Raw genomic sequence first — 55,889 nt, 5'->3', positions numbered from 1 at the left:
GCACGCGCCGTCGTGCGCCACGGCAGCGATCTGCGCGGCCTGCACGCCCTGGCCGGGGCGGACGTACCACTGGCCCATGCCGACCTGCGCGACCCCGCCGGTCTGCGCACCGCACTCGAAGGGTGCGACACGGTCTTCCACACCGCCGCGGTCTTCGCCTACTGGGACGTGACCGTCGAGTACCTGACGCGCGTCAACGTGGCGGGCACCCGCCACGTGCTGCAGGCCGCCGCACAGGCCGGTGTCCGCCGCGCGGTGGTGACCTCGTCATCGATCACCTGCGGCTCCTCCGAAGGCCCCACGTCACGCGACGAAACCGGAACGCCAGGCCACGAATACCTCCCCGACTACTTCGTGGCGAAGCTGCGGCAGGAGCAGGCCGCACTGGTGATGGGCGAGGAACTCGGCCTTGAGGTCGTCGTGGCCTGTCCGACCATCGTCGTCGGCGGCCCCGACCACCGCCTGGTCCCGAGCAACGCGCTGATCACCCGCTACCTCAAGGACCCCCTGCGCACCACGTATCCGGGCGGCTGCAACATCGTCTCCGTCCAGGACGTGGCCGCCGGGCACCTGCTCCTCGCCGAACACGGCACCGCCGGCGAACGGTACGTGCTGGGCGGGGAGAACTGGACATGGCGCACGATCCACCGGGTCGTCTCCGAACTGTGCGGCACGACCGGCCCCTGGGCCACCACCTCGCACACCGCCGCCTTCCTCGCCGCCACGCTCGACGAGATGCGGGCACACCTCACGGCGAAGGCACCCGCGACAACGCGCGCCGAGGCCCGCACCATGGGGCGCTACTACTGGTACGACCACGACAAGGCGGCCGCGCTCGGCTACGCCCCCAGACCCGCACGCCGGGCGCTCGTCGAGGCGCTCAGCTGGCTCCTGACCAGCCCTCACCTGCCGCCGAACGTGCGCTCCGGACTGAAACCGGTACCGGAGGTCATCAGCGCACGCGAGTTGGTGGCCGCCCCGCTCGATGCCCTCTGACGCCCAGGTCATCCAGGCATCGGCGCACTCGCCCGCTCGCCGGGGAGCTTCGGGGACTACCCCTTCTTCTTGCTCTCCTTGCCCCCCGCGTCCGCGGCGTCGGGCTGGGCCGCCGCCCGGAACTCGTCGGCCAGCCGCACCTCGTACTCGCGCACCAGCTGCATGACGTCGCCGGTGTAGCCGATCCCCAACGAGGTGAGCCCCATCATCAGCTTGGCGCCCTCGTCGTAGGCGAAGCGCCAGGACATCCGGCTGGTGTCGCCCCAGGTCGGGCGGCCGTTCAGCAGTCCGGTGACCAGATCCACATAGTCACCCCAGACGAGCGCCTGAAGCTCGCCGCCACGGGAGACCACGTCTTTGAAACGCTCCCAGTTCGCCTTCAGCTCGTCGACGAGCTCGGCGTTCGGATCAGCGGTGGTATCGGTCATGAGAACTCCTCCTGTTGGTTGCCGACCGGGCTGAGCAGTGTGCTGTGGTGGAATCCGAGCCGGGGATCCGCCCACTCGGGCAGATCGGGGAGGTACTCCCGCAACTCCGGCATCGCGACCCGCAGCCGCACGGTGTTCGCCGGGTAGTCGTAGACAGTGATCGTGTTCAGACCGCGGTTCGCCGTGAACAACAGCCGCTGGTCCGCGGAGAGTTGGCAGGCGTACACCGAGTCGACCAGCGTGCCGCGGGAGACGCGCAGAGCGCCGAGGAAGTGCCTGCTGCTCGGCGACACCGAACCCCGGGTGAACGCGTCGGTGACCTGCCGCACCGCCTGCCGTCCGGCCCGCAACTGGTCGGGCAGGGCCGGCCGCTCGTCGATGATGCGGTAGGCGGAGAAGCTCTCCAGGTCGATCATGACGATCGTTCCGCTGCCGCCGTTGCAGTAGATCAGCTCCTGGTCCGAGAGGCACACATCGGAGTTGATGTGGGCGGGGACGTTCTGGGAGCACGTCCAGTGGCGGAGCACCTGCCCGCTGCGGGCGTCGATCTCGTAGACGTACTCCTTGAAGTAGGCCATCGCCCACTCGTGCCAGTCCCGCCCCTCCTGCGGCAGGACCCGGAAGGACAGGGCGTAGAACAGGTCCTCCTGGGGATGCGCGGCCACGTGCCAGCACGTCGTGGGGAGCTGCACCCGACGCGCGGTGCGGGTGTGCAGGTCGAAGATGCCGACCTCGGAGGCCGCTCCCCGGGTGGGATGGTCCATCCCGCCGTAGACGATGTACCGGCGCGACGCGGTGAGCTTCATGGCATGGGGCAGTTTGATCGAGTGCGCTCCCAGGCACTCCGCCTTGGCCAGTCTGTTGATGTCGACCAGCCAGAAATTCTCGCCGATCGCGCAGACGCCCTGGGTTCCGTCCAGCCACACCATATGGGTGCTGCTCTTGATCGCGGCGTCGGCCACCTCGTAGCGCAGAGACGAAACCCGATCGCATTCGTCGAGGGAGTCCGTGTCGTAGAAGACGAGGTGCTGACCGGCGTTGCCGAGAAAACTGCACTTCCGGTCCGGGGCGACGCTCACCGCATGGCCGCCCGCAACGCCGTCGTAGTACTGAACCTTGTACGCATACGCCCCGCTGCCGGGGTCGTAACGGAACACGCACACCCCGGCGGCGCCCTCCAGCCCGTTCATTCCGTTGCCGTCCAAGGCGATATGGAAGGCGTACGGATAATCTCCGGAAAAGCTGGCCATCTGGGCCCCATCCCGCGGTGGTGGTGTCCGCGGAGCCCCTGTGTGCTCCCGGCGGATCCAGACATTCGGACACTGCTGTGGTGCGGCCTGCGCAACGCCCATCGTAAGAAAGCCACCGCGCAGGCGCACATCGCCACGCCCGGTGGAGCAGGCCGGAGGCGGCCACGGAGGGCGCGTGCACCGCTTCGGCCCGTCGAGGTGGACAAGCCCCTCTGCCAGGCACGCGGCCGCCCCGTCCTCGGCGACGCCAGTCACCAGGAGGGGCGGCCGCGCCGGGCCGCAGCGGCCTGGTCAGGCGGGCGGGAGGGGATCGGCCCGTGAGGAGCGCAGTGCCTTCTCGCGGTACCAGCGGCCCCACTGGTCCAGCTGCTCGGTGAGGGGATCCAGGCTGTGGCCGATGTCGGTGAGGGAGTACTCCACCCGTGGGGGTACTTCCCGGTAGACGGTCCTGGCCACCAGGCCGTCCTCCTCCAGCTCCCGCAGCTGGCGGGTGAGCATGCGCTGGGTGATGCCAGGCAGGCTGCGCCGCAGTTCCCCGAACCGGAGCGTTCCCGAGGCCAGCTTCCGGAGAATGGCCAGTTTCCAGCGGCCGCCGAGAACCTCCATGGCGAACTCGACCGCACAGTGATCGGAGGCTTCCTCGATCTTGAAACGCACGCCTGACCTCCATGGGTATACAACGTGACACCAGGGGACACGAAAGACCGTACTTGCGCACGGTGTTGGTACTTCCGGAAGCTGAGGCTATGGCAGACGGGAAGGCATCCGCACAGGTGGGAACGGTCGAAGAGGGCGGCATGGAGAGGGAGTCGGGTCATTCCGCATGCCTGGCGCGCCCGGCTCCGGAGGCGCGGCGGCGGTGGCTGGTGCTGCTCGTGGTGTCGGGCAGCCTGCTGTTGTGCGGCATCGACCTCACCGTGTTGCACGTCGCCGTGCCCAGCCTGAGCCGGGAGTTGGAGCCCGGTCCCGCGCAACTGCTGTGGATCGTCGACGTGTACTCCCTCACGCTCGCCGCCCTCCTGGTGACCTGCGGCACGCTCGGCGATCGGATCGGCCGCCGCCGCATGGTGCTCAGCGGCTTCCTCACCTTCGGCCTGGCCTCCGCAGCCGCCGCGTTCGCCACCTCGACCGGACAGCTCATCGCGGCCCGCGCCGCGCTCGGTGCCGGCGCGGCGATGATCATGGCGTCCACGGTGGCGATCATCCGGGTCGCCTTCCCCGACGACCGCGAGCGCGCCCTCGCCCTCGGCATCTGGACCTCCGCGCACAGCATCGGCGCCACGATCGGCCCGCTGCTGGGCGGTCTGGTCACGCAGAAGTGGGGCTGGGGAGCGGTCTTCCTGATCAACGTCCCGGTCATCGTCGTCCTCCTGGCCGTCGGAGCCAGGGTCATCCCGGAGTCACGCAACCCCGTTCCCCGCCGCTGGGACGTGGCGAGCGTGGTGCTGTCGGTCACGGGCCTGGCCGGTGTGGTCTACGCCCTCCAGCAGGCCGGGGAGAACGCCGGGGCCGACGGCGTGATCCTCGCCATCGGCGTCGGGGGAGGCGTGCTGCTGCACCTCTTCGTGCGGCGGCAGAAGCGGATCGCGGAACCGCTGTTGGACTTCGCCCTCTTCCGCGAACGCTCCTTCTCCACGGCGACGTTGTGCGTCATCGGCTGCTTCGGCAGCTATGTCGCCCTGCTCTTCTTCCTCACCCAATGGCTGCAACAGGTGGGCGCGTACCCGCCGCTGCGCGCCGGACTCGCGCTGATGCCCTTGGCCGGAGCCAACGCCCTGGGCGCGGTCACGGCCCCGTGGGCGGCGAACCGCTGGGGCAACCGGTGGGCGCTGACCGGAGCGCTCTCGATGTTCGCCCTCGCCTGCGCCGCCCTCGCGCTGGTCGGCGACACCGCCCACTACGGCGCACTGCTCCCGCCGCTGCTCGCCGCCGGATACGGCGCCGGCATCGTCATGACCCTCGGCGCGGACTCCCTCATGAGCGCCGCACACCCCGAGCGGTCCGGAGAGGCCGCGGCCATCCAGGAGACGTCCTTCGAACTCGGCGCGGGCCTCGGCGTCGCCCTTCTCGGCACCGTCCTGACCGCCGTCTACCGCACCGACCTGCCCGCCGTGCCCGGCCTCGCCGCCGATCAACGGGCCGCGGTCCAGACCTCGTTCGCCTCGGCCGAGGACCTCATGGCGCACCTGCCGCCCCACACCGCCGGCGCGGTACGGCACGCGGCACAGCAGGCATACGACCGCGGCTTCACCGCGGTGTCGATGTGCGCGGCGGCCGGCCTGGCCCTCACCGCGGTGCTGGCGGCCACCCTGCTGCGCCCGCGCACCGCCGCCCCGCGTGCCGCCGACGACTGACGCAGCCGAACGCCGCGGCGCCGCCTACCTGCCGGGCGGCTCGCTCGCTGTGTCCTTGGTGCGGGTCGGGTCGAACTGCCGCACCTGGGGGATCGTCGTGACCATGTGGGCGACGACCCGTTCGCTGAGGCAGACGTGCTGGTAGGGGATGTCGCCGGGAAAACGGACGAAGTCGCCGGCCGCGAGATCGACCGGCTCGGTGATCGGCCCGGTGCGCAACTTGCCGGTGACGACGTAGAGATGGTGCAGCGTTCCGGCGGCGTGCGCCGGTACCGGCTGGGGGGCGTGGGAGCCGCGTTCGAGGCGGAGGACGATGTTCACCTCCGGCACCACAGGAGCCCCCAAGGGCGTCGTCCTGACCCACGGCAACGCCTGGTGGAACGCGGTCAACGTCGAACTCCGCCTCGACACCAGACGCGGCGACACCACCTACGCGGCGGCACCCCTGTTCCACATCGGGGCACTGCACAGCTTCGCGCTGCGCACCCTCACCCGGGGCGGCACCGTGGTGGTGCGCCGGACGTTCGACCCCCAGCAGTGCGCCGACGACCTGGTGCGGCTGAGGATCAACTCCATGTTCGGCGTACCGCAGATGTTCACCGCCCTGGGCCGGGTGCCCGGCTTCTTCGACCAGGACCTCGACCACCTCCGGGCGGTCGTGGTCGCCGGCGCCCCCGTCCCGCCCTCACTGGTCCGGCATTACGCAGACCGGGGCCTCCTGCTCCAGCAGGCCTGGGGACTGACCGAGACCGCCCCGTTCGCCACCCACCTCCCCGCGGAACGCACCCGCGACAAGCTCGGCTCCGCCGGCATCCCCATGCCCCACACCCAGGTGCGCATCGTCGACCTCCTCACCGGAGCGCCCGTCGAGCCAGGCACCCGCGGCGAGATCGTCGTCCGCGGCCCGAACGTGGCCGCCGGCTACTGGAACAACTCCCAGGCAACCGCGGATGCCTACGACGCGGAGGGCTGGTTCCACTCCGGAGACATCGGCTACTTCGACGACGACGGCTGCCTGTACGTCGTCGACCGCCTCAAGGACATGATCATCAGCGGCGGGGAGAACGTGTACCCCCCCCCGAAGTCGAGGGAGCCCTCGCCACCATGCCGGGCGTCCTGGACGCCGCCGTCGTCGGCATCCCCGACCCGCAGTGGGGCGAGACCGTCGTCGCCGTGATCACGGTGGACCGGGGGACACCGCTCACCCTCGACGCCGTACGCGAGCATACGGCCCAACACCTCGCCCGGTACAAACTCCCGCGCCGCCTCAAGGTCGTCGAGACCATCCCCCGCAACGGCTCCGGGAAGCTCGACAAACCGGTCATCCGGCAACTCGCCGCTGAGGAGCAGTGACGTGATCCCCGTCCCACCCCTGCCCGACGTCCGCCTCGCGCCGGACTGGCGGACCGCGACGCGGCACCGCACCCGCCACGCCCAGCAGCTGCACGTGGCCGGCCGATCGGGCGCTGCGGAGGTCCGGCTGGAGCGATGCGCGGCCGGCCGGCTGCGCGACGCCTATCCCGTGGGCTCGCGCGACCTGGAGGTCCGGGCGGACGCCTGCGCCGAGGACGTCCTGCCGGGCCTCCTGACGGCGCTGGCCGACGCACTCGGCGCAACGGATCCGCGGTGCCGGCGGCTCGTCTTCGCGGCCCCCGCCGACGACCGGCCGCGCATCGCAGCGGCCGAGTCCGCCGGCTTCCGGCACGTCGTCGACATCGACCTGGGCACCGACGAATACCACCTGATGACCTGGGAGCCGGCCTGGGCGACCTGCAACGACCCCGATCTCGACCGGGTTCCCGGCGCCTGAGCACGCCACCCGGCAGCAGCCCCGAGGCGAGGACCGACCACCGTCTCCACCGCAACACCGGACACCACGAGACGGCTCCACATCAGCCGCGCCGAATATCGAGGAGCCAGGGCGGTTTGTGGGAGGGCGCGCCGATGCCGGTGGAAACCCCGCAAAAGGGGGAATTGCCAGCCATTGCCCTCATGGTGACGTTCCGTATGCCGAAGGAGATGAGCAGGTAGCGGCAGTGGGTCGCTTGGAAACATCGAAAGGTTCGGGATGTCACGGATCACTCGGATTACCGCCATCGCTGCTCTCGCGGCCGGAACTGCTCTGGGCGGGAGTTCGTTTGCCTTCGCCGACAGCGGTGCAGGCGGCGGCGCCGTCGGATCGCCCGGCGTGATTTCGGGCAACGTCATCCAGGTCCCGGTGCACGTACCCATCAACCTGTGTGGCAACACCATCGACGTGGTGGGGCTCCTGAACCCGGCCTTCGGCAACACCTGCCTCAACGGCCACTTCAGGCACCACAAGTTCATCCACCACAAGGGAGGGCACCACGGTAAGGGCGGTCGTCGCTGACCGGCTGAACCAAGGCATCGACCTGACGGACCCGCCCCGTCCCTGCTCCGATCACTCGGTCAGGGACGGGGCGGGTCCGTTGTGTGTGCGACCGATGCGCTCTCGACACTCCTCGCACGGACGAGGCTCCTTGCCCCGTAGTGGGTAGGGGCAAGGGGGTTGGTGATGTCGGGAGGGGGAGGAGGGGCGGATGGACAAAGTGGTGGGCTCGGCCGCCGAGGCGGTGGCCGATGTGCGGGACGGAGCGACGCTGGCCGTCGGCGGCTTCGGGCTCAGCGGGGTGCCCGAGGTGCTCATCCAGGCCGTGTACGCAACGGGCGTCAGCGGCCTCGGCATCGTCTCGAACAACTGCGGTGCGATGGACCGGGGACTGGCCGTGCTGCTCGCCGCGGGCCGCATCGCCCGCGTCACCGGCTCGTACATCGGCGCCAACAAGGAGTTCGCGCGCCGGTACCTGGCCGGCGAGCTGGAGGTCGAGCTGATCCCGCAAGGGACGCTCGCCGAACGGCTGCGCGCCGGAGGCGCCGGCATCCCCGCCTTCTACACCCCCGCCGGGGTCGGCACCCAGGTCGCCGACGGCGGGCTGCCCTGGCGCTACGACGGCGCGGGTGGCGTCGCGGTGGCCTCGCCGCCCAAGGAGGTGCGGGAGTTCGACGGGTGCCGCTACGTGCTGGAACGCGGAATCCGTACCGACTTCGCCCTCGTCCGGGCCGCCAAGGGCGACCGGTACGGCAACCTGGTCTTCACCAGGTCCGCCCGAAACTTCAACCCCCTTGCGGCCATGGCCGGACGCGTCACCCTCGCCGAGGTGGAGCAGCTGGTCGAGCCCGGCGAGATCGACCCGGACCACGTCCACCTGCCGGGCGTCTTCGTCCAACGGGTCGTGGAACTCACCGCGCAACAGGCCGCCGACAAACAGATCGAACGACGCACCGTCGCCGCAACCGGGACACAGGGGAGGGGACGCACCGATGCCGTGGAACCGTGAGGAGATGGCCGCACGGGCGGCCCGGGAACTGACGGACGGCCAGTACGTCAACCTCGGCATCGGACTGCCCACCCTCATCCCCAACCACCTGCCCGAGGGCGTGCAGGTGATCCTGGAGTCGGAGAACGGAATCCTGGGCACCGGGCCGTACCCCACCGAGGACCAGCTCGACCCCGACCTCATCAACGCCGGCAAGGAGACCGTCACGGTCCTGCCCGGCGCCGCCTACTTCGACTCCGCCCTCTCCTTCGCCATGATCCGCGGCGGCCACCTCGACGTCGCCGTGCTCGGCGCCATGCAGGTCTCGCACCACGGCGACCTCGCCAACTGGGCCGTCCCCGGCCGGATGGTCACCGGGATCGGCGGCGCCATGGACCTCGTACACGGCGCCCGCACCGTCCTCGTCGTCATGACCCACACCGCCAAGGACGGCTCGGCCAAGCTCGTCGCGGACTGCACGCTCCCGCTGACCGGCCGGGCCTGCGTCGACCGGATCATCACCGACCTCGGCGTCCTCGACATCGCCGATGACGGCTTCGTACTCGTCGAGCGGGCGCCGGGCGTCACGACCGAGCAGATCGTCGAGAACACCGCCGCGCCGGTCCGGATACCGAGGTGGGGCGGGGTGGCGGAGGGCCGAGCGCGGGAGCCCATACAGCCACCGGATCAAGGGAGTTCACACCCATGACAGCGACACAAGGCGACATCGACCGCGCGATCGCACGGGAGTGGGCGGCGTACCGGAAGGCCGTCGCCGAGGGCGCCCCGCGCATCCCCCACCCGCCCCGGAACTACCCGCCCTACCGCTCCAGCGCGCTGCGCCACCCCAGGCAACCGCTGGTCCCGGTGGCGCTGCGGCAGGACCCGGACGCCGTCGAACTGACCTCGCCCGTGTTCGGCGCAACCGACGTCACCGCACTCGACCACGACCTCACTCGTCAGCACCCGGGCGCCCCGCTCGGCGAGCGGATCACCGTCAGCGGCCGACTCCTGGACCGCTCCGGCCGGCCCATACCGGGCCAACTGGTCGAGATCTGGCAGGCCAACGCCGCCGGCCGCTACGCCCACCAAAGCGATCAGCACCCCGCCCCGCTGGACGCGAACTTCACCGGCGCCGGCCGGACGCTGACCGGCGACGACGGCAGCTACACCTTCACCACGATCAGGCCGGGGGCCTACCCCTGGCGCAACCACACCGGTGCCTGGCGGCCCGCCCACATCCACTTCTCGCTCTTCGGGACCGCGTTCACCCAGCGGCTGATCACCCAGATGTACTTCCCCGGCGACCCGCTCTTCCCCCTCGACCCGATCCTCCAGTCCGTCACCGACGACACCGCGCGCCAGCGCCTGGTGGCCCGCTACGACCACGACCTGTCCCAGCCGGAGTGGGCCCTCGGCTACCACTGGGACATCGTGCTCGACGGGCCCGCCGCCACCTGGCGCGAGGACGGACACTGACGTGACACCGCCCCGTTCTTGGAGTGCGTATGAGCGACAGCCACGACGGCCACGATGATGAGCACGGTGGTCAGGGCGAGACGGACGACGGCCGCACCGGATCGCATGGAGGACGCGACGTAGGACTGCTCGACCCGGGAGGGACCGATGCGCCGGCCGAGGCCGCCACCGGCGACCTCGCCTTCCTCCAGGCGATGTTGGACGCCGAGGCCGCCCTCACCAGGGCCCAGGCGGCCCTCGGCCTGGCGCCCGCCGGGGCGGCCCGCACCGTCGGCGAGGCCGCCCGCGCGGATCGCTTCGACGCCCGTGCCCTCGCGCTGCGCGGGCGGGCCGGCGGAAACCCGGTCATCCCGCTGGTCGCCGCGCTGACCGCGGCGGTGCCCGGCCGCCATGCGCCGTACGTGCACCGCGGCGCCACCAGCCAGGACCTCCTCGACACGGCATCGATGCTGGTCGCCCACCGGACCCTGGGGCCGGTGCTGGACGACCTGGAGCGCACCGCCGCTGCCCTGGCCCACCTCGCCGCCGAGTACCGCGACACCCCGATGCCCGGCCGCACCCTCACCCAGCACGCCGTTCCCACGACCTTCGGCCTCAAGGCCGCGGGCTGGCGCAGCCTCGTGCTCGACGCCCGCGACCGGCTGGCCGCCGTGCGCGACTCCCTCCCGGCCCAACTGGGCGGCGCCGCCGGTACCTTGGCGGCCCACCACGCCTACGCGGAGGCCGAGGGCACGGCACACCCCACGACGGTCGCGCTGGACCTCGTCGCTGCCTACGCCCGTGAAGTGGGCCTGGCCGAACCCGCGTTGCCCTGGCACACCCTGCGCACGCCCCTCGCCGACCTGGCCGGTGCCCTCGCCTTCACCGTGGGAGCACTCGGCAAGCCGGCCGCCGATGTGCTCGTCCTCTCCCGCACCGAGATCGGTGAGGTGAGCGAGGGGAGGGGCGGCGGTTCGTCGGCCATGCCGCACAAGGCGAATCCGGTGCGGGCCACGCTCCTCGCCGCGGCCGCGCGCCGGGCGCCCGCGCTGGCCGCCGTGCTCTACGGCTGCGTCGCCGCGGAGGACGAGCGGCCCGCCGGTGCCTGGCACGCGGAATGGGAGACCCTGCGGGACCTGCTCCGCCTGGCCGGGGGCGCGGCCCGGGACGCCGCGGAACTCGTCGCAGGTCTCCAGGTGCACCCCGCGCGGATGCGCGCCAACCTGGACCTGACCGACGGCCTGATCGTGTCGGAGCGGCTGACCGCCGCCCTCGCCGCCAGACTCGGCCGGGCCCGCGCCCGCGAGCTGGTGAGCGAGGCGGCGCACACCGTCCGCACCGGAGGCGGCACCCTGGCCGACGCGCTCGCCACCGAACCCGCCCTGGCGGACGTCGACTTGACCACCCTCACCGACCCCACCCACTACACGGGCGCGGCGGCGGCCCTCACCGACCGGGCCCTCACGCGACCGTGAACGGCCAACCTCACCGTGGTGGCCTCCGGCAGCCCCTGGGGACGGGCTGCGGCGGCCGCACGGGACTGGTTCGCCTGCTCGCGGCGATGACGATCAGCGCCCCTGCGCCGCCTCGACCTCATGCGCCATCAGCACGAACGGCAGGCGGAGAACGGGGAGTCGAGGCCGCTCATTCCACGTTCCCGCAGGCCGAGCAGACGAACTGGCTCTCCGGCGTCGGATTCCCCTCCGCGTCCGTCTCGACCGTCCGGTACATGGTGCCGCCGCACTTGCCGCAGCCTCGGGTCTCAATGAGCTGGCCCATGGGCAGATCCTCCATCGGGGGGCGCGTGCGGCACCCGCCGCGCAGCGCTATTGCGTAGTCGAGCAGGACGAACGCCTCTTGCCGGCTCCGTTCGCGGATGGTGATGTCGTCCGCGGTCTCACCCGTCGCCGCGACGCGACCGCACCGGTAGCAGCAGTGCCGATTGCTCTGCGGACCCGGCTCCAGCATCGACAGGCGGCAGTCAGGACAGTCCACTGTCGGCCTCCTTGACGAACCCGCAACCCGCGCACACGGAGATCGGACGGCCGTCGCGGTCCCGCTGGCCCCACATGGTGTTCCGGCACTGCGGGCAGCCGCTGGTATGGATGCCGCGCGGTCCCAGCGGCGGCGGCTCGGGCGTGGACTCCACATACGCGATGATCAGCGCCCGGTCCCGCTCGCTGTTCCCGGCCATACGCAGCAGATTTGCCAGCCGCGATCGCGCTTCGTCGGCGAAGGTCCCCATGGCGCGGAGAGTAGCGGGCTCATGCCCCGGAGACGACGACCTCCCCCGGAGAGCACTCGATCAGTTGAGATGACCAGCAGCGCAGCGACGGCCCGGCGCGCCGCGGGCCCCGATCCCGGCCGGTTTCACGTCAGTTGCCTGCCACATGCCGGCTTATGGCGGCGTCCGCCCTCCGCCACGGGACCACTGCCGACATGCCGGCCCGGGCGCCCGCCATGCAGCCAGGCACCACGTCGTCCCCTCGGCCTCGGCGTCCACCGCCGCACGGACCGATCCCGCCCGCGTCGGACCGCAGGCAGAAGCCCTTGTGCGGTGACGTGGTGATCCACTGCGTCCCACGAGCCGCGAAGGGCCGCGCGCCACGGGGCGAGCCGCGTACCCCATTGGGACGCGACCGAATGGCGGCGCTGTTCGAAGAAATCGACCATTACGTAACTGGGGGCTCCCTAGACATCTCTCCAGTATGAGGTTCCGTAATGGATCAGCAGATCGTACAGGTGAAGATCCATCCGGCCATCGGCATAGCCAGGGTCGGCAACAGCGACCAGTCGCCCTTCATCGGCCCGGAGTCGCCGGACCAACCGGCGCTGCCGCCCGGCTCGTACAAGGACGGCTCCGGGAAGATCATCAAGCAGGCCGCCCGCTTCCGGATCTACGGCTACAACCAGGCCGGAGAAGTCGTCCGGGAACTGAAGGTCGGCGAAGCGGGCGTCACCGACATCAGGTGGACGGTGCACCTCGCGAACAAGAAGGCCGCCTGGTACCAGTTCCACATCCCGCTCGACATCCCCGAGGCCGCCGACCTCTCGGACGCCAAACGGAGCCGACGGAACGCCTCCGTCACCGGCGCCGACCGGAAGAAGCTCGTCATCGACTCCGGCGCCAGGAGCATCTCCACCCTCGAGCGGGGCACAGCCGTCCTCTCCGGCCAGATCATGGGCAAGCAGGTCGACCTGGGCAGGGCCTCCACCGAGGCCGACGGCCGACTGGTCCTCGTCGGCGGCGACGGGACCTCGGCCTCCTACACCGACCCGCCGGGGGAGATCACCGGCGTCGCCAACAACGACACCTGGTACGACAACGTCTCCGACGGCCCGATCACCGCAGAGGTCACCTTCGACGGCACCACCAAGACCGCGACCCCGGCCTGGGTCGTCGTCGGCCCGCCGCACTACGCGCCCGGCGTGAAGACCGTCCGCACCCTCTACGACCTGCTGTACGACGTGTTCACCACCGAGAAGACGGTGGAACCGGTGCAGGAGCTCTCCTTCCCGGAGCACATCGAACCGCTGCTGGCCCGGTTCTGCGAACTGCAGTGGGTCAACCACGGCTTCGCCACCCAGTTCGGCTGGAAGGGCCCGCACGACTTCCTCGACCCGGAGATGCGCAAGCGGCTCAACGACCCCAGGGAGGTCAACCGCGACCTCCGCCGCCAGATCTACCTCCAGATGCGCGACTACGACCGGGACGGGATGTCGCCCGTACCCTGGCCCTGGCTCTACGGCGACGCCATGACCAGCGGCAAGGCCACCTCCGTCCGGCAGCACCTGACCCTCTCCGCCACCCAGGACTGGATGCTGTCCCAATGGGCCGACGGCCACTTCACCCCCGGCCCGCGCCGGACCGGATACCCCGACGTGGACGACGCCCCCGTCACCCGGCAGCCCGGCCTGCTGGACCAGGCCGCACTGGACAACTGCGCCGCCGACGCCTTCCACCCCGGCAGCGAGGTCACCTGGCCGATCCGCCACAAGACCATGTTCTCCGAGCCGTTCCGCATCCTGCACCGCGCTCCGGACGACCCCGAGCCCGACTACGGCGACGTGCTCCAACTCGCGGACGTGATCGGCAAGAACGGACCGCTCTACGCCCAGGGCCCCGGCGACCTCACCCGCTGGATGGCCGCACCCTGGCAGTGCGACACCGCCAGCTGCCGCTTCGGCTACCAGGTGCAGGCCGGCCTCGGCCCGCGCTACAGCCCCTACCTGCCGACCTTCTGGCCCGCCCAGATGCCCAACCACGTACTGACGAAGAAGGACTTCGACGTCGTCAACACCAAGCCCACCGGCGGCGACGACAGCGCCCGCGAGGAGGCGTTCGAGAACCGGGCGGTGTGGCTGCGCGGGCTGAAGGGCGTGGACTTCAACGTCCAGCGCAGGCAGATGATCAAGGACTGGTGGCTGTTCGGCATCGTCGAGCCGCACGAATACACCGTGGGCGACGCCAAGTTCCCCAGATACGTCCAGGTCGAGTCCGTCCCCGGCTACCCGCCGGCATCCGACCACGCCAACCTCATCAACATCCAGGTGCCCGAGGCGGGCGTGCCGCAACGCGCCGCGGCCGCCGGCACCTGGCGCGGCACCATCCCCGCCGCCGACGTGGAGTCCGCACTCGTCCAGCAGGCCGTCGAGGAGGTCAAGGAGCTCACCGGCTACGACGAAACAGCCATCGCCGCCGGCTACTTGGAGAAGCTCGACCCGTTCCACGACAACCCGTGACACCGCCACCCGCCTACGACGTGGTCATCGCCGGCGGCGGCCCGGCCGGTTGCGCCGCCGCACTCGCCCTCGTACGGGCGGGCCGCCGGGTGCTGCTGGCCGACGCCGGGACCGGGCCGCCCAAGGTCGGCGAGGCACTGGTCCCCGTCGGGCGGCTGCTCCTGGCCGACCTCGGCGTGGACCGCGCCGTCCTGGACACCGGCCACCTGCCCTGCCACGGCAACCTGTCCGCCTGGGGCTCCTCCGCACTCCACGCGGTGGACTTCCTCCGCGACCCCTACGGCCACGGCTGGCACCTGGACCGCCCGCTCTTCGACCGGAGACTGCGCGCCGCCGCCCACACCGCGGGCGCGGAGGTCGCCGAACGCACCGTCGTGCGACGCCCCGCCAGGCAACCGGACGGCACCTGGCAGGTGCGGCTGCGCGACCGCGCCGGCCCCGCCGGCCGGGGTGCCGAACGCACCGTCCGCTGCCGGTGGTTGGTCGACGCCACCGGGCGGCACGCCGCGCTCGCCGTCCAGGCCGGGGCCCGCCGCCGGACCGGCGACCGGCTGACCGCGCTCCACCTCCTCCTGGACCCGGCCCCCGACGCCGCCGCCGACGGCCGCACGCTGGTCGAGTCCGACCAGCACGGCTGGTGGTACACCGCCCTGCTGCCCACCAGGCAGCGCCTGGTCGCCTACTTCACCGACCCCGACCTGCCCCTCGCCGCCCGCGGCGCCGAGGGGTTCCGCGCCCGGCTGCTGGCCACCCGCCACATCTCCCACCGGACGCGCCCGCACGGCCGCGCCCCCTTCCGGCCGCCCCGCCGCGCCCCCGCGCACACCGCCCACCTGGACCGAGTGCACGGGGACGGCTGGACCGCGGCCGGTGACGCGGCCGCCGCCTTCGACCCGCTCAGCTCCCAGGGCATCCTGACCGCCCTCTACACCGGGCTGAGCGCGGGCGAGGCGGTCGACGCCCGGCTGCGCGGCGACCCCACGGCGCTGCCCGGCTACGCGGAGAAGGTCGCCACCGCCCGTGCCGCCTACGAAGACGGCCACCGCGCCGTACACGCCCAGGAGACCCGATGGGCCGACCGCCCCTTCTGGGCCCGGCGGCACCACACCCTCAACCCCACCACACCGAAAGGCAGTCACCCCGCATGAACGCCTCATCCGCATCGCCCCAGCACGGCAGGCACGAGCACATCCACCGCTTCCTGATCCTGGGCAAGGACAGACTGTTCTTCTACCATCTGGCCCTCTACAACCCCGACCTCGGCCACCACTACCAGGCGGTCTTCGCCTTCGAGATCCAGGACGACGGCGCCCTGAGGGAGATGTACCTCAAGGACCTCAAGGAGAACGAGAGCAAGCGGGTCTACTACTCCCTGCGCTGTCCGCACCACTTCGAGCTCCCGGAGCTCCAGAACGGCAAGGAGTTCAAGGTCCACCTGGAGCGGGTGGTGGTCAAGGACGACGGCAGCCGCGACTTCCAGCAGATGACCACGAAGGAGACGCCGGTGAAGTGCCGGCCGGAGGAGGTCCTGTACTTCAGGGACCTGACGGACCGACCCCTGCCCTACCCCGACCGCCTCACCTACCTGGCGTTCGGCGCGGGCAACGAGGTCCACCTCGCCCACCAACTCGCCGAGCGTCCGAACTGGGACGAGGTCATCACCGTCACGACGTCACCTGCCATCGATGACGCGACGCTGAAGAAGGTTCCGCCGATCGTCTTCGAATCGATCAACGACCCCAAGAAGGTGATCACGGAGAGCCTGCTGAAGAAGGGCCAGAAGTACCAGGGCACGATCAGCGCGAACAACCAGACGGTGGACGTCACCGTCGGCCGCCAGGGCTGGTGGAACCACACCAGCCTCAACACGGCCTGACGGCCCCCGGCGGCCGATCGGTCCGCTCGCCCCGGCTCGGGCCGCGACCTCCTCGCGGCCCGAGCCGTGTGTCAATCGACCGGCCCTCAGGGCAGGTTCTTCTCGATGGCGGCGATGTAGCGCTTGATCGAGTGGTCCCGGATTCCGGCCGCGGAGGGCGAGAAGGCGCTCGCGGTCAGGCCCTCGGCCCCCTCCGCCAGGCCCCCCAGCAGGCCGCCGGCTCCCGGCTTGTGCTCGTGCAGCGTGCCGGCGGAGTCGATGTAGCGCAGCGCCTCGACGTGGGTGAAGGCCGGCTCGGGCGGGAGTTGCGGCACGATGTCGGCGTTGTTGACGAAGCGGTACATGCGGTTCTTGAAACCGTTGTTGTACGCCTCTGCCAGGAGGCGGTCGCAGGTGCGCGGCTGTCCGTAGGTGTAGACGCCGTCCGCCTGCAGCCGCGGGTCCTCCAGGTACATCCGTGCGCCGGCGAGCATGGCGAGTGCGCCGCCGAGGCTGTGGCCGGTGAACCACACCGTCTGGTTGTTGGAGCGCAGTTCGCTCAGGGTGTCCTTGACGTCCGGGAAGATCGACTGGAGCGCCTCGGCGAAGCCGTAGTGGACGTAGCCGGTCTTGGCCGGCCCCGGCCACGGCGGAGTGGAGGCGTCCGAGAGCCAGTCGCGGATCTCCGTCGGCTCCGTACCGCGGAAGGCAGTGATGATCATGTCGTCGCTGGCGGCGGTGTATGCCTGGGTGTCCTCGAGCGGGAACGGCGGAGTGAACCGCGTCCGGTGGTGACGCACCTGATCGAAACCCCAGTCGCGGACCTGGGATTCGATGGTGGCCTCGTCCTTGTAGGCCAGGTCGGACGCCTGGGCCAACCAGTAGGCCAGGGGGAGGCTGTACCCGGCGGACGCGTGGTGATCGATCGCGGACGGTGCGGACATGGGGAATCCTTTCGCTGTGCGCTCACGTCTCGCCCGGGTGGTTCGCCCCGGTACGAGACCGGTCCCCTTCGTAGCGGCAGACGCCCGACCGGCAACCGCCGCCGCGCCCGGAGTCCCTCGAACGGCGTCGCCGGGCGGGCGGGAGGCGGCGCTCGCCGCACGCCTACAGCCGGGTGCCGCCCGTCGCGTCGATGACCCTGCCGGTGATCCACCGCGCGTCGTGCGAGGCGAGGAACGCGACGATGTCGGCGACGTCGTCCGGTTGGCCGACCCGGCCCAGCGCGGCCCGCGCGGCGGCGTCCGCCTCGGCGGCCGGATTGCCGCGCAGCCAGGCGGCGTTGACGTCGGTGTCGATGATGCCCGGTGCGACCGAGTTCGCGGTGATGCCCCGGGCGCCGAGGTCCTGGGCGAGATTGAGGGTGAAGTTGTCGAGGGCGCCCTTGGTGGCGCCGTAGGCGATGGCCTGGGGCATGGCGAGCCGGCCGGCGCCGCTGGAGATGTTGATGATCCGGCCGCCGTCGCGCAGACGCGTCAGCCCTTCCCGCACGACGAAGAACGGGGCGCGGACGTTCACCGCGAAGACCTCGTCGAAGGCGTCCTCGGTCAGTGCGGGGAGGCTCGCGAGCATGCCTATGCCGGCATTGTTGACGATGATGTCGACGGCCGGTGCCGTCTCGGGTGTGTGCTCCGTGAGCCGTTCGTCGAAGGCGGACCAGAGGGCGGCGGCGTCGCCGCGGTGACCCAGCGGGGCGTGGAGTGCGACGGCCCGGCCACCGTCCTTGCGGATGCGGGCGACCACGTCGTCGGCCGCTGCCGCGTCCCGGGCGTAGGTCAGCGCGACCACGGCACCGTCGCGGCCGAGGCGCTCGGCGATGGCGCGTCCGATGCCCCGGCTGCCGCCGGTGACCAGCGCGATCTTGCCGTGGAGTGGGGTGTTGTCCATGGGAGTTGACCTTCTGGGTGCGTCGCGGGGTTTCTTCCGACGACCGGGACGCTAGGGCTTCACACGGGTGTGAAGGTCAAGTCGGGGAGTTCGTGGTTCGAAGCTGGGGGGCCTTCTCGTCGAGTTCGGCACCTACGCGGCGGGACGGGTTCGGCCTCGTCCGCGGGGCAAGCCCGGCAGCTGACCGAGGGCGTCGGCGGGCGGCGTAGATATTCGGTTGCCTGTCGGCGATGGTGGTGGATGCAATGTCCGGCGTGATCACTCAGGTGCGCCCGCCGCGGCGAGATGAGGTGAACGCGCACCACCGGGCCTCGCCGCTCGGCGACCTGGGCCGACTGCGATCGAATCGCCATACGGGAGCGGGAGACGCCTGCGCATGAATACGCCACCATCGCCACCTGGAGCGGAGCGGGTTGAAGGATCGTCCGTCCGGATAGGCGCTCTCGTCCCGCTGACTCGGCCTGGCTGGGTCGAGGCAGGCCGGCACTTGCTCGCCGGCCTCGAGCTGGCGGTCGGCGAAGTCAATGAGGCAGGCGGAATCGTCGGAAGGCCACTGGAGCTTGTGGTCCGAGACACTGCGGCCGATCCCCAGAGGGCCGCGGCGGCCGTGGATGAAGTGGCCGGCCTGGGCGTGGCCGCGTTGGCGGGGGAGTATCACAGCGTCGTCGCTCGCGCCGCTGCCGCCAGGGCCGACGCCCTCGGCCTGCCGTTCCTCTGCTCGTCAGCGGTTCTCGACGCGCTCACCGATCAGCCGACGGAATGGGTCGCCCGCCTCGCCCCGCCGCAGTCCCGCGGCTGGCAGATCTACGCAGACTTCCTCCTCGGTGCGGGCCACCGCCGAATCGCTGTAGCGGCCCAGCCGAGCGTCTACTGGGCGACTGGGACCCGGATTCTGCGCGACTACCTCGCCGCACGCGGCGGCACCGTCACCGAACTCGATATGCGCGTGCTCACCTCCGCGGCCGTGTGCGACGCACTCGTCGACCATCGCGCGACAGCCCTCCTTCTTCTGGTCGGTCACCCGGAGCCGGCAGTACCGATCGTCAAGTCCGTCCGCGGCGACCAGCGCCTCGCCGAGATCATGATCGGTGCTCCGGCCGGGCAACCGGAGTTCGCCGCATGGGCGACGTTGCTGGGCGACGACGGCGCCGCGATCCCGTTCTTGCGCTACCTGCCCGAGCGTCTCAGCCCACTCGGTGCACGAGTCGAGACGGCCCTGCGAGAGCGACTGGCCGGCGCGCCCTCCTTTGTCGCCTTCGAGGGCTACGACACCGTTGCCGTCCTCGCCGATGTACTGCGTTCGCACGGCGCGGATCGGGCGCGCATCGCCGAATCCTGGCCGCGCGTTGCAGTCGAAGGCACCCGCGGGCAGATCCAGTTCTCCCGCACGCCGAACACCGGCGTTTGGCAGTGGGCTCGGCCGCCGATCCAAGTCGTTGATCGAGATCCGGCAGAACCCGATCGCTTCCGGGTCCTTCACACCGGCTGAGAGGGCACGGAGACCCGACTGCCCAGATCTGTCGGACTGCCCACCGCAAGCCCCAGGGCGGGCACTTCGCCTCGCCACCCTGAGAGTGAGGCGTCAACTCCGGTGTCGCCCCAGCTGTACCTCACGTACGGGGCGTGGGACGCGGTGAGCGATGCTGCGACGCGTACCGGCAGGGCCGTCGATCACGAGCTCGGTCCGGAGCACCGCCCCTGTCCGTGTGAGGTGGGCAGGGCCGCCCGACGCGGGGGTGGCGACTTACGGAGTCTCGTAGGGACAGCCCGTGTTGCGACGGGCCTGGTGCCGGCAAGCGCCGCCTGGTGGGGCGGGCGGTGCTTGCCGTCTTCTGCTTCTTCTGCGGCCGCGTTCTGCTACTTCGGTGCCGGGTGGCGGATCAGCGGCAGGTAGACGTTGTCGACGATGTCGGTGATGACGTCGTCCGTGACGGGGCCACCGAAGATCAGGTACTCGTTGCGCATCAGGTCGGTGGCGACGGTGGCGCGCCGGGAATCCAGGATCCAGGGTTCGATCTCGCCGCGTTCGGCGGCGCGTTCCAGGATGGTGCGGAGGTTGGCCGGGCCGACGGTGTGCAGGCGTGCCCGGATGAGTGCCGAGAATTCGGGGTCGCGGGTCATCTCGGCCAGCAGGCCGCGCAGGATGCCGCCGAGCGGACTGTCCATCTTGGCGGCGATCTGCCGCATCAGGGCGATCACATCCGACCGCAGATCGCCGGTGTTGGGCTGGACGATCTGGGAGAAGCTGGCCAACCCGCAGGCGTCCACGACCAGTTCGGCCCGATTGGCCCAGCGTCGGTAGAGGGCCGCCTTGCCGGTGCGGGCCCGGGCGGCGACCCGCTCCATCGTCAGCGCGGCGTAGCCGGTCTCGCGGATCTCCTCCAACGTCGCCATCAGGATGGCGTGCTCCAGCTCCGCACCGCGACGGCGGGGGCCTTTGCGGTGGTCAGCGGCGGGGGCGGCGGCGGGGTCGGCTTTGGGTGACAGCGTGACTCCTGAAGGGGTCCGATAGAGGCCATTGCGTTCTCTGGAGGGCAAGTCTATTCTCTCGATTAGAGAACTCGGCGTTCCTTAAAGCTGGGGGACACCGAGAGATCTTGAGGGATTGCCGAGAGATTTCGAAGCGGAGTGGACCGATGACCGAGACCACCGCAACGCCCCAGGCAGTAGATGCGCCCGCCTTCCCCAGTGACCGCACCTGTCCGTACCAGTTACCAGCCGGCTACACCGAGCTCCGGGACGCCCCGGGCCCGCTGCACCGGGTGACGCTCTACGACGGCAGCCAGGCATGGGTGGTGACCAAGCACGAGGCCGCGCGCCAACTGCTCGCCGACCCGCGCCTGTCCTCCGACCGCACCCACGCGGCCTTCCCCGCCACCTCGCCGCGCATCGAGGTCGTACGGGACGCCCCCCAGGCATTCATCAGCATGGACCCGCCCGAGCACGGCCCCAAGCGGCGGATGACGATCAGCGAGTTCACCGTCAAGCGGATCAAGGCCATGCGCCCCGAGGTCGAGGAGATCGTGCACGGCTTCCTCGACGAGATGCTGGCCTCTGGCCCGCCCGCCGACCTGGTCAGCCAGTTCGCGCTGCCGGTGCCGTCCATGGTGATCTGCCGGCTGCTCGGCGTGCCCTACGCCGACCACGACTTCTTCCAGGACGCGAGCCGGCGCCTGATCCAGAGCGTTGATCCGCAGGCCGTCGTCACCGCACGTGCGGATCTTGCGAGTTACCTCGACGGGCTGATCACCGCGTTCCAGGCCGAGCCCGGCCCCGGGCTCGTCGGCAGCCTGGTCGCCGAGCAGTTCGCAGGCGGTGAGATCGACCGTGAGGAACTGGTCTCCACCGCGATGCTGCTGCTGATCGCCGGCCATGAGACCACGGCCTCGATGACCTCCCTGAGCGTGATCACGCTGCTGGAGCACCCCGACCAGTACGCCGCCCTGCGCGACGACCACAGCCTCATCCCCGGCGCGGTCGAGGAACTGCTCCGCTATCTCGCCATCGCCGACATCGCGGGCGGCCGGGTCGCCCTCGCCGACATCGAGATCGAGGGGCAGCTCATCAAGGCCGGCGAAGGCGTGATCGTCACCAACTCCATCGCCAACCGCGACGGCACGGTGTACGAGAACCCCGACGCCCTGGACGTGCGCCGCTCCGCCCGTCACCACCTCTCCTTCGGCTTCGGCGTGCACCAGTGCCTGGGCCAGAACCTCGCCCGCCTGGAGCTGGAGGTCATCCTCACCGCACTGCTGGACCGCGTGCCGACGCTGAAACTGGCCGTGCCCGTGGAGAAGTTGACGCTGCGTCCGGGGACGACGATCCAGGGGGTCAACGAACTCCCGGTCACCTGGTGAAGGCGACGGGGAAGGCCAAGGCGAAGCGGAAGGCAAGGCGCGAAGGGAAGTGGCGGCAATGACCATGAAGGTGACTGCGGATCGGACGGTCTGCGTCGGTGCCGGACTGTGCGCGCTGACCGCTCCCGGCGTCTTCGACCAGGACGACGACGGGATCGTCACGGTGCTGGCGGCCGAGCCCGGCGACGGCGACCGGCCGTCGGCGCGCGAGGCCGGACTCCTCTGCCCCTCGGGCGCCGTCCGGGTCGTCGAGGACGCCGAATAGCGGGGCGGGGCGGGCGACAACTCGGTGACTCCGCCGCGGCCTTGCCTGCGCGGCGGCGTCTCGGGTGCGCCTGCCCTGCCCTCGACGCCGTCGACCGGTGCCGGCGCGTCACCGGGGAGCGGCCGGTGGAGCGCCGCGGGTCAGATCCACCCCTTCCGCGCCGCGTACAGGGCGAGTTGGAAGCGTGTGGTGGCGTCGGCGGCGCGGTTGAGCTGCTCCAGTTGACGCGACAGGGTCCGGCGGCTGATGCCGAGCAGCTCGGCGATGGTCTCGTCGGTGACGCCGCTACCGAGCAGTTCCAGGATCCGGCGTTGGATCGGGCGCAGCGCGGGCGGCACCCGCTCGCCGAAGTGCAACGGATAGGCGGAGCGCCAGGAGGTCTCGAACAGGCCGGTGAGTGCGCGCAGCAGACTGGAGGGGTGGACCAGCAGCATCGAGTCGTTCACCTCGGCGTCACCGAACGCCATCGAGACGATGGCCAGCTGCTGGTCGAAGACCCCCAGCTTCACCGGCAGGGACTGCAGCACCCTGGCCTGTTCGCCGGCCGCGATGCACGGCCTGATGTTGCAGGCGTAGTAGTCGCCGTTCTCCACCGCGGACTTGGAGTAGACGATGCGGTAGGCGACGCCGCGCTCCAGGTTGCGGATCTCGATCGGGTTGGGAGTGCCGCCGGTGTGCCACGGCGGCGTGTCGAAGCGCAGTACCTCCTGGTATGCGTGTGGGCCCGCCGGCAGTGACGGGCCCACACGCATACCAAGGAGACGGAGAAAGGAGATGCGAGGTTGGGGGAAGGGGAGTGAACAGGGGATGGCGAGGGGGGAAGTGGGGGTGTGCGGGGCGGTTGCCGCTGGACGAACGGGCGGAGGCCGTGGTGGCGGGGGCCGGACTCAGCTCAGCTGCCCGTCGTAGTCCGGCAGCTTGAATCCCTTCTCGTAGTGGCCTCCTTCGAAGTCGGTGCTGCGATTGCCGACGTTGGCGACGAGGGTGTAGCCCTCGGCCTCGTACTGCTTGCGGCAGCCGAGCTTGACCTGTGCCTTACCGGGGCTGTCCCCCTCGGGTTTGAGGCAGAGGCCGTCGACGCTATAGCCGGCCGAGGTGAGTTCCTGGGTCGTGGCGTCCCGGTCGTCGGCGTCGCGGTAGGAGGCGAACAGCACGGCGGCACCGTGCTCATGCGCGTACTCGGTCGCCTTGAGGATCGCCTCGACCGGCGCTCCCCGGTCGTAATGCGTCGCCAGTGAGGTGTTGTCGATGTCCAGGACGACCGCGGGCTTTTCGCCGCCCGCCATGCCGCTCTTTCTGTGGATGCCGTTGCTGCCGCCGTCGGAGAGACGGTGTTCCAGATAGTCCTGCAAGGACGCGGCGACCGGTGCGACGTCGCTGAGCCACTCACTCTCGCTCGGCAGCGAGTCGGAGCGGGACGCCGCCCGTGCCGTGAGGGGAAGGGCCACCATCATGACCACCGCGGGGCCCAGCACGAGGGCGCACTTCTTACCCCTGTCCATGTCGTCCATCACTCCTTCTGCTTCTGCGTGTGGTCCGTTCGGCGCCAGCACGGAGCAGCGGAGGGCGGGGTGCGTCGATAGTGGTCGCTCTGCCTCCAACGGCCAACGGGCGGCGCGCTGTTCGCGCTCCGCTCCTGCTCCGTCCTGACCCAGGACAGTGCTACCGGAATCCGCGGCCGCGCAGTGTCCAGGTCGCGCCACTGGCCAGGATGGGCACACGAGCCGCGCCCGCCGCGCTCACGTTTCGCGGCCCGCCACGGCGAAGTGGGCGGCCAACTCCTGCGGCACGGGCGGGATGTCGACGGGGACGCCGTCGGAACGGAGCGACTCGGTGGCGGCGCAGCCGGCGGCCACGGCCTGCCGCGCCGCAACCGGTGAGGTGAGCGTGGGGACGCCGGCGCGCGCGAAGTCCACGAACTCCGCGACCAGCCGGGGGTCGGCCCCACCATGACCACCGTCGTCGGAGGGAACCTCCACCACCAGGTCCGCGTCCTCGCGGTAGCCGCTGCGCCGGCTGTTCCAGACCTTCACCACCGCACCCTCGGTGTCGCCGAAGTTCTCCATCCGGCCGTGGGTGCCGATGACGGTGTAGTTGCGCCAGTAGTCGGGTGTGAAGTGGCACTGCTGGTACGTGGCGAACACGCCGTTGTCCAGGCGCATGGTCATCATCGACAGGTCCTCGACGTCCACCACGTCGTGCAGACCGGTCAGCGAGGTGGGCGGCCAGTTGGCATCCGGATCGAACCACTCGGTCATGGTCCGGTCGCCCTGGCCGCCCCGCGCCGTGATGCCGCCGTAGACGGTCAACCCGCCCATGGCCTGGGTCCGCACCGTATAGCCGCCGGCCAGCCAGTGGATCACGTCGAGATCGTGCGCGCCCTTCTGCAGCAGCAGACCGGTGGTCCGCCGCCGGTCCGCATGCCAGTCCTTGAAGTAGAAGTCGCCGCCGTGACCGACGAAGTGCCGGCACCAGACCGCCTTGACCTCGCCGATCGCGCCCTCGGCGACGAGGTCCCGCAGGGTTCGGACGACCGGCATGTGCCGCATGTTGTGTCCGACGTAGAGCCTGCTGCCGGTGCGCCGGGCCGCGTCCAGCACCCGGTCGCACCCCGTGGTCGTGATGGCCAACGGCTTGTCGACGAACACCGCGACACCGGCCTCCAGGAAGGCGACGGCGAGTTCCTCGTGGGTGTCGTCGGGCGTGGTCAGGAGCACTCCGTCCAGTCTCCCGGCCAGCCCCTCGCCGAGCAGCGGATGGTGGTCGGCGTACTGGTCCGCCTCCGGGTACAGTTCCCGGCCGCGCTCCCGGCGGGCCGCGAGCGGGTCGCACACCGCCACCACCCGCGCCGGCAGGCCCCGCTCCGCGACGTGCCTGCCGAGCGTTCCGCGCAGCCCGAGACCCACGACGGCGAGGCGCAGTTCATCCGGACGCGGCTCTTCCTGGCGACTCGACAACGTCAACTGCCTTTCGGTCGGGGTGCCGTTCGGGGTGATGCCTGCGGGGCGTGTGCCCCGGGGATGTCTACCCGCGAGGGCGCGGCCCCATCACCCCACCCGCGTGACGAAGGCGCGGGTCGCATACGGGCGTTAGGCAGGATCGCCGTGCCGAGCGTGAGTCGCCGGTGATTTCGGGGTCGCTAGGAAGAGCGTGACCAGGGTGAGGGCGGCGGCCAGCCACGTGATGGTGTGGAAGGCGTCGGCGAAGGCATGAGCCGTCTCCGGGGAGCTGCCCGCATCCAGTGGGGACGTCGACGTACCCGGGGGGAGAAGCGCTCGGTACGCCACCGCGGTGACCGTGCCGAAGACCGCGATTCCCAGGCCGGCGCCGGCCTCGTAGGAGACCGACTCGATGCCTGCCGCCGCACCCGCCTGGGAGGAGGGCGCGGTGGCCATGATCAGGTTCGAGGCGACCATCTGGACCAGACCATGGCCGAACCCGATCAGGGCCAGGCCGAACGGCACCACCGTGCCGGAAGCGACCAGGACGTACCCGCTCGCCGCGAGCAGCAGACCGGCGGGCACGTCCACCCGCGGCCGCCCCAGACGGGAGAGGATCATCCCACCCACCGGGCCCGCCACCGTCGCGGCCACCGGCATCGGGATCAGGGCGAGCGCGGCGGCCTCCGCCGACAGCCCCTCGACGAACTGCAGGTACTGCACCAGTTGGAGTTCGAAGCCGACCATCACCAGCACCGGCAGCACCGAGGCCACCACTCCGGCACGCAACCCGGGCAGCCGGAACAGGGAGAGGTCCAGCATCGGGTGCGGCGCGCGCTGCTGCCGCCGTACGAACAGGGTCAGCGCGGTCAGGCCCAACGCGGCCGGCAGCACCAACTCCAGCGGTCCGACGCCGTCGTGGGTGACGGCGATGATGGCGTAGGCACTGCCCAGGAACCCCACGATCGTAAGGAGCGGCGACGTGGCCTCCCAGGGCTGCCGCTCGGCCTCGACCTTGTTGCGCAACAGCAGGGCCACGGCGGGCATGGCCAGTGCCACGATCGGCAGATTGACCAGGAAGATCGAGCCCCACCAGAAATGCCGGAGCAGGAGGCCGCCGACCACCGGGCCCAGCGCCGAGGCTCCGGCGGCGACCGCGCTCCACGCCCCGATGGCCACCGCATGGTCGCGGCCGTCGCCGAAGGTCTGCCGGATGAGCGCCAGCGTGGCCGGGATGACCATCGAAGCGCCGACCGCCAGCAGCGCCCGGGCACCGATCAGGGCCGGCGGCCCCGGTGCCAGCGCGCACAGCACCGAGGCCGCGCCGAAGACCGCCAAACCGGCCAGCAGCAGCCGCTGGTGTCCGATCCGGTCGCCCAACGGCCCGCTCACCAGCACCAGTCCGACCATCAGGAGCGAGTACACGTCCACGATCCACAGCAGTTCGGGCGGGGACGCGTGCAGTTCGTGGGCGAGGGTCGGGACGGTGATGGTGAGGATGGTGACGTCCATCGCCGCCGGCAGGAAGCACAACAGCACCACGGCCAGCACCAGCCAGCGCCGGGCCGTCCCGACCGCAGGCAGCGTGTCGGTCACCGGTCGAGGCCCAGCGCCGCCCTTGCTGTGACGATCAGTTCGTGCAACTCGGTGAGGCTCGGGGCGTAGAACATACAGCTCAGTCTGCCAGTTGGCAGGTCCGTCAGCTCGGTGGGCACGACACCCCGGTCGGCGTGCCGGGGCGAGGCCACGAGCCGTCCGAGCAGGCGCAGCACCTCCGGCAGGGTCAGGCCGGCCGGAAGGCCGTAGAAGTCGTAGTTGCCGACTGCGTGGGTGTCGAGGTAGCCGGAGCCGATGAGGTGTTCGCCGAATTCGTGCACATGGCTCGACCCGGTGCGGCGGGCGTTGAGGTCGTGCAGGTAGACGACGCCGTCGCGGGCGATCGCGTCGATGCCGAAGCGCCCGCGATAGCCCCGCCGTTGCATCTCCTCGGCCAGCCGGAGCCCGCCCTCGGTGAGCGGGCGGTACCACCATCGGTCACGCAGTTCCCGTGCGGTGACGTTGCCACGCAGGTGGGTGGCGCCCTCGAACAGCATGTCGGTCGTGTAGCAGAGGTGGGGCGGGGCGTCCACGGGCACCATGTACTCCACGGACGGGAAGACGATGTCGCCGTCGAGGAACTCCTCGACGACCACCGGATCCTCGTCGTAGAACGTGCTCGCGGCCAGGCGTTCGGCGATGTCGTCATCGCCCGGCCGGAAGATCAGCAGACCGAGGCTCGCCTCCCCGCGGTCCGGCTTGACGATGCACGGCGTGCCGGTCGCGAGCATGCCCCGCACCGCCGCGGGCACCTCGTGCTTCCCGGTGCAGTGGGTCCCGGGCGGGATGCGGCAGGGCCCGTCGGTCAGGGCGAGGTCGGCGGCCAGGTCGCGCAGACCGGTCTTGGTGTCCAACAGGTCGCGCAGGGCCTGCCGCGGCGGGCTCTCCGGCAACTCGACCGTCACGCCGTACCGGGTGCGCAGGGCCTCGGTGAACCGCCACAGGTCGTTGGTGGTGGTGTGCGGGATGAGCCGGAGCCTGCGGCCCGGCCCCGCGTGGTCCGCCACGGCGGCCATCAGTCCGGGGTCGGCGAGCGCGTCGGCGAACAGCGAGCCGGTGCGGCCCGCCGGGCTGAGGTTCACCACGCCGTCGAGCCCCAGGAACTTCCGCTGCCAGTCCAGCTCTCCGATCGGCTCGTAGGTGATGAGCATCTTGTCCAGCGGCCCCCAGAACAGCGCCTGGTCCTGCTGGGCGTAGCACTCCGACAGCAGCTCGTCGACGCCGTCGGCGCGGACGGCGAAGTCGCGCAGGGTGTCGACGGCGTTGCACACGCAGAGCGTGGGTGTGGTCATGTCCTCTCCTCGTGCAGCAGTCCCTTGCCCTCGGACACCAGGTCGACCGCGGCTGCGACCACGTGCCGGAAGAGGTCCTTGCCCAGGGCCGCGGTGGCGTCCGAAGTGCTCGACAGGACGCCCTGGTTGGTCGTGCGGTGTACGTCGACGGGGTGCAGGTAGATCCCCGCGCGGGGCGGGTCGGCGTGGTCGGGGCGCGCGGCGGAGACCAGGTCCGGGCGGAGGTAGAGCATCAGGCTGGTCTCGGTGATCCCTGCGTGCTCGGCGTGCCACCCCGGAAAGATCGGCACCCGCTCTGCCAGCCAGTCGGTGTCGACCAGGCTCCACCAGCTCAGCGCGATGAACTCCTTGCGCGAGGCCACCGGCCGTCGCCCCACCTCGTCGAGGGCCTCGAACACGAACGGCTCGTTCTCGAAGTGGCCGTTGACGACCAGCAACCGGCGCCAGGGCAGGGCGCACAGCGACTCCAGCGTGTCCTCCAGGAAGGCCAGCAGCGACCGGCCTCGCACATGGACGGTGCCGGGAAAGGCCAGTCCGCCCCCGCTCTGCGGCAACGACCGTGCCGCGATGGACTGCGCCGGCAGGGTCAGCGCGTTCAGCTCGTGGGCGATCTGCCGGGCGAAGGCATCGGCGAGGAGGGTGTCCACGGACAGCGGCAGGTGCGGACCGTGCTGTTCGATGGATCCCACCGGCCACACCAGGGTCTGACCGGCGGTGGCCGCCAGGATCTCGGCACTGCTCAGGTCGCACAGTTGCGGGCCGGTCGATCGGGGGATCACGATCGCACCTGCTCGGACCGGCCCGTTGCGGTGACGGGTTCGGAGCCGTCGCCGGCGTTCTCCCGTCTGATGGCCTCGGCCACGATCCGGACGAGTGTGGGGCTCATGTCGGTGTGCAGCGCGGTGTACACCTGGGCCGCCACCGCACCGACCCGCAGATAGTCGTGGACGTCCCGGCCCGATTGCACACCGCCGGAGCCCAGCAGGGGCAGCGGGAACCCGGCGCTGCGCAGTTTCCACAGGGAGGCCAGTACCAGCGGCTTGATGCCTGGTCCGGAGTAGCCGAACACCCCGCCGAGACGGAGGTCACCGGTCTCGGGGTGTACGGCGGCGGCGGGCAGGGTGTCACTGACGGTCACCGCGTACGCGCCGGCCCGGGCGGCGGCGAACGCCCGGGCGTGCAGGCCCTCGCCGCTGGCCAGCTTGACCGAGAACGGGACCCGGGTCGCGGCGCGGGTGGCCGCGGTGTAGGCATGTACCCGCTCGGGACCGTCGTCGAGGCCGTCCTTCTCGTTGAGGCAGGAGATGCCGAGCTCCAGTGCCCGGCAGCCTGTCGCCTCCACCCGGGCCGCCAACTCGGCCAGTTCCGCCGGGCTGTCGGCGTGCAGCGACGCGATGACCGGCAGCCGGTCCCGTGCCAGGCCGCGCAGGATGCCCATCCAGTGGTCGACGGACCGTTTCGAGTAGGTGGTGCTGTTGATCATCCCGGTGGGCAGCCGAACGATGCGCTCGTCCAGGCCGGTCGGCGGGTTGGGGTGGATGGTCTTGGTGACCACCGCGCCCGCGCCGGAGATCAGCAGTCTGCGGATGTTGCGCTCCTGGTCGGTGAGCAGGCCGGAGCCCACCACGACGGGATTGGCCAGGTCCATCCCCAGCACATGTGTGGTGGCCGCCATGTCAGGCCGCCGTCCTGGCCCGGCCCAGCGCCGCGAGCACGCCGTCGACCAGCAGTGCCGGGTCCGTGGCGACCTCCGCTGCGGACAGGAAGGTGGCGACGGCGACCTGGGCGAGTCCCTTGAGCAGGTGACTGGCCGACTCGGCGAAGGGTTGGTCGGTGATGCCGACGATGGGACGGCCCAGCGCACTGGCCCACCCCAATTCGATATGGGTGCCGTCCGAGCGCAGCAGGGTGCCGTCGAGCACCGGCAGTACCGGCACGAACACATCGCATTCGCGCATCCACGCGTAGTCGCGCACGGACACCTCTTCGGGGGTGAACGACGCGGTGTCGGCGCCGAACCGCTCTGCCACATGGGCGGAGAGCACAGTGGCGCCGGCCCGTCGTGACTGGTCGATGGTCAGGCTCAGGCATTCGCGGATCGGCGCCGCCATTCCGCCGGGCACCAGGGCGTGCTGGATCGGTCCGCCGACGAACAGGGTGACGCCGCGCAGGGCGTCCGGGGTGGAACTCATGGCTTTTCGCGGCTCCTTCGAAAAAGAGTCTGCCGACGACCGTGTAAGAGGGCGGACTTCGGCCACCGGAAAGGAAGGGAACGGGCAGCGCAATCACATGATGCGCTTGCGGTGAATCGCAGGGGATTCCGAGCGTGCGGCCCGGAAGCGTTGCCGGGGCGCCCGGTTGCTGCTCGTCCCGCACTCCGCGTCCACCCAGTAGGCAAAGAGACGGCTTCACGCTAGTCCAGGGCAAATCGTCAGCACAAGCGCTATCTGCGCCAGACGGAAGTGTACGGCAAATGGTACAAAAGATCGTTGCAATCTATCCTAAATCCGACTCAACTGGCTTCCGAGGAACGCCTTTCGTGTTGGTTTCGCGGACGCGGGTAGGGGCAGGGAATTCTATTCCGCAGGCATATTCGGCGCCGAACGCGAGCGGCCGAAACGCCACCGAACTCATGTGCAAAACGCTTATTGATATCGACCTCGAAGGTGCGGCAAGTAGAATTCAGAGGCCGCATTGACAGGCGATAGAGCCTCAACTAGCTTCGATGGGGCGTGAATTGCCGTCGCCGCCATGTTTCCGATCGGCGCCGGCTCGCCTCCGGCTCGACTGCCGCCGCGACCTCATCTTCCCTCCCCGTGTACCGGACGCCCATTGTGGCCTTTTGGATGAACCCACCCAGAGGGGAAAATCCTGGTGAACTCTTTGCAGACCATCAAAACAATTCTGCACTCCGACGTGCTGGTGGAAGTGCCGATCGACCAGATGCGGCTCGACGACAACCTGCGCGAGAGCTACGGCATGGACTCACTCGGATTCGTGGAACTGCGCGTGCAGTGCGAGGAGGCGTTCGGCATCGACATCCCCGACGAGGCCGTCGCCGCAGGGGAGTTGTCCACCCTCGGCGATGTCCTCGCACTGGTCGAGCGGCTGTCGGGGGCCGACCACCCCCCGGCCACCGCGTGAGCACCGCCCCGGCCGCCCGGGACGACCGCGCCGGGGAACCGACCGGAGTGCTGTCACGCGGCACGGACCTGCACCTGAACCACTACGGCGCGGCACGACTGCCGTTCGCCTGCGTGGGCGGCAGCGGACTGGAACTCGAGGTCGTCGACCTGAGCCCGGCACACCAGGGCAGGCGGCTGCGGCTGCTGGACGCGAGCGCCGGCTACGCCAGCGCCACCCTGGGCACCGGTCACCCCGTCGTCCGCACGGCGCTGACGCGCGGCACCGGAATCGGCAACGTCACCGACGAACTGGGCTCGCTGGAACGGGCGGAACTCCTCGACCGGCTCTTCGGCCCCGGCGGGCTGTGGACCGCCCACTTCCCCGCCGGGCGATACCACGTCAGCGGACGCAACTCCGGCTCCGAAGGCAACGAGTTGGCGCTGCGGCTCGTGCTGGAGTCCCGGTTCGACGGCCGGCGGCTGCGCCACCGCCCGGGCAGGGAACGGCGCGACACCGTCCTGGCCTTCCAGGGCGCCTGGCACGGCTGGACCGGTGGGCTGGTCCCGCTGCTCAACCGCAGGTACTACCGGGCCGGACTGCCCACGCCGGACACCACCGGCCCGTACGGCGTCCGGGTCGAGCACCTCCCCTTCGGCGACCCCGAAGCCCTCGCGCGGTACTTCGCCACGTCCGCCGACCGGCTGCTGGCCGTAGTGGTCGAGCCGATCCAGGGCGACGCCGGCATCCTCCGGCCGCCGCCCGGCTACCTGCGCGAACTCGCGCGGCGGTGCGCGGCCGACGACGTGCTGCTCGTGGCCGACGAGGTGCTGACGTTCGCCAAGACCGGCCACTGGTTCGCCATGCGCGACGCGGACGGACCGGTATCCACCGACATCACCGTCATCGGCAAATTCCTGGGCATGGGCGCGGTGTCCACCTCGATGGTGATCGCCCGCAAGGACCTGGCCGTCCGCTCCTCCGGCGCCGTGACCACCTCCGATCTACGGCCGCTGAACTGCGCGGTGATCCGCGACGGCATCGAGCACATCGACGCCGAAGGGCTGCTGCGGCGGTCCGCCGACGTCGGCGCGAAACTGGCCGAGCACCTCGACACCGCCCTGGTGGGCCGCCACCCGGAGGTGTTCACCGCGGTCCGCGGCACCGGCGCCATGCTCGGCGTGGAACTGACCGCCGCGGCGGCGGACCGCATCGGCGCGCTGCGCAGAGAGCTGATCGAAGCGGGTGTCTACGCGGAGTTCATGGCGGGCGCGGGGAAGCGCTCCGGCGGCCGGCGCTACATCCACCCCACCCTCCGGATCGTGCTGCCGCTGACCGCCACCGCCCCGCAGGCCGACGAGATCGTGGACCGGGTGGCGGCAGGCGCCCGGGCACTGCGGTGAGCGCCGGATTCCGCACCCGGGTCGAACACGTCGACACCGACGCGACCGGGATCGTGCACTTCTCCCGCTACACCTCACTGATGGAGACCGCGGGCACCGAACACCTCCAAGCGCACGGCGCGGGCCTGACCGCCTTCCACGCGGCGGGCGTCGACCTGGTGGCCGCCGACCTGCGGGTGACCTACCTCCACAGCGCCGTGTACCGCGACGTGATCGTCGCGGACACCCGAGTCGGCCATATCGGCGCGGCCTGGTTCGCCCTCGCGGTCCGTCTGCTGCGCGAGGAGGAGGACGGCAGCCGCACCCCGCTGGTGACCGGCGAACTCGCCTTCGCCGCCGTCGACCCCGACACCCGACGCGCGATGCCCCTGCCGGCGCCGCTGCGACAGACACTGAGAGGAATCGTCCCGGATGCGGCACACGAACGAATCGGCGCCCCCGCCCGCACCGGCCCGCGCGGCTCGGCCGCTGGGCACCTCGGCGATCGCCGCCCTGGTGCGCGGACGCCATCCCCGACTCTTCATCGACCGGATTCTGGACCATGAGCCCGGCGTGTTCCTGCGCAGCATGTTCGCCGTCTCGGCAGAGATGAGCGCACTGTCCGGGCACCTGCCCGAGCGCGGCCTGACCCCGGGGGCGATCCTGCCCGGCAGCCACACCATGCAGGCCTTCGCCCAATCCGGCGTACTGCTCTACCAGCTGAGCAGCGCCCCGCTCGCCGACGACGAGGTGACCCTGGTCGGCACGGTCACCTCCCGTTTCCTCGCCCCGGTCGTACCCGGCGACCAGGTCGTCCTCGACGTACGCGCGGACCGGCTCTCCGGCCACACCTTCGCCTTCTCCGCCACGGCGACCGTGGAGGACGCCTCGGTCGCCGGGTTCCGCGGCGCGATGAGCCGCGTGAAGATCGATCCCACGGCGGCCCGGCCGTGGTGACGCCCGTGATCACCGGACTGGCCTGGGACACCCCACTGGGCCGGGACCGCGAGGCGGTATGGGAGCGACTGTGCGCGGGCGACTCGGGACTGGCACCCGTCGACTCGCCCCACCCGCTGCGCAACACCCACGCGGCCGTCATCGCATCGGTGCCGTACGGGACTTCGCCGGGCGCGCGCCAGCGAGCGCTCGCCGGCCGGGCACTGCGCTCCGCGTTCGCGGACGCCGGCCTGTCCCCGACCGACCCCGAGGTCGGCCTGGTACTGGGCACCAGCTTCGGCGCCTCGTTGGACGAGGCGGAACCGGCACTGCACACCTGGGCCGACGACGCCGCGGCGGGCATCGGACACCCGGGTACGCCGATGTGCGTCATGACCGCGTGCTCCGCGGGGGCCGACGCGCTCGCCGTCGCGCACACCCTGGTGCGCTCGGGCAAGCGGCGCGTCTGCGTGGCCGGCGGGGCGGACGTCGTCACCGAGGCCAAGCGGCTCGGGCATTCCGCGCTGGGCACGATGAGCCCCACCGGACTGCGGGCGTTCGACCGGGCACACGACGGAATGCTGCTCGGCGAGGGCGCGGCGTTCATCGTGGTCGAACACCCCGACTCCGCCCGGGAACGCGGCGCCCGCGTGTACGCCCGACTGCGCGGGACCGGCGCCGCCAACGACGCCGCCGGCCTCACCGCACCGGACCCGTCCGGCCGCGCCGTGGTGCGCGCGGTGGAACGCTGCCTGGCATCCGCGGGCCTGACCCCCGCGGACATCGCGGTGGTCAACGCACACGGGACCGGAACCCCGCTCAACGACGAGGTCGAGGCACACAGCCTGCGCGAACTCTTCGGAGACGGCGGCCCGTTGGTGTTCGCCACCAAGGGAGCCTTCGGGCACAGCCTGGGCGCCACCGGAGCCCTTGAGGCCGTGGCGACCGTACTGGCCCTGCACCACCGGCGGGTGCCGCCGGTCCTCGGGCTGTGCGACCCGGCGGCACCGCTGCGACTGGCCACCGGTTCGCCCCGACCCGTGGGCGAAGGCGCCGGACTGAGCCTGACGTTGGGATTCGGCGGGTTCAACACCTGCCTGCTGTTCGAAGGGGTGAGGGCGTGACACAGGCGCCGCCGGGCACACGGGTGCTGGGTTCGGCGACGGTCGTCGCCGAAGACCCGGCCGAGTACGCGAGGAACAAACCGTCCTTCTACGCCGACCCCGCGGCCTGGCTGGTCGCCGAGACCGTGGAACGGGCACTGGCGGACTGCGCGGAGCCCGTACTCGACGCCGCCGACGACACCGCGATCCTGGTGATGAGCGCGACCGGGAGCGAGCGCACGATACGCCGCATCACCGGCATGGTGCCGCGGTCCCGGATCTCGCCCCTGCGCTTCGCCGGAGCCAATCCCGGGGTGCTGGCAGGACTGCCCGCCCTGCGCCACGGACTGCGCGGCCCGTCGCTACTGCTGGCGGCACACCCGGACAAGGCCTCCCCCCTGGCGTGCACGGTGATCGACGGCTGGCTCACGGACGGCCACGCCCGGCACGTGATCCTGGTCGGCCTGCACACCACCGAGCACGATCGGGAGATGTGCCGCTGCCTGGTCCTGACCCGTGCCAGGGAGGACCGGTGAACGGCCTCACCCGGTCCGAGGTCACCGCATTCCTGACCCGGGTCGGCACCACTCCGGCCGGCACGGACGCCGGCGCCCCGGCCGGACTGGACGATGTACAGGACGACCTCGCCGGGCTGGGCCTGGCCCCGGGCGACGCGATCGTGCTCTGCCTGGCCAACGGAGTCGACCTGCTGCGTGTGCAGTTCGCCTCGCTGCTGCTGGGCCTGGTACCGCTGGCCGTGCCACCGAGCACGCCATGGCAGCGGGTCCGCGCGCTGGCGGGACACATCGGGGCCGCCGTGGTGGTGACCACCCGGCTGACCGGCACGCGGCCGCGGGCGCCGGTGGGCGGCGCGTTCGCCGTGCCGACCGGGCACCCCACCACCCCGTACCGACCGGGCGAGATCCTGCTGTCCACCTCCGGCACCTCAGGCATGTTCAGTGCCTGCGTGCACCAGGTCTCCGCGCTGCTGCACAACGCCCGCCTGCACGCCGCAGCCACCGGCATCACCGCGGCCGACACCCTGCTGGTGAACCTGCCCCTGTACTACTCCTACGCCCTCGTGGCGCAGGCGTTCGCCGCCTACGTGACCACGGCACGACTGGTGCTCGACGGACCACCGTTCTCGCCGATCGCCTACCGCGACGCGGTCACCGCGCACGGTGTCACCCACTCGTCGGTGACACCGACCCTCGCCCGCCAACTGCTGGCCGCCCCCGGACTCCTGCCCCCCGGACTGCGGGTGCTGGCGGTCGGCGGGGACCGGCTCACGCCCGCGGAGGTGGCGGCCCTGCTGGCCGCACGACCCTCCGCCCAGCTGTATCTGACCTACGGACTCACCGAGGCCGGACCGCGCGTGTCGACCCTGGCCGCACACGCCGAACCCGCCCACCGATACGGCTCGGTCGGCCGCCCGCTGCCCGGCGTGCGCACCTCGCTGCGCGAAGTCCAGGGCGGTGTGGGCGAGTTGCTGGTCGAATCCGACACCGTACTGCTGCGGCGCGTCGGAGAACGCAGCGGGAGAGTCCTGCTGGCACCGCGGACCATCGCCACAGGAGACGCCTTCTCCATCGACGACGGCTATCTGACCTTCCACGGACGCCTGTCGGACTTCGTGGTACTGCGCGGCGAGAAGGTCTCGCTCAACACCGTCCGGCAGGCCGCCCACGCCATCCCGGGGGTGGTGCACTGCGAACCCAAGGTGGTGAACGAGGACGGCACGCAAGTGCTGGACGTCCACCTGTCGGTCACCGACTCCCCTCCCGGCGGGGAGAACGCCGTACGACGCCTCCTCAACTCCCAGTTGCTGCCCGCCGAACGCCCCCGCGCGGTCTTCATCTCCGCCGCCGACCCGGAGACCTTCCGCAAATGACCCTCCGCCTCGGCTGGACCGTCCCCACGACCCTCTCGCCCGACGGGCTCCGCGAGTTCGCCAGGGCCGCGGAGCACCTCGGATACGACCACCTCTCCATCCCGGAGCACCTGGTGTCCAGCACTCCCGCCTACGAGAGCCTGACGCTGGCGGCGTACCTGGCCGCGGCCACCACCCGCATCGAACTGGCAACCGCGATGACGATCCTGCCGTACCGCCCGGTGGTGCTCGCCGCCAAGCAGGCCGCACAACTGGCCCACCTCAGCGGCGACCGGCTGCGCCTGGGCATCGCCATCGGATCCGACCCCGCCGAGTCCGCCGCCCTCGGCGTCGCACCGGAAGACCGCGCGGCACTGTTCGAGGAACAGGTCCATGCCCTGCGCCGGCTCTGGACGCGGCCGGAAGCCGACTACGCCGGCGAGCACATCGCGTTCTCCGGCGTCACCCTCACCCCCCGGCCACATCGGATACCGCTCTGGATGGGCGGCGGCACCCTGCGCACCGGAGGCAGACCGGGCGCACTGCGCCGGATCGCCACCCTCGCCGACGGCTTCACCATGTCCGGGCTGCTCGCCAACCGGGTCAACCGCGGCGCCGCACTCATCGCCGAGCTGCGTACCGCGGTGACCGAAGCCGGCCGTGACTGGGCCGAGTTCGGCACCGAGGCCCGCCTCCGCCCCGCCCCCGGCCGACCGGACACCTGGCGCTCGCTCGCCGAGGCATGGCGTTCCGCCGGCGCCACCCACCTCACCGTCACCACCGACGACCTCTCCCTGCTGGCCCCCCTGCACGCGGCGTTGACCGGGTAGACAAGCCCGCGTCAACGAGCACGCCTGGTTGTCAGCGTCGCGGGGCGGCGGCCATGCTGAACGGAGGGAGCCCACCACCCCGAGGAGCAGAATGCCGCGCACGCAGGACGCCGGTTCGTCACTGCCGCCCGAAGACCGCACACTGTCACCCTTCACGGGATACGGCCGCGCCCACTGGCTGGCCCTCGCCGACCAACTGCTCACGGACGCCCACCGGTTCGCCTCCCCGTCCGGTGCGCGCATCGTGCTGCCCGGCCGGCCCTCGTCGTCCGGCACGGACTCGGACCAACTCGAAGGCTTCGCCCGGACGTTCCTGCTGCTGGCCTTCCGCACCGCGGGCTGCGGCGGCGCGGCGCCGGCCGGGCTGCTCCAGTCCTACGCCGAGGGCATCGGCGCCGGCACCGACCCGAGGCACCCCGAAGCATGGCCGGCCCTCGGCCCGGCATGCCGCCAGACGCTCGTCGAGGCGTGCTCGCTCGCCCTCGGTCTCCATCTGACGCGACCGTGGCTGTGGGACCAGCTGTCACCTGACGTACAAGGGCGCGTCGTCGGATGGTTCCAGGGAGCGTGGGGGCTGCGGATACCCGACAACAACTGGCACATGTTCCGCGTGATCGTCGGCGAGTTCCTCGCAAGCGTCGGCGCCCCACACGACCGCGCCGAGATGGCCGCCGACCTCGCCCGCACAGAAGAATTCCACGTCGGTGACGGCTGGTACCGCGACGGCGGCGACGCCCGCACGGCGGACAACTTCGATCACTACAACGGCTGGGCGCTGCACACCTACCCCCTCCTGTGGGCCCAGATGGCCGAGGGGCGCACGGCGGACCCGGACCTCCTGCCGCTGCTCGCGGCACGCCTGCGGCGCTTCCTGGCGGACTACGCGCTCTTCTTCGGCGCGGACGGAGCGCCCATGCACCAGGGCCGCTCGCTCATCTACCGGTTCGCGGCGGCCACCGCCCCATGGCTGGGCGCACTGGTCGACGCCACCCCGCTCAGCCCGGGCCAGACCCGGCGCCTGGCCAGTGGCGCGCTGCGACACTTCACCGACCGCGGATTCCGCGACCGGAACGGGATCGCCACCCTCGGCTGGTACGGCCCGTATCCGCCCATGGTGCAGAGCTACTCCGGCCCAGGCTCCCCCTACTGGCTCTCCAAGGCCTTCCTCGGCCTGCTCCTGCCGGCCGACCACCCGTGCTGGACCGAGCCCGAGGAACCGCTGCCCGTCGAACGAGGCGACCGCATCCAGGCACTGCCCGCCCCGGGCTTCCTGCTCTCGGCGACCCGGGCCGACGGCGTCGTCCGCCTGGTCAACCACGGCAGCGACAACTTCGCGACCGGCGACCAGGCACGCCAGGCCGGCGCCAGGGGAAGCGGAGGCCCCGGACGTACGGCCGGGGACCCGCACTACTCGCGGTTCGCCTACTCCACGGCCACCGGACCGCGGCACACCGACGCCGAGCCCGCCCGCCCCGCCCAGCCCGACAACCATGTGGCACTCCTCCACCCGGACCTCGGCCCATCCGGCCGCACCCGCATCCACCGCCTGTCCGTCCACGACCGCTACGCCGCGTCCTGGCACCGGCCGACCTGGGACGGAGACACGGACCCCGAGGCCCGCATCGAGACCGCGAGCGTGGCCTGGGGAGCGTGGGAACTGCGGGCCCACCTGGTCGACGCACCTCCCGACCTGCCGGTGTACGACAGCGGTTGGCAGATCGCGGGGGAGCGGCCCCCGCACGCCCGATCCGCCGACGGCCAGGCCACGGCCGCCACGGCCGACGGCCTCACCAGTTCCTTCGTCTCTCTCGCCGGCCACACCGACCTCGCGGTGGCGACCGCGCAGGGCACCAGCGCCTTCGGCCGGCACACCGCCGTCCCCTACGCCACCGACCGGCGCGGCACGACCCGGACCGTACACGTCGCCCTGATCGGCCTCACCGGCCGGGGCGCGGACCCCACCCCGCCGGCCGTACAGTGCACCGTCAACGGGACGACGGTCAACGTCCGTTTCCCCGACGGCACTTGGGTGTTGGTCGTCCTTGGCGAGGAGCCTGCCCAGTCACCGCTTCTGGGAGGTGAACCGCTGCCCGGGCGGGTGCGGTACGCGCGGCTGACTCCGGGGGAGCCGCCGGTGACTGTTCCAGGTGCTGGAGACCGCCTGAATTCTTGATCAAGACGGCGGAAGGATCTCAGCGCGTCGACATGGCAGTCGCTGTGACCCGTCCCCTCCTCGTCGCCGCGCCGACCGGCCACGTCACCTCCCGCCGCGCGGGCTCACAGCGCCTTCCGGTATCGCCGCCGTATCGTCGGACGGTTCGACTCGTCCTGGCCGTACGGCGGCAGGGTGAAGCCGACCTCCGCGCCGCCGCCGTCCGCCGTGGTGGCGAAGACGGTTCCGGCGTCGGCCGTGACGAGGTCGTGCACGATGGCCAGACCGAGGCCGGAGCCGGGCGTCGCCTGGGTCCGGGGGCCGCGGTAGAAGCGGTCGAAGACGGCGTGCCGCTCGGCGGGCGCGATACCCGGGCCCTGGTCCCGTACGGCCAGTCGGCCTCCGCCGATGTACATGGCGATCGGGGTGCCTTCGGGGCTGAACTTCACCGCGTTGCTCAGCAGGTTGTCGATGCAGCGCTGGAGCGCGCGCGGCCGGGCACGCACCGGCACCGGCGGGTTCGTGTCGTCCTCGATGACCAGGACGGTGCGCCCGGTCCGCAGGCGGAGACGCTGCGCACTGTCCTCCGCGGCGACGGCCAGGTCGACGGCCTCGGGCTCCTCCTCCGTGTGGCGGTCGGTGGCCAACTCGACCAGCTCACGCACCAGGTCGTCGAGGGCGGCGGTCTCGGTGACCAGGGTGGTGAGGATCTGCTCCTCGTCCTCGGGGGCGAGCCGGCCGCGCGCCCGCTGGAGCAGCTCGGCGCTCCCGCGCACCGAGGTGAGCGGCGTGCGCAGTTCGTGGCTGGCGTCCTGGACCAGTTGCTGCTGCTGGGCGCGGGAGCGGCGCAGCGCGGCGAGCATGTGCGCGAAGCTGCGGGTCAGTTGGCCGATCTCGTCGGATCCGGCGGTCGGCAGCGGTGTGGCGAGATCCTGCGTGGTGGTGATGCGCCGGGTGGCGACGGCCAGTCGGCGGACCGGCCGCAGGATCCGCCCCAGGACGAGCCAGCCGACGAGCGCCGCGAACCCGATGGCGCCCGCGGTGGTCCAGGCGATCTGCCACAGTGCCTGGTTGTCGAGGCGCATGGCGCCCTCGTAGCTCTGGCCCACCATGACCGCCCCGCCTCCCGGCAGCGGCCTGGTCAGGGTGCCGTACTCGGTCTCGGAGACGACCACGTCCACCCGGCTCTCGCCCTTTCCCGTCCGAGCCACGCGCAGCGCGTCCGACGAGACCGGCAGGGCCTCGCGGCCGGGCGCCAGCGGCCGCACCGCCCCCTGGGCGGACACGACCTGCTCGATCATGTCCGGCCGGGCGGGCGGGGTCAGACCGGCGGCGAGGAGGGTGACGACGGTGCTCGTGCGGTCGGCGAGGCCCCGTTCGAGCTCGTCGCCGACCAGGTTGCTCACGCCCCGGTACGACATGAGGGCGGCGAGGGACATGGCGAGTGCGGCGGCCGCGGCGACGACTGCGGTGATCTTCGTACGGAGCATCATGCGGGCCGGAGGGTGTAGCCGACGTTGCGGACGGTTCGGATCAGCCGGGGTTCGCCGTCCTGTTCGGTCTTCTGCCGCAGATAGCCGATGTAGACGTCCAGGGAGCGGGAGGTGGTGTCGAAGTCGAAGCCCCAGATGCGCTCGTAGATCTGCGACCGGCTGAGGACCACGCCCGGGTGGCACAGCAGCAGTTCCAGCACGTCGAACTCGGTCTTGGTCAGGTCCAGTTGCCGCTCCCCGCGGAACGCCTGCCGGGACGCGGGGTCCAGGGTGAGGTCCGCGACCGTCAGGGCCCCGCTGTCCTCGGGAGGTTCGGTACGCCGCAGCAGCGCGCGGATACGGGCGAAGAGCTCCTCGGTGGCGAACGGCTTGGCCAGGTAGTCGTCGGCGCCCGCGTCCAGTCCCGCGACCCGGTCGCCGACCTCGTGCCGGGCCGTCAGAACCAGGATCGGCAGCCGGTCGCCGCGCCTGCGCAGCATCCGGCACAGGCCGAGGCCGTCGAGGCCCGGCATGACCACGTCCACCACCGCCAGGTCGGGCCGCTCCTGCTCCAGGAGGCCGAGGGCCTCCAGGCCGTCGCAGGCCACGCGCACCCGATAGCCCTCGAAGCGCAGCAACTGGTCCAGGGTGCTGCGCACTCCCGGGTCGTCCTCGACGACCAGCACCGTGCGCTGGAGCGCTGTTTCCTCAGTCATGTGGTCCATCCTTGTCGATGGCGGACGTGGTCAAGGCACCGGTCCGTCAGCCGCGGACCGGAGTGACGGCGATCGGCGGGAGGGTGCGCAGGCAGGAGGTGTCGCCAGACTCGCCGGTGCGGAGGAAATGCGAGGAGACCCCGGCGACGCAGCGGCTCAGCTCCAGCTCGGGCACGTGCCCCATGTTGCGGGCCGAGAAGAACCGGCTGTCGCGGAACTGCGCGGCGGCCTTCTTCCCGCTCGCGTCAGGCGTGTTGGCGTCGAGGTCGCCGGAGAGCACCAGGACCGGGACGTTCGGCTGCCGGGGCTTCGTGGGCTGCGGGTCGGGGGTGTTCGCACGCGGCCAGCCGATGCACACGTCGCCGGCGTCCGTGGTGCCCTCGGTGAAGCCCTTGGCGCTGAACGCCCCGTACGCACCGGAGGGTACGGCGGCCAGCGCGGTGTTGTACTGGCGCCACCGCTCGGACAGCGGCGCGTCCTTCGACCACGCCTTGCGGTAGTCGTTGCAGACGACCGCGATGTACGGCGCCTGGTCCACCGTGCTGCCGCTCTTCCCCTCCTCCTGGACCAGCTTCCGCAGCGGCGCGGTGTCGCCCTTCACGAAGCGGTGCAGCGCGTGCGGCAGTTGGCCGAGCAGCGAGGGCTCCGCCGGCTCAAGACCGACCTGGCTGCTGGCCGCCTCGAACATCAGGTTGGCGAGCTTGTCCTCGGTGAACCGCTTCTTGTAGACGCCGTGTTCGGTGGTGATCGGCACCGTCATGGGCTTGGTGCGCAGCCGCGCCGCCGTGGTGGCCAGGTCCCGCACGGCCTGCTCGCCGTCACAGGCGGCGGGGACGCTGCGCTCGCACACCCGGCGCAGGGTCGACGAGACCGCCTGGGCGCTGGGCCGCGCCAACGCGTCGAGCTTGAGGGGGTAGGCGCCGGACAGGACGAGGGAGCTCACGTGCTCGGGGTGGCGCGAGGCGTACACCGGCATCAGGTACGTGCCGTAGGACAGTCCGTACAGGCCGAGCTTCGCCACGCCGAGGTGGGCGCGGATCGCGTCGATGTCGTCGGCGGTGGCCGCCGAGGTGTAACCGGCGGCCTTGGGCCCGAGGTTCTCGGCGCACCGCTCGACCGCGGCCCGCTGCTGGGCCCGCGTGCCGAAGCGGTACTCGGCGTCGGTGACCCCGCACGGGACCGGCTGCGAACTCCCGGTGCCGCGCGGGTCGACGAGCAGCAGATCGTGATCCTTCAGCAGGCTCTCCAGGCCCCAGGCGAATGCCTCGGCCTTGTCTATCGCGGTCTCGCCCGGGCCGCCCGGGTTGACGGCGACGGTGCCCTTGGCGGGACCGGGCGCGCTGTGGCGCACGACCGCGTAACTCACCTTGATCTTGCCGAGCTTCGGCTTCCCCGCGACGAGCGGGCGGTCCAGTTGGCCGCAGTCGACCTGGTGCCCGTCCACGGTCGGACACCAGGCGGGTGCCGCCGTGGCCGCGGGGCCGCTCCTGGGTCCGGTGGCGCAGGCGGTCGCCGTGGGCAGCACCGAGGCCATCACCACCATCACGCTCACAGCCAGACCCGCACGCCGCGCCGTGCTCTTGTACGTCATCACGCTCTCCTCTGCCTCGGGTCCTCGGACCCCGGCCCCTCGGTGTTCCTCAGGTGCGGGCACAACGTTGCCGGGCGCATTTCGCAGGCACGGCAGAGCGACGGCAAAAGCGTGTAAGAACCGGAGCGGTTCAGCAGCGACCGGCCCGTAGTGCGCCGTCGACTCCGCTCGGCGTGCCCTTCGGCCCGTCCCCGAGCTGCGGGGACCGATCGCCAGGCAGCCTCCGTCGACCACGTTCCGGACCCCAGCGGCGGTCGACTCTCAGCCAGCGCCACCCCTCAACCCTGGCCGAATCTCACCCCACAAACAGCAAGAGCGATAGCAATCGAAGCAAACCAGGAGTAGCCGCTTTAAGGCTCAAATCGCAGCCCATTTCGGGCTATTCCATGCCCTCCGCGCACACGCTGAGTGCCGGTTGCGTCTCGGAGTGCGGGCTGCCGATTGCGCGACGCGGTCTCGCCCGTACGATGCCGGAACTTCGTCCCGTTCATCTCTCGACCGGAAGGCCATCGCGGAATGCCCGTCTTCAGACGCCGCAAAGGCAGTCGTCCCCGCATGCTCCCCGAACTCGACGACACCGCCCTGGGGCAGGTCCGGCGGCGCGTCCTGTCCTGCTGGGACCGCGGTTCGCTCGATACGCCTGTCATGGCCCTGATGGCGGACATCCTGGACGACGCCGGTGAGGACTGGGACCGCAAGGCGCACCGCCTGAGGGTGCTCGCCGGATCCGCGGGACGGGCGCTGCCCGGTATCTGGCGGGAACACAACCCGAGCAACCAGGCGGCCGTGCTGCTGCATGCCTGGTCGGACCTGTTCCAGGCCGGGGAGGAGGGCTCCACCGTCGACCTCGACGCGACCCGGGAGTCCTGTCGGCTCGCCGCCGAACTGCTGCCCGCCGACCCCACGCCCTGGACCGTGTACCTGGCCACGCTCCGGCTGGAGCGCCGCCCGTCCACCGAACTGTCGGCGGTCTGGCGCGAGATCAAGGCCCGCGACCCGTGGAACCGGGAGGCCCACCTCCAGGCCCTGGGGTACCTCTCGCCCGACGAGTGCGGCTCCAGCGGCCAGGTGCTGGACCTGCTCGACAGCGTCCGCACCATGCCGCCGAACGCCCCCGCGGCCGGCCTGGAGCTCACCGCGCTCGTCCGCAACCATCAGCGCGCCATGGCTCCCGGAGGAGTGACCGCCCTCGGTGCGGGAGAGTTCTGGCGCCGCCATGACGCCGTCTCCATGCTCGACCGCGCGGCGCACTACTGGCCGAGCCCCGGATTCCTCCACCACGCGCAGGCCCTCGCCGATCTGAACCTGCTGGCCTACGCCCTGATAAAGGCCGCGCGGCCGAGCGAGGCCGCGATGGTGCTGCGCGCCACCGGTGGCGTGGCGACGCCCTGGCCGTGGAACGCGGAGGGCGAACCGCTGGAGGGCTTCACGCGCCACTACGAGCGCGCCCGCGAGACCGGCTGACAGGCTCCGCTTGCGGGACGGGGCGCGTTCGCGCCCTCCGCGATCCGGGCTGCCGCCGGGTCGGGCGGCGTCGGCGGGGATTTCCGCCGGGGTGGTCCGATACGGCAACGGACGTGGCGAAGGAGCGGCCCCGGCTGTGCATCCGCGAGTGGTGCTCGCGCGTTGCCCCCACGACGGCCGGCTCGCTCCGACCTCAATCCACTGCGTTCACCCGTTCGATCCATAACCGGAACGAGTGGAATAGTCGACTCGTTCCATGGCTCCCGAATGCCCCGATCTCTCCCCGGGGATGCCTTCTGCGGAAGAGTGTTGGGAGATCTCCATGCATGACAGCGTCAGCACCGGCCGCTCCGCGGCGACCGGCCGCGGCCGCATGCTGTGGCTCCTGGCGCTGTTGACCTTGCTGTTCACGGCGCTGACCAGCGCCTACTCCGACGCGACGCCCCCCGCGGCCGCGAAGTGCCCCCTCGCCGCCGAAAGTTCCGCCGCCCCCAGCCCCGCGGACCGGGCCTGCGACGCCTCGGCCGATGTACTGGGATCGGCGGGAGGCGAAACGCGCCACCCCGGCAACGGCTTTCGGCGACTGTGCCACGGCTCGGCCTGCCATCTGCGGCCTCAGGCTCCAACGGGGCCGAACGGCAAGGCGGTGCGGGAGACACCCGTGATGGTGTCCGCGGCCGCACCCGGACACGCCGCTCCCTGGGCCGTTCTCCCGGCCGTTGACGCCGGAACGCCCGCCCGTGTGACCGTACTGCGCTGCTGAGAAGTCCCGGCCGCGCCACACCCCTTCCGCACGCCCCGCCTTCCTCGCGACGGGGGTCAAGGGGTGCTCGCGGCCTGCTGCTTCCGCGTCAACGACCTCAGCACAGCAGGAGTTCCGGCATGCCCGCCGACATCTTCGCCGCCCTCGGCGCGCTCGTACGCGCCGAGGCCGCCCGCAACCCCGCCCCTCCTGGGCCCCACCCCTCAACCCCTGTCCAGCCGCAGAACGACGGGCCGGCCCCGCAGACCTCGACGGTCGCATCCGTACCCCGACAGAGTGCGCCCCCGTCCTCGACGCCGTCCGCTACCGCCACTCCCGCTCCGCCCCCGGTCCGCACCGCAACCTCCCCCTCCCCGGGGCGGGTTGAAAGGCGCCTTCGCCGTTGGTCGCTGCGCGCATGGCGGGTGCTGTGGACCCTCGTCCGCGCGGCCGGACGGCGCCGCGGTCGCGCCGGTTCCACCGAAGGCGAGCCCGTGCCCGATGCCTGAAAGATCGCTGCCGTGCCCGGACGCAACCGTTGGGGGCGCGGAATCCCGCCGCGGGGCGCGTGGAAATGCGCTCGCGCTCCGTGGCGTGAGGGCAGGGGCGCTGCCCGCGCCGTCGTGCACCCAACGATGTGCGATCACCATCCCCTTTCTGTCACGGATAGTTCATACTTGATAACGCACAGCGTTCGGATGTGAAGCCCGGGGTGGCGCGAAGTCCGCCCCGCCCGGCGAGAGGCAGGCAGGACTCGTGAAGGTTCGACAAGCAGTACGCAGCACTGTCACCGCGATCGTCAGCATCGTGGCGTTGGGCTCGCTCTCCCACGTCGCATGGGCGGCGCAGACGCCGGGCCTGCCCCTCGCCAGCTGCGCACAAGCGGTGCGACAGACCAAGGCGGATCTGCAGAACGCCGGAGCGCCCACCAGCTCCAACGACTGGCAGAGCGTGCGGGACGCCGCGCAGCAGTTCATCAACGACCACCCCGGGGGCGGCAGTGGCGTCGAAGCACTCCAGCGGGACGTCCAACTGCTCAACAGTCAATGTGCACCGTAGCGGTGCCCAACACCCACTGCCCAACACCCACTGCCCAACACCCACTGCCCAACACCCACTGCCCGGCGCCCGATTGGGCGCGGGCACTGTACGAGCGGTTGGGCTGCATCGCCTACGGCCGACAGCCCGATGCCTGGGACGAAGTGGCCCCGGACGGCTCCGTTCGCCGCCACGAGACGATGTGCACGCTGCTGCGCAAGCAACTCGCCTGAGCCGGCATCCGCCCTGCTCATCGGGGTCGCGGTGTTCGAGCGCGGCCCGTCGCGGTAGTCGGGAAGAACTCAGTGTCAGACACATGGAGTTGATGGATAGGGTGCGCCGCATGGCATCTCTCGTGCGGCACGTCACCTTCGACTCTTCCGACGCCTACCGACTGGGGCAGTTCTGGGCCGCGGTCCTGGACGGCTCGGTGGACGGCGACGCCTCCCCGGGCGACCCCGAGGTATTGGTCAACACACCTGGTTCGAACCTGCTGTTCATCGCCGTTCCGCATGCCAAGACCGTGAAGAACCGGGTGCATGTGGACCTCCAGCCGCAGGACCGGTCGCGGGACGAGGAGGTGGCGCGCGTCCTCGACCTGGGGGCCACGGTGGTCGGCGATCACCGCAACCCCGACGGCACCGGCTGGGTGACCCTCGCCGACCCCGAGGGCAACGAGTTCTGTGTGGAACGCAGCGCCGCCGAGCGGGCCCAGACCTCGTGAGGACTCCGGGGGCCGGTGAACGTCGGGCGTGCGAGGCGCTTCACGCCACGGCGGCCGAAAGAAGGTCCGCGCCGTTCGGATTCCGTTAGGGAACCGGCTGCGGTGCTCGTGCGGCGTCGGGTCGGCCACCACGGTGGAGCGGGACCGGGTCGGCGCAGCGCACGAGGAGGAGACCCGTGGCGAACGGTTGGGGAGTGACCGGACCGGCGGTGACGCCGTGAGCGTGGAGCGCGTCGTAGGAGTGCTGGTGGCGTTGGCGCTGGTGGGGTTATTGGTGGTCAGCGTCAAGTTCCGGGACCGATTTTGACGTGATGGGATACGGGACCGCTTCCGGCTTCGGGTGAGGGAGTGGCGCCGCTCGCCGTCGGGGCGTGCGGTAGTCAGTCGTCGCCGAGTCCGGCCTCTTCGAGGTCCAGGCTGCGTTGCAGCCTGCGCCGGGTGGTGTCGCTGATGTGGTTGTCCGCGTAGAGCCGCTGAAGCTGGGCGGATTCGGCGGCTATCACGGTGCGGCGCAGGGCGCGGTAGGTGGTGGCCGAGGCCCAGTGGGAGGGGGCGGTGTCGTCGTCCCGGTCGGCGTCGGCCTGGTCGAGCCGGGCCAGGAGGCCGCGCCGTAACTGGTCGAGGACCGGGGTGGGCGCCGCCTCGGCCGCTTCCAGGTCGTCCAGGCAGCTCAGGCCCGCCTTGGCGAGGCCGGCACGGGCACGGGCCTCTTCGCGGGCGGTGTGTTCCGGTTCCAGGGCGATCCCGGACCAGCGCACGACCGGCGCCAGGGTGAAGCCCTGAAGGACGAGGGTGAAGACCACCACACCGGCGGTGAGGACGAGCACCAGCGGCCGGTGCGGCAGCGGACCGCCGCCGTCGGTCGCCAGCGGGATCGACAACGCGGCGGCCAGCGGCATCACTCCACGGGTGCCGGCCCAGGAGACCACCGCCGGGATGCGCCAGGTGACGGTGCCGTTGCCGCGGCGCCGCTGCATCACGGCGGAGAGCGGCAGGACCCCGAGGAGCCGGACCGCGATCACGGTGGCGGCCACCGCGAGCAGCCCGAGCGGCCAGGTGCGTTCATCCGGAGCCAACTGGCCTATCAGCTGAGGTAGTTCCAACCCTATGACGGCGAAGACGACGCTCTCCAGGACGAAGACCACGGTGCCGTAGACGGCGTGCACCTGGAGACGGATGGTGGCGTTGGTGAGCCTGTGGCCGGTGCTGCCGAGCACCACCCCCGCGACCACCACCGCGGTGACGCCCGAGGTGTGCAGGTCCTCGGCGAGGACGTACGAGGCGTACGGGGTGACGAGAGCGATCACGGTCTCCAGAATCGGATCCTCGGTCCGTCTCCGGATCAGCGCGACCACGGCCGCGACGGCCCCGCCGACCAGCGCCCCGCCGCCGCCCAGGAGAAGGAACTGCCGGCCGGCGGCGGGCAGGGTGACGGCGTGCGCGGCGACGGCCGTGCCCACCGCGACCTTGAAGAGCACCAGGCTGGTGGCGTCGTTGAAGAGGCTTTCGGACTGGACCAGGACCTGTATCCGCGGCGGCAGCGCGATCTTGCGGCCCAGGGCCGTCACGGCGACCGGGTCGGTGCTGGCCAGCACCGCACCCAGGACGAACGCCATGGTGGGGGAGAGCGGGGTGACCGCGGAGGCCACCACGCCCACGGCCGCCGCGCTGGCCAGCACCAGCCCGAAGGCGAGGACCGTCACCGGCCGCCACACCACCCGCAGTTCACGCCAGGGGATCTCCTCGGCGGACGCGTAGAGCAGCGGCGGCAGCACCACCAGGCTGATCACCTCGGGCGCCACCTGGACGTCCGGCACCCAGGGCAGCAGCCCGATGAGGACGCCGACGACGACCAGCAACGAGGGGGCGGGGATACGCCAGTGGCGGGCGCCGGTGGCCACCAGGGTGGCGAACACGACGAGGAGGAGGACGACAGTGAGTTCGGTCACGCGCTCGTCTTTCGGTGGCTTCGGCCGTGGTTGAACCGCCGCCGACCAGACTTCCCGGCACACCGCGACGAAACCTACCGGGTTCCTTCGGGTTACTGCCACCGTCCGTACCCACCGGATTCTGCCGAGTGGTCGTCATGCCGGGGATGCCTTCGAAGGTATGACTCATGGGCAGGGGGCCGATGTCCCGCAACAGCGTGTCGGTGAACACCGCGGCCAGACCCACGACATGGCCGGGACGGGCGCTGCGGCGCCATCCCCGGAACCCGGAAGCAACCTCTGATCCGCTTGGTCAACCCGCCCCGACACTCCAGGCGGTACACGCCGCCGATCCTGCTGGAGATCCACGCGCACGCCACCTGGCACGAGATCGCCATGACGAGAGGGGAAGAACTGCCGCCGAGACCCGGCAGCGCTGCTGTGCGCGCAGCAGCGCGGCTCCCCCCAACGCGGTCGGCCTGGAGTGTGGGGGGCGGTTGCAGCCTATTGATCTTTGGCGGTCCTGAACGTAATACCTAGCGTCCAGTGCTCGTCGCCGTCTTCCCGCATGTACATCCCGCCACCGGTGCCGGTATAGCGGTAGTTCAATGATTGCCGCAGCATCTTGAGGAGGTCTGCCTCGTCCTTCATTTTCTGTGCCGCGCAGGTGCGGTGGGTGGTGAGTTCGGCGTCGCGGAAGAAGAGATGGGAGCCGTTGAAGTAGACCCTGGCAGTGAAGTCGTTGCAGACGAGCTTGCCGGTCACGGTGCCGTCGCGATGGAACGCGAAGGAGGTGTCCTTGGCAGACCCGAAATCTTCCGGGTGGTCGTAAAAGGTAAACATTGTCAGTTGGAACGGGGTGTCGAAGAAGTCCGTGGACCGGACGACGTCGAGGGTGGCTACGTCACCGTGCTCGTTCCGCAGCTGCGGCAACGTACCGGGAGGCGGCCCTCCAGATTCCCGCTCCAGTTTCTTCTCGGTGATCTTCAGCTGGCCTCGGTGGAGGAACTTCTTGACCTTCGCCTCGAAATCCGCCAGCTTTTCGTTCCGTTCCGCGTAGTACTCGGATTTCTCCTTCTCCAGTTCCTTCAGTCCCTTGTAGCGCGCGATCTCCTGTTGCTGCTGTTCCGGCGTCTGACATGATTCCTCCGTGTCGGACGGAGCTGGTGTCGCCGAAGGGGAAGGCATCGGCAGGGCTTCCCCCAACGTCAGCGTGTTCGCCTCCAGCTTGGCTTTTGCTCGAAACGGTGTGCAGCCGTAATCCCCCGCAACCGTCCCGTCGTCACGGAACTCAATCCACGGATTGGCGAACCCGGGGCCCCGTACCTCTTTTCCGTCCACCGTGAGCGTGAAGCTGTCAAAGGTCCAGATCCCACCGAACAACCTGCCTCCGGGGCCTCCTGGTCCCTGCTTCGTGGGCGAAGCGGATGCCGTGGCACCCCCGCTCCGGACGCCCGACCCGCAGGCAGAGACCCCGCCACATGCCACTGCGATGGCAGCGACGACCCCCGCAACACGTCTTAGAGAGATGCGCATGCCTCCCTCAACGTCGTTCATGGGGCTCCAGTTCCACTGACTTCGGCCAGCGGAGGCCCCCGTCATGCTCCACGGCCCGGAGTGGCGAACTACCCGTAGTTCAGGGGCTGGTGAGTTCCTGGTAGAGGCGCTGAGCGGCCTGGGCTTCGGTGGCGTAGCGGGCGAGGACGCTTTCCTGGCCCCGTTCGGTGAAGACGACCTCCCAGCGGTCCGCGTGGCGGCGGAGGGTGTAGAGCTCGGTGGCCGGGGCCTGGGGCTCATGGACACCCTCGATGCGGTAGAAGTCGTCCGCCACACCAGCCCGGCGCAGATCGGCGCGTACGGTCTTGCTGTCCACGGTGTCCTTCACGGGGTCGGTGACGGAGAGGAGCGGCGAGGCTATCGGACGGGGGCGACCTCCTCCAGCTCCTTGCCGAGGTGGTTCTTGACGCTGTCGCCCTGCGGCAGCACCATCTGTTTGCCTCCGCCGTCCTGTCCGAACCATGCGGCAATGGCTCCGGATTGGACGGCGAGGGGCTTGATCACCTTGTAGCGGTGGTAGTTGCATTCGACGTCGTTGGGGTACGTCCGCAGGTTCGACGGAGGGATGGCCCGCGCTGCGTAGGCCGTCTTGAAGGGGGAGAGGAACCGTCCGGAAGGCTGGCCGAAACGGTCGAGTTGAGTGCCGACGGCCAGGGTCTCCGGCTTGGGTTTTCCGCTGAAGCCGTCGTCGGGCGGCCAGCGCCAGTCCGTATTGTCGGCGGTACGCCACTTCTTGAGGAACGCGTCAGCGCTTGCTGACCCTTTGATGCGATTCCATCCCGCCACGATTTCCTTCAACGGGGGTTTGCTGGGCAGCGGATCCGCGCCGAGGAGCCAGTTTCCCTGGTACGCAGTCGTGCACTCTTGCTGGAGCTGGGCTGATAGCGAGGACTTCTCCGGTACGGCCTGAACCGGGGCGACCAAGGCCGCGCTGGACGCGAGTGTGGCGCACAGGGCCAACGTCATACGGGTACGGGGCTTCATTCCATCCTCCGGCGGGCGGCGAGTTGTGACGGAACGCAACGGCGGCTCCGCTCATGCTGCGGAGATCTGGATGCGGGGATGCAGTGCGTTGGGCAACCGTGCGCCGTCGCACCGTCGTTGCGTTCAGGACCGCGCCGGCTTCTCAGCTCTGTGCGTGGCCGTAGACGAGTGCACCACCCGTGTCGGCGACCCGCCAGACGCTCCGGCCCGTTGTCACCCGGCGGGAATGCTCACACCACCCCCTGCGGTGGAGAAGTTGTCCGGAGCCGCTCGTGCCCCCCGATGTGTGCTCCGGCGCTCGCCCGTGGGCCGGCGTACCCACCGCCGGCGCAGCGCTGCCGGATCCCCCGTCACCACCGGCGTCCCGCTGCGGCCCCCCCCGGTCGCCCCGGTGGCAGTCGCGTACGTCCGGTCGCCCACCGGCCGGCCGTCAGGCGCGCACCGCGCGCAGGGCCCCGTACTGGAGAGCGCTGAACCCGCCGACGACGACGGCCTGGAGCGGGATCCACACCGCTCCGACGGTGGTCGCGTCGAACCACGCGATGAGGGAGACGAGGCTGAGCACCGCCCATACGGCGTTCGAGTCGACGACGATCTGGACCGGTAGCACCGGCGGGGACTTCCGCGAGGCCAGTACGCCGACGCACGCGCCGAAGAGGGTGAGGAAGGCGCCGAGGCCGAGCAGCAGTGTGCCGTCCACACCGAGGAACCGGCCCAGCGGTCCGGAGGCGGCCAGGTAGGCGAGGCCGTTGCCGGTGGTCACCACGGAGTCGAGGGCGAGGAACCGGCGCAGCATGGTGCGGGGCTCCGAGGTGCGGGCGAGGGCGGCGAGCTGGACTGCGGACATGGCGAGTCGACCTCCGTCGGGGCGGGATGGCGGGACCGGTCCCGGGCCGCAGTGCGCGGGCCGGGCCCCGGTGGGGACCACCTTGCAGGGACGCCCCGGGAGAGGTCGATTACCTCCGGGGTCATGGGCGGCAGGACAGGGGCGGGCGGTGCCCCGGGCGCCCCGCTCGTCGCCGAGGGTCTCCGCGTGGGCCATGTCCTCCTCGCCGGCCCGGCTCTCTGCACCGCAACGTCAGCGTCCGTACGCGCCGGATGCCATCGCGAGCACCGTCAGCGAGAGCAGCAGGACGATCCCGCCGCCGGTGATGAAGGCGCGTTCCAGCCCCAGGCGTTCGCGGTCCTGGACGACGACGGTGCGCGGATCGGCGGGGTCGTAGCGCAGGAGCACCCGGTCTCCGTCGGCCAGCGGACGGCGGCGGGTCGGCGCGACGGGGCAGACGACCTCCACGACCCGGTCGTCGTCCGTCACGAACTGCAGCAACGGGCGCGGCCGGGCCGGCTCGTCGGCGCCGCGGCCCGGCGGCTGCTTGACCAGGGCCGGCACGCACACCCCGGTCCGCTGCACCCGGCGCACCTGACGCAGTCCATGCACACCGGCGAGCAGGGCGAGCGCGCCGCCGAACGCGGCGATCACCGCCAGCACCGCCACCGCCCCTGCACCCACCGGCCGCTCCTCCCTCCGGATTCCGCTGCGTGGCTTCCGACGTATGCGCCCAAGGGGCCTTGCGTCAGCTGCCCTCCACGGCCTTCTCCGCTGCCTCCTCGACGGCCGCGGCCCGCAGGGAGAGGACCATGGTGAGCCCACCGCCCGGGGTGTCCTCGGCATCGAGCGTGCCGCCCATCGCCTCGGCCAGACCGCGGGAGAGTGCCAGACCCAGCCCCAGACCGCTGGTGTTGTCGCGGTCGCCCAGCCGCTGGAAGGGCACGAAGATCCGCTCCCGGTCCTCCGGAGGCAGCCCCGGCCCCTGGTCGATGACCCGCAACTCGACTCGCGCGCCCAGCGCACTGGCGGTGATCAGCACGCGCTCCGCCGTGCCCGAGTGCCGCACCGCGTTGGTGACGAGGTTGGCGATGACCCGTTCCAGCAGCGGTGGATCGGCGAGGACGTCGCGGATCTCCGCAAGTCCCCGGGACTCGATCCGCACCGGCGTCGCGGCCAGGGTCGCCAGGGCCAGGGGCAGCACGTCCGCGAAGGCGGTGGGCTGGAGGTGCAGGGTCAGGGCGCCGGCGCGGAGCCGGCTCATGTCGAGGAGATTGTCGACCAGGCGGTTGAGTTCGATGAGCGATTCCTCGGCGGTGGCCAGCAGTTCGTGCTCCTCCGCGGCGGTGAAGTCCACGTCCGCGCTGCGCAGCGAGCTGATGGCGGCCCGTCCGCTGGCCAGCGGGGTCCGCAGGTCGTGGCTGACCGCGGCCAGCAGCGCGGTGCGCAACCGGTCGGCCGCCTTGACGGGTTCGACCTCGGCGGCGGCCTCCATCAGGCGGGCGTGGTCGAGGGCGGCGGCGAGGTGGGCGGCGAAGGCGGTCAGCACCCGGTGCTCGGAGGCGGGCAGCCGGCGTCCGCGCAGGACCAAGAGGCGATCCGGCCCGGCGGGCACCGTGACCAGGTCGGGGTCCTTCCCGTCGACCTCGATCTCCTGGTCCGTGCGCGGCACCAGTTCGGCGGACTCCATGCCGAACGTCTCGCGGGTGTGATCCAGCAGCACCGACACGCCCTGGTCGCCGCGCAGGATGTTGCCGGCCATCGACGAGAGGGTCTCCGCCTCCGCGGTGGCACTGGCGGCGCGCCGCGACAGCCGCAGCGAACGGTCCACCAGAGCGGCCACCGTGACCGCGACCAGCGCGAACGCGGCCAGCGCGAGCGTGTTGTTGGGCTCGGTGATGGTGAACTCATGGCTCGGCGGGATGAAGTAGTAGTTCAGCAGCAGGGAGGTGGTGAGGGAGGCCAGCAGCGCGGAGACCACACCGCCGAGGCAGGCCACGCCGACGACGGTGATCAGGAAGAGCAGGGCCTCACTGGTGAGGTTGAGGGGGCCCCGGATGTGCGTGAGCAAGAGGGTCATGAGGAAGGGCACGACGAGACCGGCGACCGGGCCGGCGATGCGGCGGGCATGCGGCAGCTGCCGGCCGGGGGCCGACGGGCGCCGGCCCCGACCGGCCCGTTCGTGGGTGACCATGTGGACGTCGATGTCACCGGAGAGCTCGACGGTGTCCTCCCCGATGCCGCGCGGGGCCACCAGGCGGGAGAACCAGCTGCGGCGGCTGGTACCCAGCACGAGCTGGGTGGCGTTCTCGGCACGGGCGAAGTCCAGCAGCGCGGTGGGGACATGGTCCCCGACCACCGAGTGGTAGCTGCCGCCCAGGCTCTCGACCAGCGCCCGTTGCCTGGCGAGCGCGGCGGGGGAGGCGTAGGCGAGGCCGTCGCTGCGGGCGACATGGACGGCCAGCAGGTCGCCGCCGGAGGAGCGGTCCGCGATCCGCTCCGCACGGCGGATCAGCGTCTCCCCCTCCGGCCCGCCGGTGAGCGCCACCACCACGCGCTCCCGGGTCTCCCACACCGTGCCGATGCCGTGTTCCGACCGGTACTTCTGGAGGGTCTCGTCCACCCGCCCGGCCACCCACAGCAGCGCGAGCTCCCGAAGGGCCGTCAGGTTGCCGATGCGGAAGTAGTGGGCGAGCGCCGCATCGACCTTCTCCGGCCGGTAGATGTTGCCGTGCGCCATGCGCCGGCGCAGCGCCTCGGCGGGCATGTCCACCAGCTCGATCTGGTGGGCCCGGCGGACCACCTCGTCCGGCACGGTCTCCCGTTGCGGGACCCCGGTGATCTTCTCCACCACGTCGTTCAACGACTCCAGGTGCTGGACGTTGACGGTGGTCACCACGTCGATCCCGGCGGCCAGCAACTCCTCGATGTCCTGCCAGCGCTTGGCGTTGCGGCCGCCCGGCACATTGCTGTGCGGCAGCTCGTCGACCAGGGCGACGGCCGGCCGGCGGGCGAGGACCGCGTCGAGGTCCAGTTCGCTGAACGTCGTGCCGCGGTAGGCGCGGTGCAGCCGGGGCACCATCTCCAGCCCCGCCAGCATCTCCTCGGTGTACGGCCGGCCGTGGCACTCGGCATACGCCACCACCACGTCGGTGCCGCGCCGAAGACGCCGCCGCCCCTCGTCCAGCATCCG

The 55,889-nt window shown here is 71.1% G+C and carries 56 protein-coding genes and 1 pseudogene (2 of these 57 only partly in view); 30 read left to right on the top strand and 27 right to left on the bottom strand.

Annotated elements, in window-relative coordinates:
- Positions 1-996 carry the 3' portion of an NAD-dependent epimerase/dehydratase family protein gene (locus tag ACIQE0_RS22585; RefSeq protein ID WP_402335004.1) on the top strand. It extends 78 nt beyond the left edge of the window, so 996 of the gene's 1,074 nt are visible here — the last part of the coding sequence; its start codon lies beyond the left edge, outside the window; the stop codon is at positions 994-996.
- A 56-nt stretch (positions 997-1,052) separates the two neighbouring features.
- On the opposite strand, the gene ACIQE0_RS22580 is transcribed toward ACIQE0_RS22585, so the two are convergent.
- From ACIQE0_RS22580 to ACIQE0_RS22570, 3 genes are all read right to left on the bottom strand, one after another.
- Entirely contained in the window at positions 1,053-1,424 is a 372-nt protein-coding gene (locus ACIQE0_RS22580) for a hypothetical protein (protein WP_366329575.1), read from the bottom strand.
- Entirely contained in the window at positions 1,421-2,674 is a 1,254-nt protein-coding gene (locus ACIQE0_RS22575) for a hypothetical protein (RefSeq protein WP_402335001.1), read from the bottom strand. The genes ACIQE0_RS22580 and ACIQE0_RS22575 overlap by 4 nt, the downstream gene beginning before the upstream one ends.
- Positions 2,675-2,965: 291 nt before the next feature.
- Positions 2,966-3,331, bottom strand: coding sequence for a winged helix-turn-helix transcriptional regulator (locus ACIQE0_RS22570; RefSeq protein ID WP_384095780.1), 366 nt, complete (start codon positions 3,329-3,331; stop codon positions 2,966-2,968).
- A gap of 89 nt (positions 3,332-3,420) precedes the next feature.
- Here ACIQE0_RS22570 and ACIQE0_RS22565 point away from each other — a divergent pair, with 89 nt between their 5' ends.
- A complete protein-coding gene (locus tag ACIQE0_RS22565; protein ID WP_402334998.1) occupies positions 3,421-5,028 on the top strand; it encodes an MFS transporter in 1,608 nt (535 codons plus the stop codon).
- 24 nt (positions 5,029-5,052) lie between these two features.
- On the opposite strand, the gene ACIQE0_RS22560 is transcribed toward ACIQE0_RS22565, so the two are convergent.
- Positions 5,053-5,349, bottom strand: a complete 297-nt coding sequence (locus tag ACIQE0_RS22560) for a hypothetical protein (protein WP_402334996.1) — start codon at positions 5,347-5,349, stop codon at positions 5,053-5,055.
- On the opposite strand from ACIQE0_RS22560, the gene ACIQE0_RS22555 reads away from it, so the two are divergent.
- The 8 genes from ACIQE0_RS22555 (at position 5,342) to pcaB (ending at position 11,299) form a co-directional block, all read left to right on the top strand.
- Positions 5,342-6,205 (top strand): AMP-binding protein, encoded by an 864-nt coding sequence (locus ACIQE0_RS22555; protein ID WP_402334994.1) that lies wholly within the window; start codon positions 5,342-5,344, stop codon positions 6,203-6,205. The two genes, ACIQE0_RS22560 and ACIQE0_RS22555, sit on opposite strands and share 8 nt — an antisense overlap.
- Positions 6,133-6,381 (top strand): hypothetical protein, encoded by a 249-nt coding sequence (locus ACIQE0_RS22550; protein ID WP_402334992.1) that lies wholly within the window; start codon positions 6,133-6,135, stop codon positions 6,379-6,381. Before ACIQE0_RS22555 ends, ACIQE0_RS22550 begins: the two co-directional genes overlap by 73 nt.
- Position 6,382: 1 nt before the next feature.
- On the top strand, positions 6,383-6,838 hold the full coding sequence (locus ACIQE0_RS22545) for a hypothetical protein (protein ID WP_402334989.1): 456 nt from the start codon (positions 6,383-6,385) through the stop codon (positions 6,836-6,838).
- Positions 6,839-7,096: 258 nt separating this feature from the next.
- Complete coding sequence (locus ACIQE0_RS22540) at positions 7,097-7,399, top strand: chaplin (protein WP_366329582.1); 303 nt, start codon at positions 7,097-7,099, stop codon at positions 7,397-7,399.
- Between the two features lie 190 nt (positions 7,400-7,589).
- Entirely contained in the window at positions 7,590-8,387 is a 798-nt protein-coding gene (locus ACIQE0_RS22535; RefSeq protein WP_402334987.1) for a CoA transferase subunit A, read from the top strand.
- Positions 8,371-9,075 carry a CoA transferase subunit B gene (locus tag ACIQE0_RS22530; RefSeq protein ID WP_402334984.1) on the top strand — a complete coding sequence of 235 codons (705 nt, stop codon included), beginning with the start codon at positions 8,371-8,373 and terminating at the stop codon, positions 9,073-9,075. Before ACIQE0_RS22535 ends, ACIQE0_RS22530 begins: the two co-directional genes overlap by 17 nt.
- Positions 9,072-9,845, top strand: coding sequence for a protocatechuate 3,4-dioxygenase subunit beta (gene pcaH / locus ACIQE0_RS22525; RefSeq protein WP_402334981.1), 774 nt, complete (start codon positions 9,072-9,074; stop codon positions 9,843-9,845). The genes ACIQE0_RS22530 and pcaH overlap by 4 nt, the downstream gene beginning before the upstream one ends.
- 29 nt (positions 9,846-9,874) lie before the next feature.
- The gene (gene pcaB / locus ACIQE0_RS22520) at positions 9,875-11,299 is read left to right on the top strand and encodes a 3-carboxy-cis,cis-muconate cycloisomerase (protein ID WP_402334979.1); all 1,425 of its coding nucleotides are present in this window, start codon (positions 9,875-9,877) and stop codon (positions 11,297-11,299) included.
- A gap of 169 nt (positions 11,300-11,468) precedes the next feature.
- On the opposite strand, the gene ACIQE0_RS22515 is transcribed toward pcaB, so the two are convergent.
- Together ACIQE0_RS22515 and ACIQE0_RS22510 are read right to left on the bottom strand one after the other, a co-directional pair.
- Positions 11,469-11,819: a hypothetical protein gene (locus tag ACIQE0_RS22515; protein ID WP_366329587.1), complete on the bottom strand. Its 351-nt coding sequence runs from the start codon at positions 11,817-11,819 to the stop codon at positions 11,469-11,471.
- A complete protein-coding gene (locus ACIQE0_RS22510) occupies positions 11,806-12,069 on the bottom strand; it encodes a hypothetical protein (protein ID WP_366329588.1) in 264 nt (87 codons plus the stop codon). Before ACIQE0_RS22510 ends, ACIQE0_RS22515 begins: the two co-directional genes overlap by 14 nt.
- 476 nt (positions 12,070-12,545) lie before the next feature.
- Between ACIQE0_RS22510 and ACIQE0_RS22505 the strand changes: the two genes are divergently transcribed.
- From ACIQE0_RS22505 to ACIQE0_RS22495, 3 genes are read left to right on the top strand one after another with little or no spacing between them, the layout of a single operon-like run.
- Positions 12,546-14,567, top strand: coding sequence for a LodA/GoxA family CTQ-dependent oxidase (locus tag ACIQE0_RS22505; protein ID WP_402334975.1), 2,022 nt, complete (start codon positions 12,546-12,548; stop codon positions 14,565-14,567).
- Positions 14,564-15,715, top strand: coding sequence for an NAD(P)/FAD-dependent oxidoreductase (locus ACIQE0_RS22500; protein ID WP_402334972.1), 1,152 nt, complete (start codon positions 14,564-14,566; stop codon positions 15,713-15,715). Before ACIQE0_RS22505 ends, ACIQE0_RS22500 begins: the two co-directional genes overlap by 4 nt.
- Positions 15,712-16,443 carry a hypothetical protein gene (locus ACIQE0_RS22495; protein WP_402334969.1) on the top strand — a complete coding sequence of 244 codons (732 nt, stop codon included), beginning with the start codon at positions 15,712-15,714 and terminating at the stop codon, positions 16,441-16,443. The genes ACIQE0_RS22500 and ACIQE0_RS22495 overlap by 4 nt, the downstream gene beginning before the upstream one ends.
- An 86-nt stretch (positions 16,444-16,529) precedes the next feature.
- Here the strand turns inward: ACIQE0_RS22495 and ACIQE0_RS22490 are convergent, their stop codons facing one another.
- A complete protein-coding gene (locus tag ACIQE0_RS22490) occupies positions 16,530-17,366 on the bottom strand; it encodes a lipase family protein (protein WP_402334967.1) in 837 nt (278 codons plus the stop codon).
- 163 nt (positions 17,367-17,529) lie between these two features.
- Positions 17,530-18,309 carry an SDR family oxidoreductase gene (locus ACIQE0_RS22485; RefSeq protein WP_402334965.1) on the bottom strand — a complete coding sequence of 260 codons (780 nt, stop codon included), beginning with the start codon at positions 18,307-18,309 and terminating at the stop codon, positions 17,530-17,532.
- Between the two features lie 376 nt (positions 18,310-18,685).
- On the opposite strand from ACIQE0_RS22485, the gene ACIQE0_RS22480 reads away from it, so the two are divergent.
- Positions 18,686-19,798, top strand: a complete 1,113-nt coding sequence (locus tag ACIQE0_RS22480) for an ABC transporter substrate-binding protein (protein ID WP_402334962.1) — start codon at positions 18,686-18,688, stop codon at positions 19,796-19,798.
- A 368-nt stretch (positions 19,799-20,166) separates the two neighbouring features.
- Here the strand turns inward: ACIQE0_RS22480 and ACIQE0_RS22475 are convergent, their stop codons facing one another.
- Entirely contained in the window at positions 20,167-20,703 is a 537-nt protein-coding gene (locus tag ACIQE0_RS22475; protein ID WP_366329595.1) for a TetR/AcrR family transcriptional regulator, read from the bottom strand.
- A 242-nt stretch (positions 20,704-20,945) separates the two neighbouring features.
- Here ACIQE0_RS22475 and ACIQE0_RS22470 point away from each other — a divergent pair, with 242 nt between their 5' ends.
- Positions 20,946-22,166 (top strand): cytochrome P450, encoded by a 1,221-nt coding sequence (locus tag ACIQE0_RS22470; protein ID WP_402334959.1) that lies wholly within the window; start codon positions 20,946-20,948, stop codon positions 22,164-22,166.
- A 64-nt stretch (positions 22,167-22,230) separates the two neighbouring features.
- Complete coding sequence (locus ACIQE0_RS22465; protein WP_384096064.1) at positions 22,231-22,431, top strand: ferredoxin; 201 nt, start codon at positions 22,231-22,233, stop codon at positions 22,429-22,431.
- Between the two features lie 140 nt (positions 22,432-22,571).
- Here ACIQE0_RS22465 and ACIQE0_RS22460 read toward each other — a convergent pair whose 3' ends face one another.
- The 8 genes from ACIQE0_RS22460 to ACIQE0_RS22425 all read right to left on the bottom strand — a co-directional run bounded on the left by ACIQE0_RS22460 (position 22,572) and on the right by ACIQE0_RS22425 (position 30,450).
- Positions 22,572-23,177, bottom strand: coding sequence for a helix-turn-helix transcriptional regulator (locus tag ACIQE0_RS22460; protein WP_402334956.1), 606 nt, complete (start codon positions 23,175-23,177; stop codon positions 22,572-22,574).
- A 141-nt stretch (positions 23,178-23,318) separates the two neighbouring features.
- Positions 23,319-23,933 carry an HAD family acid phosphatase gene (locus tag ACIQE0_RS22455; RefSeq protein ID WP_402334953.1) on the bottom strand — a complete coding sequence of 205 codons (615 nt, stop codon included), beginning with the start codon at positions 23,931-23,933 and terminating at the stop codon, positions 23,319-23,321.
- A gap of 237 nt (positions 23,934-24,170) precedes the next feature.
- Positions 24,171-25,394 carry a Gfo/Idh/MocA family protein gene (locus tag ACIQE0_RS22450; RefSeq protein WP_402334950.1) on the bottom strand — a complete coding sequence of 408 codons (1,224 nt, stop codon included), beginning with the start codon at positions 25,392-25,394 and terminating at the stop codon, positions 24,171-24,173.
- Positions 25,395-25,520: 126 nt separating this feature from the next.
- Positions 25,521-26,966, bottom strand: coding sequence for an MFS transporter (locus tag ACIQE0_RS22445; RefSeq protein WP_402334947.1), 1,446 nt, complete (start codon positions 26,964-26,966; stop codon positions 25,521-25,523).
- Positions 26,963-28,258, bottom strand: coding sequence for an ATP-grasp domain-containing protein (locus ACIQE0_RS22440; RefSeq protein WP_402334945.1), 1,296 nt, complete (start codon positions 28,256-28,258; stop codon positions 26,963-26,965). Before ACIQE0_RS22440 ends, ACIQE0_RS22445 begins: the two co-directional genes overlap by 4 nt.
- Positions 28,255-29,037, bottom strand: a complete 783-nt coding sequence (locus tag ACIQE0_RS22435) for a creatininase family protein (protein ID WP_402334942.1) — start codon at positions 29,035-29,037, stop codon at positions 28,255-28,257. The genes ACIQE0_RS22440 and ACIQE0_RS22435 overlap by 4 nt, the downstream gene beginning before the upstream one ends.
- Complete coding sequence (locus ACIQE0_RS22430; RefSeq protein ID WP_402334939.1) at positions 29,034-29,933, bottom strand: dihydroorotate dehydrogenase; 900 nt, start codon at positions 29,931-29,933, stop codon at positions 29,034-29,036. The genes ACIQE0_RS22435 and ACIQE0_RS22430 overlap by 4 nt, the downstream gene beginning before the upstream one ends.
- 1 nt (position 29,934) lies before the next feature.
- On the bottom strand, positions 29,935-30,450 hold the full coding sequence (locus ACIQE0_RS22425; protein WP_366329603.1) for a nucleoside 2-deoxyribosyltransferase: 516 nt from the start codon (positions 30,448-30,450) through the stop codon (positions 29,935-29,937).
- Positions 30,451-31,132: 682 nt separating this feature from the next.
- Here ACIQE0_RS22425 and ACIQE0_RS22420 point away from each other — a divergent pair.
- From ACIQE0_RS22420 to ACIQE0_RS22380, 9 genes are all read left to right on the top strand, one after another.
- The gene (locus ACIQE0_RS22420) at positions 31,133-31,402 is read left to right on the top strand and encodes a phosphopantetheine-binding protein (RefSeq protein ID WP_366329604.1); all 270 of its coding nucleotides are present in this window, start codon (positions 31,133-31,135) and stop codon (positions 31,400-31,402) included.
- On the top strand, positions 31,399-32,784 hold the full coding sequence (locus tag ACIQE0_RS22415; RefSeq protein WP_402334935.1) for an aminotransferase class III-fold pyridoxal phosphate-dependent enzyme: 1,386 nt from the start codon (positions 31,399-31,401) through the stop codon (positions 32,782-32,784). Before ACIQE0_RS22420 ends, ACIQE0_RS22415 begins: the two co-directional genes overlap by 4 nt.
- Positions 32,781-33,329 (top strand): acyl-CoA thioesterase, encoded by a 549-nt coding sequence (locus ACIQE0_RS22410; RefSeq protein ID WP_402334931.1) that lies wholly within the window; start codon positions 32,781-32,783, stop codon positions 33,327-33,329. Before ACIQE0_RS22415 ends, ACIQE0_RS22410 begins: the two co-directional genes overlap by 4 nt.
- A gap of 7 nt (positions 33,330-33,336) precedes the next feature.
- Entirely contained in the window at positions 33,337-33,720 is a 384-nt protein-coding gene (locus ACIQE0_RS22405) for a polyketide dehydratase (RefSeq protein WP_402334928.1), read from the top strand.
- A 5-nt stretch (positions 33,721-33,725) separates the two neighbouring features.
- Entirely contained in the window at positions 33,726-34,823 is a 1,098-nt protein-coding gene (locus ACIQE0_RS22400) for a beta-ketoacyl-[acyl-carrier-protein] synthase family protein (RefSeq protein WP_402334925.1), read from the top strand.
- Positions 34,820-35,338, top strand: coding sequence for a polyketide synthase (locus tag ACIQE0_RS22395; protein ID WP_402334922.1), 519 nt, complete (start codon positions 34,820-34,822; stop codon positions 35,336-35,338). Before ACIQE0_RS22400 ends, ACIQE0_RS22395 begins: the two co-directional genes overlap by 4 nt.
- On the top strand, positions 35,335-36,693 hold the full coding sequence (locus ACIQE0_RS22390) for a class I adenylate-forming enzyme family protein (protein WP_402334920.1): 1,359 nt from the start codon (positions 35,335-35,337) through the stop codon (positions 36,691-36,693). The genes ACIQE0_RS22395 and ACIQE0_RS22390 overlap by 4 nt, the downstream gene beginning before the upstream one ends.
- A complete protein-coding gene (locus ACIQE0_RS22385) occupies positions 36,690-37,502 on the top strand; it encodes a TIGR03619 family F420-dependent LLM class oxidoreductase (RefSeq protein WP_402334917.1) in 813 nt (270 codons plus the stop codon). Before ACIQE0_RS22390 ends, ACIQE0_RS22385 begins: the two co-directional genes overlap by 4 nt.
- Positions 37,503-37,593: 91 nt before the next feature.
- Positions 37,594-39,675 carry a DUF2264 domain-containing protein gene (locus ACIQE0_RS22380; RefSeq protein WP_402334914.1) on the top strand — a complete coding sequence of 694 codons (2,082 nt, stop codon included), beginning with the start codon at positions 37,594-37,596 and terminating at the stop codon, positions 39,673-39,675.
- A gap of 104 nt (positions 39,676-39,779) precedes the next feature.
- Here ACIQE0_RS22380 and ACIQE0_RS22375 read toward each other — a convergent pair whose 3' ends face one another.
- From ACIQE0_RS22375 to ACIQE0_RS22365, 3 genes are read right to left on the bottom strand one after another with little or no spacing between them, the layout of a single operon-like run.
- Complete coding sequence (locus tag ACIQE0_RS22375; RefSeq protein ID WP_402334911.1) at positions 39,780-41,147, bottom strand: ATP-binding protein; 1,368 nt, start codon at positions 41,145-41,147, stop codon at positions 39,780-39,782.
- Entirely contained in the window at positions 41,144-41,842 is a 699-nt protein-coding gene (locus tag ACIQE0_RS22370) for a response regulator transcription factor (protein WP_366329614.1), read from the bottom strand. Before ACIQE0_RS22370 ends, ACIQE0_RS22375 begins: the two co-directional genes overlap by 4 nt.
- Before the next feature lie 46 nt (positions 41,843-41,888).
- Positions 41,889-43,433 (bottom strand): alpha/beta fold hydrolase, encoded by a 1,545-nt coding sequence (locus ACIQE0_RS22365; RefSeq protein ID WP_402334908.1) that lies wholly within the window; start codon positions 43,431-43,433, stop codon positions 41,889-41,891.
- Positions 43,434-43,988: 555 nt separating this feature from the next.
- Between ACIQE0_RS22365 and ACIQE0_RS22360 the strand changes: the two genes are divergently transcribed.
- The 5 genes and pseudogenes from ACIQE0_RS22360 to ACIQE0_RS22340 all read left to right on the top strand — a co-directional run bounded on the left by ACIQE0_RS22360 (position 43,989) and on the right by ACIQE0_RS22340 (position 47,401).
- Positions 43,989-44,897, top strand: a complete 909-nt coding sequence (locus tag ACIQE0_RS22360) for a hypothetical protein (protein ID WP_366329616.1) — start codon at positions 43,989-43,991, stop codon at positions 44,895-44,897.
- 322 nt (positions 44,898-45,219) lie between these two features.
- A complete protein-coding gene (locus tag ACIQE0_RS22355; RefSeq protein WP_402334905.1) occupies positions 45,220-45,660 on the top strand; it encodes a hypothetical protein in 441 nt (146 codons plus the stop codon).
- 735 nt (positions 45,661-46,395) lie between these two features.
- Positions 46,396-46,698, top strand: a complete 303-nt coding sequence (locus tag ACIQE0_RS22350) for a hypothetical protein (protein WP_366329618.1) — start codon at positions 46,396-46,398, stop codon at positions 46,696-46,698.
- 77 nt (positions 46,699-46,775) lie between these two features.
- Positions 46,776-46,910 (top strand): annotated as a pseudogene (locus ACIQE0_RS22345) (GNAT family N-acetyltransferase); the annotation flags it as partial.
- A 110-nt stretch (positions 46,911-47,020) separates the two neighbouring features.
- Positions 47,021-47,401: a VOC family protein gene (locus tag ACIQE0_RS22340; RefSeq protein ID WP_402334901.1), complete on the top strand. Its 381-nt coding sequence runs from the start codon at positions 47,021-47,023 to the stop codon at positions 47,399-47,401.
- A 380-nt stretch (positions 47,402-47,781) separates the two neighbouring features.
- Here ACIQE0_RS22340 and ACIQE0_RS22335 read toward each other — a convergent pair whose 3' ends face one another.
- The 7 genes from ACIQE0_RS22335 to ACIQE0_RS22305 form a co-directional block, all read right to left on the bottom strand.
- On the bottom strand, positions 47,782-49,350 hold the full coding sequence (locus ACIQE0_RS22335) for a Na+/H+ antiporter (protein ID WP_402334898.1): 1,569 nt from the start codon (positions 49,348-49,350) through the stop codon (positions 47,782-47,784).
- A gap of 483 nt (positions 49,351-49,833) precedes the next feature.
- Entirely contained in the window at positions 49,834-50,712 is an 879-nt protein-coding gene (locus ACIQE0_RS22330) for an META domain-containing protein (protein WP_402334895.1), read from the bottom strand.
- 253 nt (positions 50,713-50,965) lie between these two features.
- Positions 50,966-51,202, bottom strand: coding sequence for a hypothetical protein (locus ACIQE0_RS22325; RefSeq protein WP_402334892.1), 237 nt, complete (start codon positions 51,200-51,202; stop codon positions 50,966-50,968).
- A gap of 41 nt (positions 51,203-51,243) precedes the next feature.
- Positions 51,244-51,852, bottom strand: coding sequence for a TNT domain-containing protein (locus ACIQE0_RS22320; protein ID WP_402334889.1), 609 nt, complete (start codon positions 51,850-51,852; stop codon positions 51,244-51,246).
- 448 nt (positions 51,853-52,300) lie between these two features.
- Entirely contained in the window at positions 52,301-52,717 is a 417-nt protein-coding gene (locus ACIQE0_RS22315; protein ID WP_402334886.1) for a hypothetical protein, read from the bottom strand.
- 231 nt (positions 52,718-52,948) lie between these two features.
- A complete protein-coding gene (locus ACIQE0_RS22310) occupies positions 52,949-53,380 on the bottom strand; it encodes a DUF3592 domain-containing protein (protein ID WP_402334883.1) in 432 nt (143 codons plus the stop codon).
- 64 nt (positions 53,381-53,444) lie between these two features.
- Positions 53,445-55,889 carry the 3' portion of an ATP-binding protein gene (locus ACIQE0_RS22305; protein WP_402335327.1) on the bottom strand. It continues 84 nt past the right edge of the window, so 2,445 of the gene's 2,529 nt are visible here — the last part of the coding sequence; its start codon lies off the right edge, out of view; the stop codon is at positions 53,445-53,447.

It is taken from the genome of Streptomyces sp. NPDC093097, from assembly GCF_044754325.1.
GTDB lineage: Bacteria > Actinomycetota > Actinomycetes > Streptomycetales > Streptomycetaceae > Streptomyces.
Note: the sequence above shows the minus strand (reverse complement) of the source record. Positions and strands in the feature narration are given on the sequence as shown.

Excerpts from the sequence above, each read along its gene's own strand:
- ACIQE0_RS22430 (WP_402334939.1), bottom strand. The coding sequence starts at position 29,933 with ATGGCGGCCACCACACATGTGCTGGGGATGGACCTGGCCAATCCCGTC.
- ACIQE0_RS22530 (WP_402334984.1), top strand. The coding sequence starts at position 8,371 with ATGCCGTGGAACCGTGAGGAGATGGCCGCACGGGCGGCCCGGGAACTG.
- pcaH (WP_402334981.1), top strand. The coding sequence starts at position 9,072 with ATGACAGCGACACAAGGCGACATCGACCGCGCGATCGCACGGGAGTGG.
- ACIQE0_RS22565 (WP_402334998.1), top strand. The coding sequence starts at position 3,421 with ATGGCAGACGGGAAGGCATCCGCACAGGTGGGAACGGTCGAAGAGGGC.
- ACIQE0_RS22540 (WP_366329582.1), top strand. The coding sequence starts at position 7,097 with ATGTCACGGATCACTCGGATTACCGCCATCGCTGCTCTCGCGGCCGGA.
- ACIQE0_RS22470 (WP_402334959.1), top strand. The coding sequence starts at position 20,946 with ATGACCGAGACCACCGCAACGCCCCAGGCAGTAGATGCGCCCGCCTTC.
- ACIQE0_RS22480 (WP_402334962.1), top strand. The coding sequence starts at position 18,686 with ATGAATACGCCACCATCGCCACCTGGAGCGGAGCGGGTTGAAGGATCG.
- ACIQE0_RS22340 (WP_402334901.1), top strand. The coding sequence starts at position 47,021 with ATGGCATCTCTCGTGCGGCACGTCACCTTCGACTCTTCCGACGCCTAC.
- ACIQE0_RS22365 (WP_402334908.1), bottom strand. The coding sequence starts at position 43,433 with ATGACGTACAAGAGCACGGCGCGGCGTGCGGGTCTGGCTGTGAGCGTG.
- ACIQE0_RS22375 (WP_402334911.1), bottom strand. The coding sequence starts at position 41,147 with ATGATGCTCCGTACGAAGATCACCGCAGTCGTCGCCGCGGCCGCCGCA.
- ACIQE0_RS22485 (WP_402334965.1), bottom strand. The coding sequence starts at position 18,309 with ATGGACAACACCCCACTCCACGGCAAGATCGCGCTGGTCACCGGCGGC.
- ACIQE0_RS22425 (WP_366329603.1), bottom strand. The coding sequence starts at position 30,450 with ATGAGTTCCACCCCGGACGCCCTGCGCGGCGTCACCCTGTTCGTCGGC.
- ACIQE0_RS22360 (WP_366329616.1), top strand. The coding sequence starts at position 43,989 with ATGCTCCCCGAACTCGACGACACCGCCCTGGGGCAGGTCCGGCGGCGC.
- ACIQE0_RS22505 (WP_402334975.1), top strand. The coding sequence starts at position 12,546 with ATGGATCAGCAGATCGTACAGGTGAAGATCCATCCGGCCATCGGCATA.
- ACIQE0_RS22370 (WP_366329614.1), bottom strand. The coding sequence starts at position 41,842 with ATGACTGAGGAAACAGCGCTCCAGCGCACGGTGCTGGTCGTCGAGGAC.
- ACIQE0_RS22465 (WP_384096064.1), top strand. The coding sequence starts at position 22,231 with ATGAAGGTGACTGCGGATCGGACGGTCTGCGTCGGTGCCGGACTGTGC.
- ACIQE0_RS22490 (WP_402334967.1), bottom strand. The coding sequence starts at position 17,366 with ATGTCCGCACCGTCCGCGATCGATCACCACGCGTCCGCCGGGTACAGC.
- ACIQE0_RS22315 (WP_402334886.1), bottom strand. The coding sequence starts at position 52,717 with ATGTCCGCAGTCCAGCTCGCCGCCCTCGCCCGCACCTCGGAGCCCCGC.
- ACIQE0_RS22580 (WP_366329575.1), bottom strand. The coding sequence starts at position 1,424 with ATGACCGATACCACCGCTGATCCGAACGCCGAGCTCGTCGACGAGCTG.
- ACIQE0_RS22385 (WP_402334917.1), top strand. The coding sequence starts at position 36,690 with ATGACCCTCCGCCTCGGCTGGACCGTCCCCACGACCCTCTCGCCCGAC.
- ACIQE0_RS22320 (WP_402334889.1), bottom strand. The coding sequence starts at position 51,852 with ATGACGTTGGCCCTGTGCGCCACACTCGCGTCCAGCGCGGCCTTGGTC.
- ACIQE0_RS22475 (WP_366329595.1), bottom strand. The coding sequence starts at position 20,703 with ATGGCGACGTTGGAGGAGATCCGCGAGACCGGCTACGCCGCGCTGACG.
- pcaB (WP_402334979.1), top strand. The coding sequence starts at position 9,875 with ATGAGCGACAGCCACGACGGCCACGATGATGAGCACGGTGGTCAGGGC.
- ACIQE0_RS22380 (WP_402334914.1), top strand. The coding sequence starts at position 37,594 with ATGCCGCGCACGCAGGACGCCGGTTCGTCACTGCCGCCCGAAGACCGC.
- ACIQE0_RS22575 (WP_402335001.1), bottom strand. The coding sequence starts at position 2,674 with ATGGCCAGCTTTTCCGGAGATTATCCGTACGCCTTCCATATCGCCTTG.
- ACIQE0_RS22455 (WP_402334953.1), bottom strand. The coding sequence starts at position 23,933 with ATGGACAGGGGTAAGAAGTGCGCCCTCGTGCTGGGCCCCGCGGTGGTC.
- ACIQE0_RS22510 (WP_366329588.1), bottom strand. The coding sequence starts at position 12,069 with ATGGGGACCTTCGCCGACGAAGCGCGATCGCGGCTGGCAAATCTGCTG.
- ACIQE0_RS22550 (WP_402334992.1), top strand. The coding sequence starts at position 6,133 with ATGCCGGGCGTCCTGGACGCCGCCGTCGTCGGCATCCCCGACCCGCAG.
- ACIQE0_RS22535 (WP_402334987.1), top strand. The coding sequence starts at position 7,590 with ATGGACAAAGTGGTGGGCTCGGCCGCCGAGGCGGTGGCCGATGTGCGG.
- ACIQE0_RS22555 (WP_402334994.1), top strand. The coding sequence starts at position 5,342 with ATGTTCACCTCCGGCACCACAGGAGCCCCCAAGGGCGTCGTCCTGACC.
- ACIQE0_RS22440 (WP_402334945.1), bottom strand. The coding sequence starts at position 28,258 with ATGACCACACCCACGCTCTGCGTGTGCAACGCCGTCGACACCCTGCGC.
- ACIQE0_RS22355 (WP_402334905.1), top strand. The coding sequence starts at position 45,220 with ATGCATGACAGCGTCAGCACCGGCCGCTCCGCGGCGACCGGCCGCGGC.
- ACIQE0_RS22495 (WP_402334969.1), top strand. The coding sequence starts at position 15,712 with ATGAACGCCTCATCCGCATCGCCCCAGCACGGCAGGCACGAGCACATC.